The following is a 56,832-nucleotide window of genomic DNA, read 5'->3' on the forward strand; positions in this document are numbered from 1 at the left end:
TCGGACCAGACAAGCAGGTGCTGGACGTGGCGGCGGGACAGGGTACAAGCGCGATCCATCTGGCACAGCGTTTTGGTTGTCATGTGCGCGGTATCGAATATAGTGCGCTGGCTGTCGAGCGTGCAACCGAGGCTGCGCGAGCCGCCGGCGTGGACAAACTGGTGACCTTTGAGCAGGGTGATGCTGAACATCTCCCTGTCCCTGCGGCAAGCTACGACGCGCTCATCTGCGAGTGCGCATTTTGTACCTTTCCCAATAAATCCATTGCGGCCGCAGAGTTTCTACGCGTCCTCAAGCCAGGAGGACAGGTGGGCCTGAGTGACCTCACGCGCAATGTAGCAGCCGTGCCAGCAGATCTACAAGGCCTGCTGGCATGGATAGCCTGTATCGCGGATGCTCAGCCGCTCGAAAGCTATGTCCGGTATCTGACACAAGCAGGACTAACCATCCAGATGCTTGAGCCACATGATGAGGCCTTAGCAGAGATGGTAAAAGCAATTCAAGGCAAACTGCTGGGGGTTGAGCTCCTGGTAAAACTCAATAAGCTCCAGCTGCCAGGAGAAATTGACTTCGCACAGGCCAAAGCCATGGCAAAGTCCGCCGCCGCAGCTATTCAGGCACACCAGTTTGGTTATGCCGTGATTATCGCCTTGAAGCCTTAATTCGATATCCTATAGCCATATGGTCTTTCATTCTGGTGGAGAAGATGAGGCGGGTGTGCTGGTAAATATTTGTCGATTGGCGACTACCTGCGCGAGTGGTGCGGTGATAAGCAAGCAGATGGTGATAACGAGCAGTGGTGTATGCAGGAAGATCATATAGGTTGAGAAGGAAGGTGGCGCGAGCAATAGCAGTAAATAGCAGCATTGTGCCAGTCCCGCATATTTTCCTAACCGAGTGGAACCAAAGCGTAGCGGTTGAGCAAAGGCCAGATAGCTCAGTAAGGCTGCCAGTAATGGGAGCAAGAAACGTAGCAGCATGACCATGCCGACCCAGAGTGGCAAGGCGCCATTTTGCAGCAGGATGATGATCAGGCATACAGAGAGACAGAAATCGGCCTCGGCATCGGCGATCTGTCCCAGTTTGCTCTGCGTGTTTGTCTGGCGGGCAACATAGCCATCAAGGATATCGGTGGTGATTCCACAGAGGAAAATGATGAGTGCCAGCGTTGAGGGGACAGCCAATCCACCAGACAACGTGCCGAGTAGATATGCCACAGCCAGGCCGCGTAGCCAGGTCAGGGTATTGGCGAGCCCGAGCTGTGGAAATAGCTTGCCGCTCTGGATAGAGCGGTTGAGGCCAAGGTGCCAGAACAGGTCACACTGCTGCCAGAACACACAAAAAACAAAGCCTGGTAGCAGGCGCAACGTATCGTTCAGTCCCAACCATAGACTATTGCCGCTCAAAATCAGTATGGCTACCAGTATGATCAGGCAGGTGAGACGTTGCCAGGAACGTTTGAGTGATGGATTGTCTCTGGCCGTCTGGCAAGCCATCAGCCAGGAACGCTGTAAGAAAATTCCCCAGGCGCGCAGGCTAAAGCGTCCATGGCGCAGGGTTGTAAGTAAATCAACCACAAATGCTTGTTCGACATTCTCTGGCATAATCCATATTTCTTTATCCGTATGAGCTGGATAACGTGCTGGTAAAAGTTAAGGGTATCTTTTCGTGATCTTAACAGTAACACATTGTCTGCCTTTGACATTTTCGCATAATCTGGCGACCAGCGCTATTTATGATATATGATTGGTCAGATACTATCTCAGTGACATGCTTTTTTATCGCAATGCTATTAAAGGAAAATCCGTATTGGAAACACTGGAACCTGAAATCAAGCAGACGCCTATAAGTGAACTGCCGGCCCCACATGGGATCGGGATGGCGGTCGCCTTCGACTGGGGATTGGCTGTCCAGACCGCTTTTACCCCTATCTATGCCCTTTTTCAGCCCTCTAACATGCTCAAGATCCCTGGTCTGAGTCCGGTGCTCGGCAATATCCTGTTTTTTGTCGTTACCTGGGCCGTGGCCTGTGGCTTTGCGTTTTTCGGTGAAATGATCCGCAGCGGCCGCAACTGGGCACGCACCATTCAGATCGTTGCCAATATACTCCTCTCTATTGTGGGTATTATTTCTTTACTTAATCTGTATCAGAGCATCCGTGTCGGAAACTTCTGGCCGTTAGTGACAGAGATTATCCTGGTTATTTTTTCGCCGTTAATCGTCTGGCGCCTGACCCGTTCCTCGACTGCGCAATGGTTCAAGCACGTGACTCCCGCCCAGGCCCGCCAGCGTCATGGTGGCATGTGGGTATGGTTTATTATGCTATGGGGCCTGGTGGGCGGCATCTTGCAGACATTTGCGGCCATGCATAAATAAGACAGTAATGTATGGAAAGAAAATAGAGCGAATGGTATTGTATCTATGATTAATGAATTTACCGCCACACGTGCTGGCCAAATGCGTCAGGTCTATGTACTGCTCCTGTTTGGACTGATCTGTTTAGCCTGTGCCTGGCTGATCCATCCAGATCCTTATCATTATCCCGTGGGTGTTTTATTATTTGGCCTGGGATGCTGGTATCCACACTATGGAATCCAGGCCGTTTAGTGATCGCGGGTAGTCTGGTAACTGCGCTCGGCCTGGCAGTCTTTCTGGGATTTAGTGGCTTGATTCCGGGTGGACAGATTTTTCCCGCATACATCCTGGCGCTTGGCGTCGGGCTGCTGGCGGTGGCCTTTGCGGCGCGACGAGGCTATGTGGGGCGGGGAGCGCTATCACCGGCTTTGATCGTAATCGGTGCTGGCCTCATAGAAATATTGCTGATTGCGCACCTGACTCCTGCTGGCCTGATACCTTTTGCCCTCTCTCTCTGGTTGCCCGGGCTGGCGCTACTCGTCTTAGGAATCATCTATTTTCTGGGTACTAAAAGGCTTGTTGAGAAGGATTGATGGTGCCGTAGCAGACGACTACGCACCAGCATAAGGGTAAGTGAGGGCACATATGGCATCATACTATAGCGGTAAGCGGGCGGTTTCTTATAATCAAAGCTGGAAGACCTTTTCTCAGAAGACCCTGGCTGCGACTGTTGCTGCCATTGATCTCACATCCCTGCAGGACATCAGTCAGATGCAAGGCAGGCAACTCCGGGTCCTGGATGTTGCCTGTGGCACAGGTATGTTGCTGGCTCAACTTGCGCAACGGCTGCCAGAGGCCGAACTGCACGGGCTGGACGCGAGCGCAGATATGCTTGCCCAGGCGTGCCAGCTTTTTGCGGATCATCCACGCACACACTTTGTCCAGGCATCCTTGAGTGGAGCAGCGATGGCAGGCTTGCCATATGAACCTGCCTCCTTTGATCTGATTACCTGTACCAACGCATTGCATTATCTGGATAATCCGCGTGCAGTCCTCCAGGGATTACAGCGCTTACTGACTCCGCAAGGACAACTGGTGATTGAAGATTATGCGCGACGAGGTTTTCCATTTCCCTGGCGACCCTTCGAGTGGCTTGTGAAACGCGTCAGTCCCCAGTATATCCAGGCCTATACCCTGTCTGAAGCCAGTTCACTTTGTCAGGATGCAGGATTAAACGTAGTCGCCGCCAGAAAAATCTCGATTGACGCCCTCTGGCAGGGCTGGGTTATCCGTGGCAGGTTTGACCCTGCGGTCAATAGCTCGACCTAACCGACCGCAAGGGCTAATCGACCGCAAGGATCGAACTTACGATGAGGAATGTGTGGCTTTGTTTAGCGCTCCCAGCGCTACAACAGGTCCCTTTGGCGCATCTTTGCTGGCCGCTGGACCCGGTTCCAGGCTCACTGCTGTCGCATCATAATCCTGCAAGGATCCCTGGAAATATACGGTCGCGACGCCATTGTGTACCTGAAGCAGTCCAACACTGGTTGGTTGTTTGCCATGAAGTAACCAGCCCTGATAGACCTGTTTGCCCGAGGCCGGGGGTAATCCATGTAGCTGTAGTGAGCAGATCTGGGGTTTGCTATAGCAGGTCAGATTTCCTTGCATCGAAGACTGCGTAGTGGTCCCCTGAACAGCATAGGTGGTCGTTTGGATGGTAGGTGTAGACAGTCTGGCCACCTGTTGTTGCAGCGAAAAATTCCAGGCCGTCATAGCTGCCAGGGCCGCCACCAGAATAATGGCTGCAGCGCTAAGCAGAGCTGTACGCCAGGGGAAGCGACGTTTGGCCGAAGTTTTTCTGGCCTGAGAAATCTGCCGGGGCTGTTGTGCAGGCTCAGGTGTTTCCTGTTCCAGCCGGGCCAAGAAACGCTCTTTATGGCCAGCTGGCGGCTCTACTTCTGGCACTGTCAGCGGAAGAAGATTGGCCACAGGTTGCAACTGCTGAAGCATAAGAGTGCATTCGGGACAGTTTGCCAGATGTTCCTGCGCCGCCTGGCGTTCCTCCGGTGTAAGAGCGCCCAGGATATATGCACCTGAAAGTTCTTCAAAATCTTGGCATGTCATACGAAGTCAGCAGAGTTTTAGTGGTTACTTTAGCAGCAAACAGGGGACCAGTACTATTAACGGCGTGCTCGACAGATCGAAGCATATTCTCTTCACCGTGACCCAGCGTGATGATCAACCATTGCTGTTTTTTGATGGAGCAGTGCGTCCCGATGGTAATCTCGTCGGCAACTACTGTACCCAGAATCAGGCGGGCCAATGCCTGAGTAATTATGGGTTATGGAGCCTGCAACCAATCGCAAAGCCCTGATACGTTTGAGTACGAGAGGACGATGCCGTGCCCGCTACCATTTTTGCATATATTATAAATACTCTATGAACAATGACAATTATTGTTCATAGAGTATTTGCTTTAACTGTTATTGCTACATCAGAGAAATGTTGTTGGCGGCCAGTGCCTGCTCGATACGTTGCTGTAAGCGCGCTGGATGGGGTCCAACGATATGCGCCACTGGCTGACCGGCATTGAAGATGACCAATGTCGGGAGTCCCTGTACGCCGAGGCGGGCGGTTATATGTGGATTCTCATCAGCATTGAGCGTCGCGAAGCGCATTTTGCCCGCGTAGGCTGTACTTAACTGCGCGTATGCAGGCGCTAACACACGACAGGGTGGACACCACTCGGCCCAGAAATCGACAATAACTGGTAGCGTCGATTGCAATACCTGTGACGCGAAATCTTGATCAGTGACGGCAAGCAGATGTTTGTGTTCAGACGTAGTTGTAGCCATGATGGTTTTCTCCCTGTTTCATTTTGTATGGTCAGTTGACTGGATGAACTTCGTTACTATCAGCTTATAAGGGAGTGTACAGGTTAAAGTTAACTTGAAGTCAAGAGGGCAATCTGACAGAGAAAAATCTGCTATACATCTACAAAACCATGCCAAAGCTTTGCGCCAATATCTGAGTGTACTCCTCCTCTGATGTGAGCACCTGTTCTTCGCGTTGTCCGTGCGTCGTAGTGATCAAGCGTAGCTTGTGCAGGGTAATCCGTCCAGTGGGAGTTGCCAGCGAGCACATCCGACCACGCGTGATGAAAGGAGATAGCGGTGAGTATTGATAATACTGACAGCGCTCAACAAAATCTTCCAGTTCATGTGGTCGAGTGGTGAAGTGATACTCTGGTTGCCATTCGCCATCACCGCTGCGTTTTTGAAGTAACCAACGGCCATCAGTATGTTCCAGGCGATAGACCTGCTCACCCTCAACGTGCTCCGACGGATCATGGATATTCAAGGGAGTACGAAATGAATCTCCATTTCCCACATCAACCAGCCAATCTTCTGCCAGATGTACTAAGAGCGTCAGGTGGTCTAACTCTGGACCGAATGTACCATCGTCATGAGCCATACTGGCGGAGATGATCGTAACATTAAAGCCCAGCGAACGCAAAAGCGCTGCAAAGAGTCCATTGAGCTCAAAACAAAAGCCACCCCGCCGCCGTAGGACAACTTTATCATAGAGAGCATCCTCTGTCAGCACGATAGGTTGAGCCGCGTGAATAGACAGATTCTCAAAGGGAACCGTCATTAAATGGGCTACTTGTAGAGCCCGTAACGTTTCGTACGTCGGTTCAAGTGACCCCTGATAAGTCATGCGCTTGAGATATGTATCAACGTCCAATAGTTTTTCCTCTTTCGATTATTATTATTCCTGTCCCGGTAGGGACGATACATTATGATAGAGTTTATCATGGCTCTTTCTTTTTAGATTATAGTTGTATAGAATGTGAAATACACACTATTTCTCGCTATTTATAATTTTGAAAGAGTTTGAGCATGCCTGATATCTGGTTTCCCTATTATCGTCCCCGACCGCAAGCGCGTTTGCGGCTCTTCTGTTTTCATTATGCTGGCGGGGGTGCCGCTGTATTCCGTTCATGGTCTGAAATGCTGCCCGCACAGATTGATATTTGCGCGCTGCAACTGCCGGGACATGAAAGTCGTTTGACGGAAGATCTGATCACCGATTTCCCGCAGCTTATTGAGAAGTTGCTCCCGGCTTTTCTGCCTTATCTGGATATGCCGTATGCTTTTTTCGGGCATAGTCTGGGTGCCGGTATAAGTTTTGAACTGGCACGTACCTTGAATAAGTCCGGCCATCAATTACCTGTCCATCTGTTTGTGTCAGGACGCCGTGGACCTCAGGTTGAGCGCAGAGATCCTTTGACATATAACCTGCCAGATCCTGAGTTTATTGTGAAGTTGCGAGAACTGGAAGGCACGCCTGAAGAGGTGTTACAGCACAGGGAACTCTTAGAAATCTTGCTCCCAGTCATACGTGCTGATTTTACGCTCAGCGAAACATATACCTATCAAGCTCAACCGCTCCTGAGTTGTCCGCTTTCAGCCTATGGTGGCTTGCAGGATAATGATGTGACGCGCGCTGACCTTGCCGCGTGGCAGTTAGAGACGAGCGGACCTTTTGTGCAGCGTATGTTTCCAGGTAATCATTTTTTCCTGAATTCTGCCAGAGCAAATCTGCTCCAGATTCTCAAGCAGGAGTTGCTTGCCCATCTTTAAAATTTTTGCTGGTTGCTCATGGCTTGTTTTCATCTTAAACAAGCCATGAGCAACCACTTTTTATGCTATACTATAGAAGGATTCATAACGCATGAAGCTACCATATGCTTTGAAGTAGGTCTCAGAGATGGGAGATCTGCATCATCAAGAGGCAATTATATTTCCCTCGCATGGTTTACCTCTCTACATAGAGACGTAAGAAGTCGTTGTAACATACATAAGTAAAGGATACCCTGACTACCATTTCTCCTTTTTACTGTTGTTCATGTGAGCTTTAGCGACGTGCTTGAGGCGATAGAGGGAGAGAGGTGGGCTATCTTAGATGTGCATCTTCTCGTTGTCATCTATGTACGTTTGGCTTCGAAAAGAATAATAAAGAACATAAGGAAAAAAGATGAGCATGCAATCCCCTGAGGCCAAAGAACAAGGTTCCCAGCGTAAAATGCACGATGCCAGTATCTATTCTGGCCGCATACAAGAGGCTATGAGATACAATAAGCTTTCTTCTGCTAATTACTCGCTGGCTATGACCCTGATGAATGCAGTGTTACAGGGTTATACTGAAGAGCGCTGGAAAACCGAGCGCGAAGCTATGATCAAGGCCCTCACACTCAAATCTCCTGACAAAAATGTCGCTCATGCCGATGCTGCAAATCTCTATGAGCAGATGGTAGCGTGTGTCAAGGATCTGGATCTCTGGCCCTGGAAATAAGTTTTTTCAGATAAAGACACATAGCGTATAAGGCTATTCCTTTCAGGAGTAGCCTTTATTTTTTTATTGCATCTCTCATCAGGTGTATATTTTAGACGCGATCGTGGAATTGGTTGCGTCTCTTTTCTCGTGCTCGCTTCTCGGCATAGTTGCGATAGGTTATATAGCCAAAACCACATGCAAAGACTAAAACAAAGAGTATCAGGAGGAGGAATGGTGACATGGCGGTCTCCTTTGCCTGAAGTTGAATATTCCTGCTATGAGAGTGACTTGTCTAACGATGGATGGGTATAAGAGGGATGAACTTCATGCATAAGCTATGAAGCCTTATAAGTATACATCATTTTGGACAGGGGTACAATATTTATCAAAAAATAATAAATTGATAAATATTGTACTATTATTATAAATAGTGTATACTTACAGTAGCTGATAGACATTTCTATGAGCTTTCCACCTCAAGCCATGTTCCTTTTTATTGGGCCAGCGCTCCGAATACTCCTCTACATTCACATAAACTGTTCGGGACGATCTCGTACGCTCTCCATGCAATTCCTCTCTATCTTCAAATGTCGTGCAATCCATTCTTTTGACGAAATATAGAGCGTATCTGGTTTTACCAGAAAGGCAAGCCCAATGACAACTATTCAACCTGCATCTCCAGTGTCAACCCGGACGCGAGAAGCCAAAGTGAATGAAGATAAAACTGGGATCGTGATAGTTCAGAGCGCCGTTCGCATTGAAGAAGTTACACACGTACGCCCGCAGCCGATCCTACCATCCGAGCCTGTGCTAACTCCTCAGTATCCAACCTGGCCAACATCGCAACCCGGTCCTATGGTTGTTGTACCACCCTTTGGACAACATCCCCATCCGGTGCGTAGCGATCAGATGCTATATGAGCACTATGATCAAGAGCATGGTAGAGCTTTCATTCCAGCCGTGGCCAGACCGATAGTGCCAGAGCATCGAGGTAAAGTTTATCTGTCAGATGTCGATGGACAGGATGTGAAGTCTGATACCGTGGCTACGCAACGCTGGCTCGATGATGGTGGTTACGCATATCTGGATGTCGGGTTATAAAGAAAGAGAGTCAACACTATGGAGATAATTACGAACAAAGCTCCTTTTAAAACCGAGGAGACACGAGAAACGGGGCTCAGCGCAAACCATACTGCCAGGCCTTTTTCCGCGCCACTTAGTGAGCAATGGTTGCTTGAAAGAACCTACCATGCACAGTTGAGCAATGGGAGTGAGCTTTCAGTGCCTCATCTTACTGAAGCAATGCAGCAATTGACCGATGTTTCAGTACCGCTTTCAACGCAGTCCTGGAAATCACTGTTGCCGGAGCGATTACCGAGCAAGAAGAGTAGCGAATTCTATGTGCCTGTTGCCGCATGGGTAGAGATTACGCGGGCAGAAGCCGCGAGCAGTTATCAACAAGGGATACCGTTGCTCCTGTATACAGAGCATCTCTGGAAACACCCAGAGGGCGCCAGAGAGAGTTGGAGACCTAATAAAAATATGCGCGGCATCATCTATGGGAAGATGGGACAGGAGTTAGATGCTGTGGCTGAGCCTGAATATGCGGTGTGTTATCTGGACCGCAAGCGGGGCGCTTTTTCGAACGTTACCTGGAAAAGATGGTTTTCGGCTGACCCGACGACCCTCTTTGAGAACAATAATCAAGTTGTAGCCTTCCTGCGCCCTTACATACAGTTCCCCTTTACCACACACTACACAGTTGTTGCCTCAGATGGACACGTCTCTGACTATCCCGACCGTGACGAAGCCTTGCAGGGATTTGCGGCTACTCCACGTCAAAAGGAACATGAGACAGGTGGAACGGAGCAGGCGGCACCATACTTCTGTTATTATCACGAAGTAGAATGTCCCGATGGCATCTATCGAATCGAGTTTTTCGGACCACATATGGATGAGCCGGGCTATGCATTGACGGAGCATGCATCTGCACCACTATCCTGATAGCCAGGATAGCGATGCCATGATGTTAATGTAGGAGCGCAATGATGGTATAGACTATACCCAGGACACTGACCATACCATTCAGGATAATCCAGATGCTCCAGAGCCGAATGTTGCGCATGATGGGAAAATCTGCTTGCTGCTCTTTACGGGTAAGGTCCAGCAAGTTTTGCAATTGTGTCTCTGGATAGAGTTCTTCTAGCCTTTTGCGGATAAAAAACTTCAGGCGAATATGGCGTCTGGCTCGTTCGTAAAGCTTGATACTGGCCACCATCCCGAATGCTCCAATAACTATCAGCATAATAGTTAATGGGAGAGCATTTCTCGTCATGCCTGTCTGGGTTAAGCCCCCCTGAATCGCTGAGGCCACCACAACGACCAGCCCGGTAATATTGGCGCGTTGATCCTCTGATTGTTTGGCCTGAGCAAACTCCTGGTCCGCCACATTGATCAGGATATCGGTAGTTTCTGACATAGTGAATTTTCACTTCCTTGCATATCTTCTATCTATGTATAGAAACGCGAAAGCAATCATTTTCTACAATCTTTATGGCTGTGAGGAGCGGCAAGCCCTGCTGCTCCTCGCAGCCATAAAGGCTAATACTTTTCGGTTAGCGATACGTTGAGAGATGGTTCGACGTGACCAGCAAGCAAGGTGTACGTGGAGAGGGCGCCACACGCGGAGGCCGCACTGCTGCGTTTGCGCAGGCCAGCGTGCAAGAACGACGCGCAGTGCTGTGGCGCCTACAGGGATCGTATGTGCCGTGGCCTGCTTGCACCGCAACGTGGTGGGTGAGCGCGTGGATCCTCCCTGTACCTTCTCGAAGAGGATCACGAACCAGGATCCGTCTCGGTGTAGGCGCCACAGGCATGCGATGCTCTTTGAGCCCCTCGCTCCATGATCACGCCGCATGCCGGCCTCCGCGTGTGGCGCCCTCTCCACGGATGATCCGCTGCTTTTCTCCACCTATTTTTATGGCCACAAAAGCGCTTCAACGAAAAATATTGGCCATAAAGGCTGCCGGTACGTTTACGAGCGAAGTCCCTTGAAGTTTACGGGGAGATGGCGCGGGCCACGCAGGGCGGCGTTGTCTCTGTATGGGGGAGGATCAAGGGCTAGCTTTGGCTCGATGAGTCGGCGGCTGATTTCGCCGAGGGCGATGTGGGCTTCGACACGGGCCAGTGGCGCACCTACGCAGTAGTGGAGTCCGCTTCCAAAGCCCAGGTGTTCGTTACCCTGGCGGTCAGGGATCAGCTCTTCGGAGCGCTCGAAGCGTTGTCCATCATGGCTGCCTGAAGCCAGGACCAGGATGATTGTGGCTCCCTGAGGAATGGTGGTGCCGGCAATCTGGATATCGGCCAGCGCGGTCCGGGTGCGAAAATGGACCGGTGGATCGTAGCGCAGTAGTTCCTCGACATAGGTAATGATCAGCTCAGGGTCCTGACGCAACCGTTCCAGCAGTTCCGGCGAACGCAGCATGGCCAGGGTGCCATTGGTGATCAGATTGACGGTCGTTTCGTGGCCGGCGATCAAGAGCAGGACGGCCGTACTGATTAACTCTCTTGGTGACATTGCGCCATCGATATCATCAGCGGCCATCATGCCTGAGAGCAAATTATCGCCTGGTTGCGCTTTCAACTTCTGCAACAATTGTCCCATGTACTCGCGCATCTGCCGACCGGCCTGCATGATCTGTTTTTGTTGCTCTTCGGTCTGCACCTGACCAGGATCGAGGACACTGGCCAGTGGCTCGGCCCAGGCGTGGAATTGCGCCTCATCTTCACGTGGCACACCCAGCAACTGACAGATGACCGTGACTGGTAATGGATAGGCCAGGTCATCCACGATATCGATCTGGCCGCCCTGAGCATGTTTGTCCAGATGCTCTTTGACGATCTGCTCGATATGGCTACTCATGTTCTCGACGCGCTCAGGTGTTAACTGGCTTGTCACGATTCTGCGCAGGCGGTCATGATTGGGGGGATCCTGGAAGATGAAGGCGGGAACAATCTCTTCAGGCTCTTCGACCTGCTGACCCTGAGCGATCATTTCCTCGCGCTTCTGTTTGGCCTGTTGCATGAAACGCTTCTGAGCGTCCGATTTGCGCATATCTGAGCTTATACGTGGATCATGCAAGAGCGAAACGACCTCATTATACGTGCTGACCAGATAACTGCCATCTTCCTGTAAGGCAACAGGCGTCTCGCGAAACTGTGCATACAGCGGATATGGATTAGCGATGTGCGAATGATCCAGAATCTGTTTAAAATCTATCTTCGACTTTTGTGTCATGCTCATATTTCCTTTCATCTATCCGGAAGCCGTTTCAGGCGTGCCTGGCCATAGCTGGAAAGCCAGCCGGTTGTGACTGCATGTTTTCTGGTTGGTCGGCTGCTGCCAGTTGAGGTGGATAGGTTGCTCCTTCCTCAATAAGTGTATTATATGCCTCTAGCCAGCGTCCTTGATCGAAGGATACGGCTGCGATGATCCGTCCCTGACGGCCATAAGCGGCGACAAAGCGATAGCGCTCCACCGAGCCCTGGGTGACCATGACTTCATCACCCCGATTTGGCAGGCCGACCGCTTTGATATTGATGCCAAACTGACTGGACCAGAAGGCCGGTATATGTTTATAGGCACGATAGTCAGTCTCGGCACTAAGCATATTGCCGGCCGCGTTCTCTGCCTGATCGACGGCGTTGCCCCAGTGCTCAACGGCGATGAGATCCCCATCGCATAGATGCTGTGGCCAGCGTGCCACATCGCCAGCGGTAAAGATACCCTCAACAACCTGACCTTGAGCATCCAGGACCCGAGAATAGGTATCACAGACCAGACCACGCTCATCCGCGGCCAGTCCTGAACCCTGTAGCCACTCTGTATTATGTAATGCTCCTAAGGCCACAATGGCTACATCTATCTCCACAACGCTGCCATCTGACAGGCGAGCGCGGCACAAGCGTCCCGCTGCGTCACCTTCAAAGGACTCCACCGTCGTCCTGGTACGCAGATCCACACCATGCTGTTGTTGTAAGCGGGCCACGATACTGCCCATACTACTGCCAAGCGCTCCATACAATGGCGTGGGGCCGCGTTCTACCAGCGTCACCTCCAGATCCAGTTCCCGGCATACGCTGGCAACCTCGCAGCCGATAAAGCCGCCACCAGCGATCAGGACGCGTCCAGGTTTGCGCGCCAGACGCTCTCGTAGTTGTTGGGAATCATCGCGATCACGAATCAAAAAGACGCCATCCAGTTTACCGCCTCGCTCTTCCGGCCATGGTCGGGCGCGTGTGCCGGTGGCGATCAATAATTGATCAAAGTGTAAGCGCTCACCATTGCTCAAAGATAGCTGGCGTTGCTCGACATCTAACGCGGTAGCCGCAACGCCTAATATCCATGTTGCCCGCACATCCTCAAGCATAGCAAGGGGCGTATGTTCAATGGGAAGATGGCCAGTCAGGACGTGTTTGGAGAGCGGTGGACGATCGTAAGGTGCATATTTTTCGTCACCGACAATCGTGATCTGGCCCGCAAAATCCCGACGGCGCAGGGCTTCCGCTGCACGCAGACCCGCCAGCGAAGCACCAACTATCACGATGTGCTCGTCCTTACGCAATCCCTGTGAGCTATGATTACTCATGCCTGTGCGACCTCTCTTCTTGCTCCTCGTAAGATTCACCAATATAGATAGCCTGGACAGGACACGCCTTCGCTGCACGGATGACTTTCAGGCGATGCTCGTCGCCGGGGGCCGGATCGAATTCTAACACCTCTTCCCCACGTAGCTTAAATACGCTTGGATCAGCGAAACAACACTGCCCATAACCCTGGCAGCGGTTAAGATCAACGGAAATTCTCATGTATCGGTATCCCTTTCTTGCGCAGTCTGGTCAGATTGGTCGGGCTAAAGCACTATAGAATGTGAGTAAATAACTCACATTCTATAGTGCTTATACGAAGTTTATAGCTGTTCGGTTACAACCCGGGAAGGGATTTTTTGATGGTATGCTATACTTTGGTCTGGTGATTTGCGCATTACGCATAGATGGGTAGGATAAAGAAAGACATGGCACAGGATCAAACACATGTGGAGGAAGCGGCGACAGCAAAAGCGCCGTTACGTCGCCAGCCGCAGCAGACACGTGGACAACAACGCGTGGCGATGATTCTGGATGCGGCCGAACAGCTCTTCGCCGAAATTGGTTATCAGGCTACCAGTACCAATGCGATCGCGACCCGTGCCAGAACTTCTATCGGCTCACTCTACCAATTTTTCCCTCACAAAAAAGCCATCCTGCAAGCAGTAATAGCGCGCTATCATCAGCAGTATCGTGATCTCATCCAGACCATCCTGACCGACGACTTCTTTTTTCAACCACTACCAATTTCCATTGATCGCCTGATCAATGCCCTCATCGCCCTGCACGCCGCCCATGGTGGTGTCCGTGCCTTCTTTATTGGCGCCAGTACTTCCAGCGATTTTGCCATGGAAGCTCAACAGGTACATCAAGAACTCCTGGAGCGCCTGGATTACCTGCTCGCGGCCCGCTTGCCCCATCTCAATGACAATGATCGCGCCCTCACCCTGCGCATCCTTTATGATGTTACCCAGACCCTCCTCAAACTCTCCGAAACCGTCCCAGAGAATGACCAGACTACTGTTCTCACTGCCATCAAGACCATCATTGTTGCCTATCTCATCCCCTCTTCGAAACATCCCGTAGCCATGAAGGCTGCCGCTACGGGGCGATACTTACTTGTACGTGGAGAGGGGGCAGCGGCAAGCGCTGCCGGTACGTTGGGGTGCTTACTTGTAGCGTGACAGGTCGCAGCGGCAAGCGCTGCCGCTACGAATGTTGTATGGTCATTTATGCAGTACCCATAAAGCTTGTTCACCGTCATCTTATTGTTGGTGATAGTAGAAAGGTGGCACATAAAAGATGAGTCATTCCACACAAGAACAGCATGCAGGTTCAGCAATCGCCCTCGGTTATACATCCCTGGACGAGGAGATAGTGCTTGATCACCTGCCAGTGAGTGGCAATATTCCAACCTGGCTGGAGGGATCACTCCTGCGCAATGGTCCTGCGAAATTTGAAGTTGGCGAGCAGAGGTATCGCCACTGGTTTGATGGCTTCAGTATGCTGCATCGCTTTACTTTTCAGCAGGGCCAGGTGGCGTATGCGAACCGCTTTTTGCGTAGCGATAGCTATGTAGAGTCCATGCGCAAGCAGCGCCTGACCGGATCGGCCTTTGGTACTACGGATCCATGTAAGGCGATTTTCAGGAAAACGCAGAGTGCGCTGATCAATGCCAACGTGAGCGTCGATCAGATGGTCGGTGAATTCGTTGCCATGACTGAAGCGCCGGTGCCTGTGCGCTTTGATCCACACACGCTGGATACCCTGGGTGTTGTTGAGTATGATGACCGACTTACCGGACATCATGGCTGCGCGCACCCGCATCACGATGGTACACGACAGGTCCTGAGTTTTATGACCGAATTTGGACCTCAGAGCGAGTTTAAAGTTTTCGCCATTGGTAACCAGGCACCTCCACAGCGGCGGCTGGTTGGATCCTATGCAGTGGACATTTATTCTTATATTCATAGCTTCAGTATCAGCGAGCACTACATCATCATTGCTGAATATCCATACCAGATGAAGCCGTTAGACCTGTTGCAGAGCGGTAAGCCATTTATTGAGAATTTTCACTGGTATCCTGAGCATGGCACGCGCTTTGTGGTGATGGATAAGCAGGATGGCCACGTGGTGCGCACCTTTCAGGCCGAGTCCTTTTTTAGCTTCCACCATATCAATGCTTTTGAGCGGGACGGCGATATCTTTGTGGATCTGGCCGCCTATCCAGACGCGACGATTATACGTGGACTCTACCTGGATCAGTTGCGTGGTGAACTGCACGCTATTGAGCTTCCACATCCCAGTGAGTTCAGGCGCTATCACCTGCCACTGAGTAGTGAAGCAACCACGGCTGGCTATGAGCGCATCACGAACATGAGCATCGAATTACCGACGATCAACTATCGGCGCTACAATGCTCATGACTACGGGGTAGCGTATGGTATCTCTACTGACAAGCAGAATCCCGCGGTGATCGCGAACCAACTGGTCAGGGTAGATATTCGTAACCGGAGCGCGCTTACCTGGGCAGAAGAGAACTGCTATCCTGGCGAGCCAGTCTTTGTGGAAGCGCCCAATGCGCAGGCTGAAGATGATGGCGTCGTCCTCTCAGTCGTGCTGGATGGACAGAAATGTAATTCATTCCTGCTGGTACTGCATGCGCAGACGTTTCAGGAGATCGGCCGTGCTGAAGTACCACATCACATTCCCTTTGGCTTCCATGGCCTCTTCTTCCCTGGTATTGAATAGTGTTTCGTGGCTGTAGATGCCCATACTGCGAGCATAAAAGCGGTATGGGCATTGATCATATTTCGTTTAAGATGGTATGTATGGCATGGGTGGGAGGTAGTTTGCCCAGGCAATGGATCGTGAAGACAGGTTTTTCCGTGCTGGAAATGGTTGGATGGTCGCATTCCCCAATCATTTCCAGCATACCGCAATGAGTAAGCAGAAAAGGTGCCGCACGCATTGACCGGGCCATTTGCGAAGCGTCATGGTAAATGGCTCGGTCAGGATCGTGTGAAGTGGCATTATGGAGCAGGTATGGGTGTCTGCGTTGTTTGCGGGATGTGTTTTTCAGCTTCTCCAGGCATTGATGGGATGGATAAGATTGGTATGTGCGTTTCGTGCATAATCTGATTGACCACATTCCCAAAACACCACTCCGGATTCTCATGGTCACCAAAGGTCGAGGGAACGACAATCACATCAAAGCGGCCCGCATTCCCATCTGCCTGACTGGCCTCTTTCCCCTCGGCGAACTTGATTAACGTCGTTGGACGATCAGGGGATGTGGTAAGTGACCAGGTGAGTCTGACATCGGCCACTTGCTCGGGTGCGAAATTATGCAGGTCATGCGCCTTCCTGATATGCAGGCAGAGCTGTTCTTTTACCATCTGCTTCATCTCTTCCTGCTCTTTGAGACTGCCATCTATACATCTCTCAGGTGGGAACACGCCCGCGATATGGATGGCACCTTGCAGTGGTCCTTTTTCATCTACAAGCAAGGATACCGCTGCATCGAAGACGGCGAGCGGATCGCACGATCCATCCCAACCTACCAGGATGCGTTCCGGTTGCAGGGGATCAAGATGATGGAAGAGTGGCTGGGGACCTTCTTCGTGTAAAAGGAAAACAGGCACCGATGAGTGCAGCACAAGTTGTTCGGTGACATTTCTGGTGAGCGGATGGGCGGACCCGTCACGTTTCTTATGGCACATCAACATTAAGTCGCATTGATGAAATGTAATGGCTTCCATCACGGATGGAATGACTGGTCCCCAGCGTACATCGAGTTCTACTGGAATATCATTGAGGGCGGCGTGACTGGCTTGTTGCAGCAGATAATGCCAGGCTGTCTGCCTCTCATCCTCGATGACGCCACCAACGAGATCTGAGGTTGCGATAGGGGCAGGCCAGTATTCAGTTCCGGCGGTAATCACGCGAACAAGGACAATTGTGCCTTTTGCCGCATGAGCAAATTTTGCCGCTAATGGAAGAGCCTTTTCTGCTCGTAGCGAGCCATCAAGTGGAACAAGGATACGGGTAAACATGGTATGCTCCTATGTAGAGATGCTATCGTGTATCAATGGTTTACATAGATTTCCACGAGCGCTTGAAAAACAATCACGAGCGTCGCTCAGACGATTGCAAGGCATAACATTACGAGAACTCAATGTTACCTCTTTATTCCCCTGCTCATACAATACTTTTGCGACATCACAAAAATATCACAGGAAAAGCTTTCAGCTCTCGTAGATATCACAATTCAAACGAGAGCCTTTTTTTCTGCAGAAACGTGAGCAGGATGGATAATCAAGAGCGGGAGCTGGTTTTCATGTAGCACGCGATCGGCGACACTACCCACCGCCCAGCGTTGCAAGAAATTGCGCCCATGTGTGGTCAGCGCCAGCAGATTACAGCCTGTGTCCTTCCCGGATGCATCACCATGTGCAGCGATCTGGAGCAGTGTTGTGGCCACATCCTCGCATTCCTCAGTTGTCCAGGTGATATTAACCTTTAACTGAGACGCCAGACCATCCTGTAGTCTGGCTACAATTGCCTGCAGGTATTGACCTGCGGCGAGCACAGTTGCTTTTCGCACTTCGTCCAGATCGAGGTTCGTTTGCATATAGATCAGTTCATCCTCACAGGTCGGCAACTGGACCAGTTGTGTCAGGTGGAGTGTACCCTGATATGGCGCGACCAGCGCGGAGGTCAGAGTGATGGCTGGCTCAAGAATGGCTTCAGCAAACGGCGAGCCATCTAAGGCAACGAGCACGCGCAGCGGAGCAGATTCATCCTGACAGAGTTGTTGATCCTCGCGAACCACGAGAACTGGTGCTGCGCAATGCCGGGTGATATGCGAGGTGACGCTTCCCAGCACCCAGCATTTCAGTCCTGACCATCCATGGCTCCCCATGATGACCAGGTCGATAGCGTTAGCGTCAACATAGGATAGGATCGAGATGGTGGGGATACCAGGAACAGTGGCAATGCTCGTATCGATGCCTGCCAGCAGTTGTGATTGCGCAATATTCTCCAGATAAGATTGTGCACGGGCCAGTTCATCCTCAATCATGGCCCCGCGCATCAAGCCTGCCTGTGAGAAGTAGGGTCCATACTCGATGTTCAGGCTTGATACACGTAGTAAAACGATTGATGAATGCATCTTGCGTGCTATGCGGGCGGCAATTGGCACTGCCTGCTCAGCCAGTGATGATCCATCCAACGGCACCAGGATATGTTGAAACATGGTTGTCTACCTTTTTCTGTAGCATTACAAAGGACGTCCCATCTGACACATCCAGCGTGGATGGTCCTGATCTTATTGAGCAGGAATGCGATCCGCTGTAATATTCCTATGGCTCTCCAGGACTTTTTCTTGTGGGCCAGATGTGTGTACGATAAGTAAAGGTTGTCTGGTTGCATCAAAGACATCTTCAGTATAACTACCCAGCAGCATTTGTTGGAAACCGTGCTGTTTATGTGTTGCCATAGCAATGAAATCACAGCCAGAATAGCCTGGTACATCACCAATGCAGTTACTTTCCTCGATGATTCTTTTGACGATCTCCAGGATGTCCGTGTAGGCGACGACCGAAGTGGTGACATGTATGTGGAGGTTCGCGAGATCGCCTTGTGAGAAGCGTTGCTCAAGGTTATTGAGATAGGACCGGGCATCTGCGCGCGCCGTTTGATCCATCTGCTCGACTGTCGCTTTATCTTCTCCGTTTAGCCATCCATTGCGCCGTACGGCTGTCATCAAGTGGATTGCGCCTTGTCCTGGTTGGGCCAGTGCCGCGCAGAGTCGGGCCGCAGGAATAATGGCGCTTTCGGCAAAGTTTGTGCCATCGAGCGCCACCAGAATGCGCGGACTATGCATAGGATGTTTGATCGAGGTATATTTTTCACGTACCACCAGAACCGGGACAGGACTATGGCGTAACACCTGCTGGGCGACGCTACCAAGGAACCAGCGCTTAAAGCCGGTTTCGCCGTGACTTCTCATGACGATGAGATCGACTTGATGTGTTTGAGCAAAATCAATAATCGTCTTTGGTGCGCCTCCCACCTGCGTTTCTGTCTGTACTTTGAGCGTATCAAGGTGTTCTGCGGTAATGACGCGCTGCATATAGACACTGGCATTATCCATCGCGACCGCTTCAAGTTTTCTCACAATTTCGAGCGATTCGAGTGGTTGGATCGGAACGCAACTGGAAGGGAGGACCACGTGCAGGAGGATCAGCGTGCCACCCGTGTTGCGTGCGATATCGGCTGCCAGAGGAATGGCCTCCTCGGCTAACATTGAGCCGTCCAGCGGAACAAGAATGTTTTGGAATGCCGGTGTATGATTATTCTGGGTAGCCATAAAGCTTCTCCTTTTCAAAAAGACAGCGAAAAATATGAATGTTATCTCCCTTCCTAGCATAGAATGAGCGGATCACAGGGTGATCACAGGGAGCAAATCTCGCTTCACTGGACTATCACAGAGTATGTTGTGCAAGGATTTTACTCCCCCTGAGACTGGATTTTTTCGCAGACTGCCGGTTCTTGATGACGCTGAGATATGTAGCTGGCAACCTGTGATTGGTTTGAGAACTTCACCGGATAAACTTACAGTGAGCAATGATTGCCGCGTAGCGCTGTTATGAGCAAGCATGATCGCAATTCTTCAGTAGCCAGGAATATGGTAGAGAAGGAGCATTACTATGCAGCACCACGATACGACCAGAAATGTCGCTGTAGCCATGCAGAAGCTGGCCTGCCTGAGTGAAGTACTTGATACCCGGTCAGACGAAGTGAGCGTATCTGCCTCTTCTGTGCCTGATTATGCTGAACAGATAGCCGTGATCGGTGCGGGACCGGCCGGGCTCAGCGCCGCCGTCCATCTGGTGGGATTGGGCTATGCGGTCACGCTGATTGAAGAACTTCCTGTCCTGGGAGGAATGATGGCGGTAGGTATTCCTGATTTCCGCCTCTCGCGCATCCAGCTCAAGAATTGTCTTGATGCTCTGCACCATCCTCGCCTGACGCTTCAACTCAACACACGCTTTGGCCGAGACCTGCCCTTTTCTGAAATACGCCAGCAGTATGCGGCTGTTTTACTGGCAATCGGTTTACAGCAGAGTCAGCTCTTGAACGTTTCTGGTGAGCGCGTCTTGCAGGGAATCCTTCCAGCCATGGGCGTGCTCAGAGCCTATCATCTCCAGCAGGATACCCAACTGAAAGCCGATGTCACGATTATTGGTGGAGGTATGGCTACAGTGGACGTGGCCCGTGTCGCCATACGCGCAGGTGCGAGTGGGGTACGCGTCTGTTATCCTGGACTCCTGACCGACGTGGCCGATGTCTCTGTGGCGCGCCAGGAAGGGGTTGTTTTTCTTGAGCAGGTTCTTCCCATTGGCTTATTGGGAAGTGAAGACATGGCTGTCTATGGCATGCATTGCCTGCGCGTCCACTCATTTGGACGAGACTCGTTTGGTCGCCACTGTCTGTCCAGAGTACCTGGTTCAGATTTTAAGATACATACCGATACCGTCGTGGATGCCTTTGGCGAATGCGCGGATCTCTCCGGCTGCTTACTGGGAGATGATCTGAGCGGAAAGACGCTCATTGCCTATCCTGACACCTTATCGACCAACATACCAGGTGTCTTTGCCGCCGGAGACATCACCGGTGGATATCGCAGTATCCTGACCGCTCTTGAACAGGGCCAGAGAGCGGCCAACTCCATCCATCACTATCTGCACCAGCATGCCTTTTCTGTCTTCTTATGATGATGGCTACGCGGGGAGGCCAGCGGCAAGCGCCAATACGTTTCGTTGAAGGAGAGAACCTCAACGGTATGGCGTGGCGTCGTGTACGTGGAGAGGGCGCCACACGCGGAGGCCGCACTGCTGCGTTTGCGCAGGCCAGCGTGCTCGAACGACGTGCAGTGCTGTGGCGCCTACAGGGATCGTGGGTGCCGTTGCCTGCTCGCGCCGCAACGTGGTGGGTGAGCGCGTGGATCCTCCCCGTACCTTCTCGAAGAGGATCACGACACAGGATCCGTCTCGGTGTAGGCGCCACATGCGATGCGCTTTGAGCCCCTCGCTCCATGATCACGCCGCATGCCGGCCTCCGCGTGTGGCGCCCTCTCCACGGATGATTCGCTGCTCTTCTCCACCATGTTTTTTATGGTCACAAAAGCGCTTCACCGAAACGTATTGGCGACGAGCGCTGCCGATACGGTACGATACGGAGGTTTATGCTTCATCCTTGGGGTGGGCTGCGAACTGGTAGCCGATGCCAATCTTGGTCAGGATGTAGCGAGGATGGGAGGGATCGGGCTCAATTTTCCGGCGCAGGCGGTTAACGTTTACCTGGAGCATATGGCTCTCTCCCAGATATTCCTGACCCCAGATACGCTCAAGGAGAAGGTCTAAGGTGACAATACGGCCTGCGTTTTGGATCAGATATGCCAGCAGGCGATATTCAGTTGGACTCAGGACGATTTCCTGACCATCGAATGTGACAAGATGCTGGCTAAAGTCAATCTTGAGGCGGCCGATGGTCGTCACGGTACGGACGGCGTGCGCCTGTTCCTGTGGGATAAATTGAGAGCGGCGTAGGACCGCGCGTACCCGGGCGAGCAATTCATCGACATTAAAAGGCTTGGTCAGATAATCATCGGCACCCAGGTTAAAACCCTTGATTTTATCATTATCCTGTCCACGTGCGGTTATCATGATGATGGGCACAGCAGAAAACTCACGCACTTTCTGGCAGACCGTAAAACCATCCATTTTGGGCATCATTACATCCAGGAGCGCGAGATCAATCTGCCCGGTTTCAATGCACGCAAGCGCCTCCTCACCATCTTTCGCCGTCAACACATGATAGTCTTCCAATTCAAGCGTGCGCGCTACCAAACGCAATATTTGAGCATCATCATCAGCGGTCAGAATAGTTGTTTTTCTGGCAGTCATTGCAATGTGTCCTTTTCCATTGTGTTTCGTTTTCCTGGGAGCAGCACATGAAATGTACTGCCGGTGCCGAGTGTGCTCTCAGCCCAGATCAGGCCATGGTGGAGAGCAACAATATATTTACAGAGCGTCAGGCCTAGCCCCAGGCCATTCACCTCTCGTGTGAGCGTGAGATTGACGCGTTGGAAGCGTTCAAAGATCCGTTCCAGATCTTCTGCTGGAATGCCAATGCCCCTATCCTGAATACGTAACTCCAGCAGTGGTTGTTGGAGAAAGGTTGGATCGGCATGAAGATATTCTGGTAGCGTCTCACGTGCTACCGTTGAAACGTGTGTAATCGTGATCTCGATGGGATTTTGTTCAGGAGAGAATTTATGGGCATTTTCGAGCAAATATATAAATAGGCTGCGCAAGAGGAGTTGATCGGCAGCGATGTTATATTCTTCAGTCTCATTTGTTGGTGGGATGAGCGAGATCTGAATAGCTCTATGCGCTATGCCCGCTGGCTGGTCATCGCGCTGCATATCCATTACCACCTCATGCACGAGCTGGTTGATATCGATGGAAAGAGGGCGAAATGCTACCAGATTGGCCTCAAAATCCGCGACCTCTTGCAGCATATTAATAACATATGCCAGTTGATCACTTCCATGAGCAATTGATTGCAGAAGCTCATATTGTTCTTCAGAAGAAAGCTGCCCATGATGCCGTAGCAGCAAGGTTGTATAGCCTTTAATTGCAGCCAGGGGATTGCGCAACTCATGACTGAGTGATGCCAACCATTCAGCATTCATGAAGGTTGTATCGCCTGGCAGTTGTTCTGTTGCTGGTTGCCCTGGCCGTTTATGCATTTCTTTCATAAGCATATCTTTCTGTGCGCACCCACATATTGTATCCCTCAGTATAGAAGATAGATCTGTAAGTGTCCAGTTAGAAGGCCGCTCTAGCCAGGCTTTTTCTTGCGCATCTGTATTGTTCGATGGTACTGAAATAGTTTTGTGATCATATTGTGATGTTGATGCTTTGTCCCGAGATACGCTGGTAGCGTCGTTCAGCTATGCTGCAAGAAAGTGAACAAATAGAAGTCAGCGAAGAGCACCTGGTTAAACAAGGAGACTATTATGATATCGCTGAGTGCGGATCCAAGAAAGATCGAGGAGAATGATTTTCCATATGGGGCTCCCCACATGAGCAATGGCGTTTCCTGTTGAATTATGCCTTATTAGCGCCATCTGAATACAATATACAACCGTGGCTCTTCAAAGTGCATGGTCGGGTTGTGGAACTCTATGCTGATACGTCCCGCCAACTGCTGGTAGTCGATCGAGATCAGCGGGAGATGATGATTGCGTGTAGCGCCGCTTTCCTCAATCTACGCATCGCATTGCGCCATTTTGGGTATCGGGAAGAGACCTTTGTGCCATCTTTTCTGGATCCTCCGCCGAATCCACTGGTGGCAAAGATCCGGATGGCCGAAGCTTTTCAATGTAGTGAGCAGGATCATATCCTGTTTTCCGCGATCACCAGGCGTGTGACCAATCGCCATTTGTTTGAAGAGCGGCCAGTGCCGGCTGATGTATTGGAACAGATTGCACAGCGAGCGGCCGTCGGGGGGTGCTGGGTACGCTTTATTCAGTCCGATGAATTGCGTTCAGCCCTGGGAGATTTCATCACCGAGGGCGATCGACAACAATGGGCCAGTCCAGAATTTCGTGAAGAGCTAGCGCACTGGATACGCAGCAGTGACGCTGATTTCAGAGATGGACTACCGGCTGAGGCTGGAAGTAAAGGAAGTTTCGCTGGCACCAGCAGCGCATACGTCGTGCGAACCTTTGATCTGTGGCGGGCGGAAGCCTGGAAAAACCGTCGGTTGGCGGCGGGCGCTCCAGTTCTGGTCGTGTTGGGAACGATCAGTGATACACCAGGTGACTGGTTCGCCGTAGGCCAGACCATGGAACGCCTGTTATTATATGCCTATGCCTCCGGTTTGCAGGCCTCCTTTGTGAATCAACCTATCGAAGTCCCAATGTTACGGCAACACCTGAATACAGCCATTCATGGTTCCGGCTATCCACAACTGATTCTCCGCCTGGGTTATGGTGCACCCGCGCCCATAACGCCCCGCCGTAGCCTCTCCGATGTGTTACTAGAATTCCAACCGGAGAAAGCACACGGCGACTATCTCTAGCGCAGTTTGTTTAAGCCAATTGACCACGTAACGCAACCAGCTCAGGATCGTTAAGGGCCTTCTCTTTGAGACGAGGATTATATGTCAGCGCTTCCTGTAAGAGCGCGTGAGCTTTCTCCAGCTGGTTCAGTTGCGCATAAAAGCAGGCCAGATTATAGAGGAAACTCCCTTTTACCCATGCTGGCCACGCCTCATTTTGTATGATCCTATTGGCGCAATTCTCACGGATCTGAATTGCCCGGGTGAGATCGTGACGGTCGCTATAATACTGCACGAGATGCTCCTGATCATGCTCATAGCAATTTCCCAGGAAGGCTGCATACAGTGGTTTTTCCCCGGAGATGCTGGCGAAGCGATCAGGGATTGTCAGATCTTCCTCGCTGAATTGCTCCATCAACCTGATGAGTTCGGCGTAGACGCGCTCAGATTCAGCGCGAATCTCTGACCAGGGACGCTGCTGATGTTCCTCAAAAACAAGCGAATTGGACTGTTCAACGCTCTCGTCGTCTGGCGATAACCCCTGATGCTGCAGGGCGGCAGTCAACTTCAGCACGAGATGTTGATGCCAGAAAGTCATATGAGCCACATGATCTTTGGCCGACCAGTGTTCCGGCTCCCCAATGGCAGTACGTTCGGCCTCACTCAATCCCTGTAAAAAAGCTTCCTCATCACGATGGCCCTGCTGCAAGAGGTCGCGTAAGATGGTCTTAAAAGGCTGTGCGGTCATTGAAATACCCTTTCATAGTGCGTCAATACAAATCTTATACTTGAGAGTATCTCACAATAAGCGGTCAAATTTGGCCCCATTATTTTTTCTCCCGTAGCAGCTGCCGCTACGGGCACGCACACTTCTCACATGTGAGAAGTGTGCGTGGGGGACTGGCTTTTGGCTTAGATGTGTTCGATTGGTTTTTGCAGGCGCTGGCGGAAGATCCAGTAGTTCCAGGCCTGGTAGGCGAGCACAATTGGTACGAAGGAGATGGCGATCCAGCTCATGATGGTGAGTGTGTATGGACTCGATGACGCGTTATAAATGGTCAGGTTCCAGGCTGGATTGAGGCTGGAGATCATGACGCGTGGGAAGAGTCCTTGAAAGATGGTCAGGGTTGAGAGTGCGATGGTGAGCCCTGTCATGCAGAAGGCCCAACCGCTGTGACCGCGTTGTAATAGCCGTAAGACCAGCAGTAGGGCTACACCTGCTCCCAGCGGTGCGATGCCAGGATCAATTCCGAGCCGGGCAAACACATCCGTGGTAAAATAGCCCAGACCAACAAAGAGAAAGACGCAGATTACGGCAGGCGCCCAGACGCGTTTCGCCGCTGTCAGAGCTCGCTCGCGCATTACGCCCTCGGTTCTCAAGTTGAGGAAGATGGCTCCGTGGAGCAAGAACAGGCTGGTAAAGGTTAATCCACCCAGCAGGGCATAAGGATTGAGTAAGTTCCAGAAACCACCAACATAGTTCATATGGCTATCAATGGGCACGCCTTCGATAATATTGGAGATAGCCACGCCCCACAGGAAACCTGGTAGCAGGCTGCCAATAAAGATCATCCAATCCCAGCCCGCCCGCCAGCTGGCGCGCTCATCCTTGTTCCGGAACTCAAAGGCCACGGCCCGCACGATCAGGGCGACCAGCATCAGCATCAGCGCCAGGTAGAACCCGCTGAAGAGGGTGGCATACCAGTCAGGAAATGCCGCGAAGAGAGCGCCACCAGCGGTCAGCAGCCAGACCTCATTGCCATCCCAGAATGGTCCGATACTCTGGGCAATCAGGCGACGTTCAGCATCATTTTTGCCGAGAAAGGGTAGCAACATGCCGACGCCATAGTCGAAGCCCTCCAGGAAGAAAAATCCAATAAAGAGGACCGTGATTAATAGAAACCAGAAGGTATTAAGATTCATTATATTCCCCTATTCTTGATGAGTTTCCAGCTTAGTAAGCTTCAATCAGAGCACCATCTGGTTGTACCGTTGGTTGAACAGCATCCTTATCCTCAATGCGTGAATAGCGTGCGAGCAGATAAACATCTGCCACCGCCAGCACTCCGTACAGGGTAGCGAAGACCAGCAGCGAGGTTAAGACACTACCGGCATTGACGGTAGGCGAGACGCCCCGCGCAGTAGTCATCAGACCAAAGACGATCCAGGGCTGCCGACCTACTTCAGTCATAATCCAACCAGCTGAGTTTCCCAGGTACGGCAGGGCAATGGTAAAGGGTAAGAGCCAGAGCAGCCAGCGAGCTTTCTCCAACTGTCCACGCATCAAGAAGAAGAGTGCCAGCAGGGAAGCCGCAATCATGGCCATGCCTGTCCCAACCATGATGCGAAAACTCCAATAGGTGATCGCCACCGGAGGAACATAGTTGCCAGGGCCGTATTGTTTCACATACTGGGCCTGTAGATCATTAATGCCAGGAATCTTTCCATCTGGCTGATTAAAGGCCAGCACGCTCAAGAGGTCTGGTACTTTGATGGCAAAGACATCTTTGCGGCTATTCTCATTCCCGATGGTGAACAAGGAAAATGCCGCTGGATCTTCCGAGTTCCAGAGCGCTTCGGCCGCCGCCATCTTCATGGGTTGGGTGCGGATCATATGCTGTGCCTGTGTATGGCCCACAATCGCGACCAGCAAGCTGGAGATCACGGCCGCCGCCGCACCAATCGCCGCAGATTTGCGGAAAAGCTCACTATCCTTCCCTTTCCTGAGCAGGTTATAGGCACTGATGCCGAGGACAAAGAAGGAGCCAGTGGCGATGCCTGCGGTGATGACATGGGGAAACTGTACCCACAGATTAGGATTGGTGATTAGCGCCAGGAAATTAACCATCTCAGCACGGCCATTGCGGAGCACAAAGCCAACTGGTTCCTGCATGAACGAGTTCGCGATCAAAATCCAGAAAGCTGAGAGGTAGGAACCGAAGACGACCAGCCAGATCGTGGCCAGATGGAGTTTCTTCGGTAATTTATCCCATCCAAACATCCAGATACCCAGGAAAGTAGATTCGAGGAAGAAAGCCAGCAAGGCTTCAATCGCGAGAGGTGCACCAAAGATATCCCCCACAAAGCGAGAATACGAGGCCCAGTTCATGCCAAACTGAAATTCCTGTACAATGCCAGTCGCCACCCCCATCGCAAAATTAATTAAAAAGAGACGTCCCCAGAACTGGGCCATCCGCTTATAAACATCGTTGTGAGAACGAACATAAATTGTCTCCATAATTGCTACCAGGAGCACAAGTCCCAGTGTCAGCGGGACAAAAAAGAAATGATAGACCGTCGTAATGGCAAATTGCCAGCGAGCAAGCAGAAGTGTATCCATAGATCCTCCATCAATGAAATGTGTCAGGCGTGCTTGTCTAATCCTAGTGCCGAAGCTTTACAATGAAGTCACTGGATACAAGCTGTACATCACAAACAAATCACAGCAATATTTAGCCGCGCTACAGGCCTCTATAGTTGGTTTTGTTGCAGTGATGGTGTGATGGGTTTGTGATATGGAACACTCTTTTAGAGAAAGTGTTGGGATATGTAGAGCCTATATTGTGTCCAGAATAAAAAAACACCTGCGATACCATGAATAAGGAGGTTCTCATGTCCAGCCAATTCCAGCATATTATTGTCCCGCTTGATGGCTCAGCATGCGCGGAGCACGCATTGCCCATGGCGGCACGCATCGCCCGTAACTCGGGAGCGAGGATCACCCTTTTATACATTCTCGAAACTATTCATGAATATGCGACCTATGCTGTGCCTTCCGGCCTTTTGAGCGGGGATATGTTGGGAGTGAGTGAGCAGCAGGCCAGAGACTACCTCATGCGTATTCAGAAGGATCCTGTGCTTAACGGCATTGCGCTGCATCCTTCGATCTTCATCGGACAAGCGGCTGCAACCATCGTTGAGAACGCTCGTCTTGAGCATGCGGATCTGATAGTGATGTGCAGCCATGGCCGTACAGGTTTCCGGCGTATCGTGATGGGCAGCGTCACTCAGCAAGTCATGCGCGAGAGCCCGGTACCGGTCCTGGTCTTGCAGCAGAGCGATCAAGAATGTCTGCAGGAACAGACCTCACCATTCCGCATTCTCGTAGCCCTGGATGGCTCTGAACGCGCGGAAGCTGCTCTCAAGCCAGCCGCCATGCTGAGCGTTCTCTTATCCGAGCCACAGCCAGGCAGTCTGTATCTGCTACGTGTCGTGTCTCCAGTGCTTCCAACTGAGAGTGACGAAGTTGAGGATACCATCCAGTCTAATCGGCATGCGTTGCAGTGCGCGAAGAAATATCTGCGCGATGTGGCCGAAAAGATGCGACTGACCACGCTGCCGGACCTGCCGTTGCAGATCAGCTATTCTGTGCGCTACGATAGCGACATCTCTGGTACCGTTCGTGATGCAGCTATGCTTGGACATGTCTTAACGACACCTCCAATCAGCGCACTGGCAATCACGACCCACGGACGCCATGGCGTGCCGCGCCTGTTACTGGGAAGTGTCACAGAAAATATTCTGGGGCATTCAATGTTACCTCTACTTGTGGTCAGGGTACCAGACAAGAAGATAGAGCATCAGAGCAAAAAGACAGAGCCGCACACGCATGTGACAACGTCGGAAAAGGATCATGAGGCTGAACCCTACAGTCCTTTCACCTTCTTCTAATCAATGATGTCTGGGGCAGCCCCCAAGGAAGTACCGGCAGCGCCTTTGAAAGGCGCTGCCGGTACTTCCTTGGGGGCGTTACGCGGGGGTGTGGGCAAAGAAGATGGGTAGGGTTGTTTCTGCCATGACGCGGGCGGCTACACTGCCTCTGGGGAATTGTTGATACCCGGCTAATTCGTGGGTTGCGATGGCAATAACTTTACAGGCATTACTGTCTTTGGTGCCATTTCCTGCTTCTGTTTCCTTGATCTGTACCAGTGCCTCTGCGACATCCCTGCTCTCTAGCGCATCCCAACGTGCTGCTATCTTATAGTCGGCCAGTGGATCTTCGGGGAGATCTGTGATGGCCATTGATAGGGTGGGTTCACGGTCTGGCTCGCCCTGTTGACCGGGTGTTTGTGGTGTAAGTTCCGTGGGTGCCGTTACGCGTATTAAATGTAAGATGCCCGAAGCAGGTCCTACCAGTGATACGGCTAATTCTGCCGTTGGTTTGAGGATAGCGTGAGAAGAAGATGAGTTATTCAGGGCGACAAGTATGCGTAGCGGTTTTCCTGCATCCAAATATGGCTCTATTGGTAAGGTGCCATGTTCACGTAAGAGCAATACGGGAATAGTGGTGCGGCACACTACTTTCTCCGCTACACTCCCTAATGGTCTGCTGACAACCCCTGAGTGTCCATGGCTGCACATTACAATTAAATTAGCGCTGTAGGTGGCGGCCGCATTCACCAGCGTCGCGGCGATTGGTCCTGACATCACGGCCTTTTCTGTCCATAATCCACTCAATTCAGGCGCATCCACCAGGGACTGGAGATAGGTTTCAGCATCATCAATCGACCATGTGTCCTCCGCTGACTGCAGATTAGCCAGGACAGGAGAGGCCAGCGCTCCCAGAATGAAATGATTAATAATACAGACAAGAATAATTTTCCCATGGGAGGCCCGGGCAATATGTGCAGCGACATCCAGCGCACGTTCAGCTCGTGCTGAACCATCGAGGGGAACGAAAATACGTTCAAACATCGTCTCTCTCCTTATGATTTCAGGTATGCTCTCCCAATTGCAGGTGGGATGATGAATATGCCATTCTATCGTGTGAGCGCCTCTAGCCGTGTTTGAGCGGTGTTCACCCGTGCTTCGTCATAGCATAATGGTATATATGCTAACGATAGAATGGAGAAGAGACGGAAGAGATCACAAAACGAGGGGTGGCAATCACAATAAAATCACAGCAGGTATATTCATGGGGTATCCATGCCCTGATCCTGAGGAATATCTACCAGGGGGAGTGAGACGAAGAACGTTGATCCCTGTCCCTCAATTGACTGAAACCAGATGTGTCCGCCCTGGCGTTCAATGAGTTCACGGCTCAGGTATAAGCCCAGTCCCGTTCCATCGATACCATGGGCCTGTGCATTATCGGCCCGCACAAAGCGCCCAAAGATCCGGGCCTGTTGCTGTGCGGGAATGCCAATACCACTATCCTGCACACACACGACGACCCTGTTTTTGGCCTGATTTTCCTCAATGCGAATCTCTATCAATCCGCCTTGAGGACTATATTTGATGGCATTATTCAGGAGATTGCTGAGGACCTGTTCAATGCGCTGGGTGTCTATGGACACAAGCAGAAATTCTGCCTGAGCAGTGACGTGTAATTGATGCTGTTGAGAGGTCAACTGGAAACGTTTGACCAGTCGTTTGACCAGCGGGATGATATCTGTAATCTCCTGCCGTAGCTCAAGGCGTCCTCCCTGTAAACGGGTCACGTCCAGTAGATCATCGGTCAACGCGGTCAGGCGGTGCGTACCTTGCTCAATGCCTTGAAATGACTCCTCCTGCAGGGGTGTAAGTGTTACGCCTGTATGTCTCAACTGAGACTGTAGGAGCTGTACATAGCCCTGTAGCACGGCTAATGGATTGCGTAGTTCGTGGGCCGCGATACCAATAAACTCATCCTTCAAGGCCTCTGCTTCCTTTAAGGCCGAGACATCCTGGTGTACCACGATCGCCATTGGCTCATATTCTCCGCGTGGAACGGACGGTACATTGAGCGGAAAAGAGCGCGAATCGAGGGCAATCGCATTTACCAGCACCGGAAGATTTGAACCATCGGCATGACGAATGATCTCCTGCCGCTGATAGACCGTTTCACCCAGCTGGACCGCGCGTAGGGTTGCCAGTTGATCTTGAGGAAGAGGTCGGCCATCCACCTGGAATAGCTGGATATGATTATCGTGCAAGAATTCTAGCATGGGCTTCTCGTGTGGCCAGGCAACGCCCCAGACTTTACTGGCAGCTTGATTGGCCAGCACAAGACGAGCATCTTTTCCATGGACTAAATACACGCTGCTGGGTAATTCGTCGAGGATGTGTTGCAACAGGGAACGGCGTGCTTCCGCCTCGGTATAGAGCTGGCGCTCCCGTTGCAGTCGCCGAATTTCAGTCACATCATGCCAGATCACAACGGATCCAGTGGTGACTGGTAGACTATGATATCCGCCTAAACGCTCCATTTTTCGGGTCTGGCTTTGAACGGGCGGTTGACGTAACGGCGAGGCATTGACAATAAATTCACGCACCTCTTGATTTTCATCGGTGATTTTTACCGACACATCATGCTCGCTGATGCCCTGACACGCGCTACGGGCGGGGCCATGCAGGAGTGCTTCCAACGCCTGTTTGCCCTGAGGATATTGCTCAAGCTGCTTTCTCAATTCCTGGGCCCAATGATTCTCACGCACGATCTGCCCCTGGGCATCCACCAGCGTCACGCCATCGGCGATACTTTCAAAAATAGCATTGAGTTCCTGTGCCCGGGCATGCATTACATTGTAAAGGCGAGCGTTCTCAAGCGCCACGGCGGCCTGGGCAGCCAGGCTCATGAGAATCTCTTCATGGGCCTTCTGGAATTGATCTGGCTGGGAGTGTCCTAACAGGAGTCCACCGCGCACCTGGCGTTCGCTATCTAAGAGAGGAGCGCCCAAAAAACTGCGCAAAGTTGGATGTCCATGTGGTAAGCCAATTGAGTGCAACTGTTCGGGAGAGAGTTGTCCGTGCGCGAAAGCGGCGGCGGCAGTGCGTGCATCGGAGACGGCATTGCTGCTATGAGCTCTATCTGCTTTAGGCGCCTTCAGGACATCGGGGACCAGTACCGATACTCCATGGCGAAAAATAGGAGCCAGTAATCCTTCGCCACCCAGGGGAATCTGGCGAAATAATTCTTCCTGTTCTTTAGTGACGCCAATCACCGCAGCCAGATGGAAAAGATGTCCTTCCGCGGGTACGAGTAGCTCGCCATGGTCATTGATTGGACGTAGCGTAAAGGCAGCAAACTCAGCGCCAATCAGATCTACCGAAGTCTGTGCGATGTGCCGAAGTAACTTCTCCTCATCCCTCTCGCTCATTAAAGCCGCGCCAATACGGCTTAAGGCTGCAAAGCGCTCAGACTCAGATAATGGTTGGCGAATATTCAATGGCTTCATAGCGCAGATCTTTCTCTCACTAGCGAGCACGCACGCCTCAAGAACATAAAACGTTATTTTATTTCTCGCCAGGTACAAGCCAGGGCGTCCCTGCTATGATCTCATCATAAGGTTCAACGTAATTTCAGCACAACTATTGGCAGATCTTAGCTCCCCTATCATAAATGAGAAATAGTTAGAGGGCAAGGATTTTTCCTACGCAAGAGATTTTTAATCTCTCCCCATGTGATGCTCCTGTGATGATTATCTCACATTTCTTGATAGTAATGTGATTGCACACGCTTACTTTCTTTTATAAGAGAGATGTCGACGCGAATAGCTCAGTTTATAGTGTGGTTCTTATCGCATATATATCAGGAGTGTTGAGATGCATATTCAGGATTCTTCTTTAGAGCAGGAATTACCAATAAGCATACCTTATACTGTAAAGCATATCCTTGTTCCCCTGAATGGAACGGCATGTGCGGAAGAAGCGCTGGCGCTGGCCGCCCGGTTGGCGCGGGCTGCTGGTGCCAGGATCACGCTGCTGCGCATTGTACCACCAACGCGTCGTTCTCAGCGCTATCCACTCAACATTGTCCATGTTGAAGCAGAGCCGTGCCAGAAGGACATTGAGCAAGCTCAGACGTATCTTCGTTGCATTGCTGCTACTGTTGATCTGGCTGGTCCTGGCATTCAGACCGAGGTGATTACAGAGAGGTCTATCTCGGCCTTTATCCAATATATGCAGGCTCATCAGGTAGACCTGGTCGTGATGTGTAGCCATGGCTATACAGGCCTGACGCGCTGGATTCATGGGAGTGTCGCACAGCAACTATTCAGGCAGTGTCCTATTCCGATCCTGGTACTGCGGGAACATAGCTCATCGTCGCATTTCATTGCTGAATCCCCGGCGCATCCATTTAGCCTGCTTGTTCCGTTGGATGGCACGCCCATGGCTGAAACCGCTCTTCCGGTTGCCGCGTGGCTGAGTTCGGCCCTCTCTCTTCCTGAAACAGGAAAGCTACATCTGTTACGTGTCATCCAACCAGCCTATTTTGTTGATGATCAGGCGACCGCTATCGTTAAGAAGTTGAACGATGATGCCGTTGAACAGGCACGGACCTATCTCAAGCAGCTGCAACATGCCTTTCGGCATGGGAGTTTTAGAAACTTACATGTGAATGTTACAGCTTCCGTTGCACTCAATACCGAGCCTACCTACACGATTATCCGTGTGGCGGAAGAAGGAGAGACTGTACATGATCAGCGTGTCAGCGACGGCTATGATACCATTGCGCTCGCGACCCACAGTCGCACGGGCTTGCCTCGGTGGGTTGCTGGTAGTATCGCGGAACAATTGTTGGGAAAAACCTCTCTCCCATTGCTGGTCATCCCCCATCCTTATTCATCAACACAAGCTTATCCCTATATTGTGATTACGATGGATGAGCCTGGGAAGTCCGGTCAGGGAGAGTAGCTTATGCCAGTACTCCATTTGTTTGCCGGACATAAACTTCATTTATAAGTGGCCGTGACGGGTTTGTGATGTGGATTACACAATTAGAGAAAAATTTGTGAGTCTCAGCCCTTATTCTATATACAGATAAACAAAGGCACGCACTCATACATAAGTGTCTCGCATAGAAATAGTTCAATGAGCAATTCGTTTTCCTCTCCAAAAAGAAGGAGAAAAGCGGATGCATAGACAGGAAGGAGTCCTCTAACATGCGTAATTTTCCAACACTCCACCCACGTGCGGCGACTCAAATTGAGGAGCCCCCGATTGCCCGCTTCCTCTTTGCGGATACGCGCATCGCATGGCTCTGGATCATTATTCGCTTATATGTAGGATATGAATGGTTTACTGCTGGCTGGGAGAAATTGACCGGTCACTCAATCGCTATTGGATCCTTTGGAGAAGTTGCGAAAGGTGGTCCCTGGGTCTTCGCTGGTCATGATGGCGTGGCGATGAAAGGCTTTGTGACGGGCGCGCTCGCACAGGCTACAGGTGCCCATCCTGCCGTGCAGGGCTGGTACGCAACCTTCTTACACGACTTCGTACTCCCTAATGCAGCCGTCTTTTCCTACGTCATCACCTTTGGCGAACTGTGTGTCGGGCTTGGGCTTATTCTCGGCATCTTAACTGGTATTGCCGCCTTCTTTGGTGTCTTTATGAACCTGAGCTTCTTACTGGCCGGTGCCGTCAGCATCAATCCAGTTATCGGAACGCTCGCGCTCTTCTTGATCCTGGCCTGGCGGGTCGCAGGTTACTACGGTGGCGACCGTTACCTGCTCCCATTGTTAGGAACACCATGGACCGGCTCGCTTGAGAAACGTTACAAGGAGAAAACTCCTCCGACGGCCTCTCAAATTGCCTGAATATGAGCAATGTCGCTCACAGAGAAAATCCCGGATGGCTCAACCATCCGGGATTTTTTTATGGTTAGAATTTGTGTGCACTGTGTACCTACAGATCGGAGCGTTCGAAGCGACCAGTTTTTTCGGTCAGGTGGAGGCGATAGACAATAATGTCAGGAGGTAATTCGACACTATCTTCTTCCCACATCGCATGCAGTGACTGTCCACTGGCGATCATGACGATATGTTTGTGGGTAAGTAGATCCACAGCCCTGGACGCCTCATCGCCCGTCAGCTCCTGAAATCTTCCCCATACCAGCACGCTACGCCAGTTTGCGTGATTCTCTATCTGATCAACCTGAAAACATACTTCAGGATGTGAGCGCATCATGCGCAATTTGGCACCGTCAAGTGTATTGGCATAGATATCCGTTCCATCATAGACATAGTTAATGGGAACGATATGGATCTTTCCCTGCATCTGGCAGCCGATACGACCGATGCTACCTTCTTCCAGCACTTCATCGATCTGATCACGGGTAAGTTCACCATACATAGCGTACAATCCTTTCAGATAATTGTAATCACACGCTTCGCCCCGAATTTAGCAGGAGAGTGATGTGCTCCCAGTGAAGGTCAGGTGTGCTTCAGGCTGGAAGAGTTGTTTCTTGAGCCAGTTTCTGCTGTTCGCGAGGTGAGGCGGAATCTTGCCTCGACAGTGAATCGTGCAGAATGGTGTTGTTGAAGAGATCGAAGGCAAGTAAATAGTAGCTTCTCCATAATCGATGATCAACTCTGCATAGGTTTGCAAGAGGACCGGGGCGGCCATGGTCAGGATTTTAATTACTTCGGGTGCCTTCCAACCTGCCAGAGGTGCTCCTTTTGACTCGATGACGTTTCGGCTGATGTCGATAGTATGTTTAGGATACCTGCTTGCCAGGGCGTACAGGCAGATCTGTAAATTATCATGAAGATACATGGTACCCCCTCCTTTTGTCCGTGGGCATAGTGCTCGTTTCAAGTTTGAACGATGTCCAGGTTTTTTATACCCATGAACTCAATCATAACTTTCATGCTTACCATAGGCGGCGCATATCTCAGAACGATCTCATATATAACCAGACCCTCTCAATGTGATCACAATTTCAGGATCAGCTATTGGCCGCCAGGCTTCGCTCACATGATTGAACAGCATGGCATGACATGTATATTGTACTCAGAGTGGAGATGTCTGCTTATGTTCCTGCATTTATAGCTGTGATATGCCTGTGAGCTTATGTTCTCTACTGTGATATGAATGAGAATACGGTCATGTATGCTCTTTTATAGATGAAGAGATAATCTCTCATCAGGGAGATAGGATGAAAAAGCTGAATTTGCATTGATCGTGGTTCTCTATTTCTTTCAAGATTGTTGAAATTTTATTTGTGTTAGATGACAGGAAAGAGAGAAGAATATGAAAGCCTTTGTTATGAAAGGAATGGGACGAGTTGGTTTTACTGACAAGCCTATTCCACAAGCAGGCGTTGATGATGCTGTGATCAGGACCACGAAGGCTTTGATCTGTACGTCGGACTCGCATACCGTCCATGGGGCGATTGGACCAAGAGAAGATTTAACACTTGGCCATGAGGCGGTTGGCATTGTCCATGAAGTTGGTAGTAATGTCAAGCTGTTTCGGCCGGGAGACCGTGTGCTGGTTGGTGCGATTACACCAGATTGGTTTGATGTAGCCTCACAGGCAGGTCATTCCTCCCAGTCCGGTGCTCCTCTCGGTGGTTGGAAGTTTTCTAATACGAAAGATGGCGTCTTTGCAGAGTACTTCCATGTCAACGATGCCGATGCCAACATGGCACATATTCCGGACAGCGTTCCCGATGAGATGGCAGTCTATTGCGCTGACATGCTCTCGACTGGTTTTATGGGCGCGGAGAACGGCCATATTCCTATGGGTGGCACCGTTGCTATCTTTGCGCAGGGCCCTGTAGGATTGATGGCAACCGTTGGCGCGCGCCTGTCAGGTGCTGGCCTGATCATTGCGGTCGAGTCGGTGCCCGCACGTCAGGAATTAGCCTTGAAGTATGGAGCAGATGTCATCGTCGATTTTACCAAAGAGGACGCGGTGCAAGCGATCCTGGCCTTAACCAATGGACTGGGCGTTGATACCGCGATTGAAGCGCTTGGATCTGATGCCACCTTCCAGAATTGTCTGGCGGTAACGAAACCGGGCGGCTTCATCTCGAATATTGGCTATCATGGTGACGGCGAAACCGTACATATTCCACGCGTTGCCTGGGGTGTTGGTATGGCCGAAAAAACCATTACCACCGGCCTGTGTCCTGGTGGACGCCTGCGTATGGAGCGGCTACTGCGCCTGCTAGAAATGCATCGTGTTGATCCGACTTTGATGACGACACATACCTTCGCATTCAGCGAATTAGACAAAGCCTTTGAGATCATGGATAAAAAACGCGAAGGCGTGATTAAACCACTCATCGACTTCAGCTAAAGCCAGCGCATGCACGAGAGGAGGAGGGAAATGGATTTTTCCCTCCTCCTCTTTTTTCTGATTACACTTGCTATTTCGCTAGAATTTTCGCAAATAGCTTTATTGCACGAAATTAGCTGATCTGGTACAGTGCATAACACAAATCTATTTATATCTGGGAACATCCTTTCCCGGATTATGAGTAACTATTTTTCAGGAGGACAAATATGCACCTGGACCAAAGGTTGGTGGATGCTGCCATTGCTTTAATGAACAAACGTTTCCCTAAAAATGAAGATTCCGGGGCGGCGGCGCTCTATACTGCAGATGGAAATATATTGACCAGTGTCTCTCCGGATATTCCTAATGGGGCGGCGGCGCTCTGCCATGAGACAGGCGCTATTTGTGAGGCATATAAGCTGGAACAAAAAGTAATTGCTTCGGTCTGTGTGTATAGAGCTGCAAATTCTGAGGCCATTTTGATTCTGGCTCCATGTGGCATCTGCCAGGAACGCCTTTTTATGTGGGGTCCTGATGTTGAGGTTGCCGTTGCTGATCCATTGGACGCCAGTAAGTGGATAGCAAAGAAACTCAGTGAAGTCCAACCTTATTATTGGTGTAAGGTTTTTGCGGACGAACCCAGGTAAGGGATTGCATACTCATACGCGAAGAGATCGCAGCGACAAGCGCTAATACGTTTCGGTTAGCGAGACGTTGAGAGATGGTTCGACGTGACCAGCAAGCAAGGTGTACGTGGAGAGGGCGCCACACGCGGAGGCCGCCCTGCTGCGTTTGCGCAGGCCAGCGTGCAAGCACGACTTCGCAGTGCTGTGGCGCCTCCAGGGATCGTGTGGATCCTCCCCGTACCTTCTCGGAGAGGATCACGAACCAGGATCCGTCTCGGTGTAGGCGCCACAGGCATGCGCTGCTCGTTGAGCCCCTCGCTCCACCATCACGCCGCATGCCGGCCTCCGCGTGTGGCGCCCTCTTCACGTACGATCCGCTGCTTTTCTCCACCTATTTTTATGGCCACAAAAGCGCTTCAACGAAACATATTGGCGACCAGTGCTGCCGGTACGGCCTCGCTTTAGTTGGGGTGGTGGATGACCAGTAGGGGTTGTTTGGTATTATGGAAGATGCGTTCGGCGATGCTGCCTACGGCCCAGAGGGCGATGCCGCTGCGGCCATGGGTGGTGAGGGCGAGCAGGGCATAGGGTGGTGAGGTATGATGTGTGGCTGCATTGCTTTCGACTTCGTGGATGATTGTTTGAGCGATGTCTCTTCCCTGTCGGACCGACCAGGTGACACGTACACCCAGTTTGGCGGCAAGCTCTTTATTCAGGCGTTCACTGGTCTCCTTAAGATAGTTGATGGCTTCATCATAGAGAAAATTCTGCAGATTGAGTTTGTGGGTCTTCAGGAATGCTTCGACACGATCCTCATCGAGTGTTTTAACCACCCGTAACAGGTGGACTTCGCTCTGCTGTGGTCCCGCGCAGGCGGCGGCGAGATACAACGCTGGTGCAATGCTGGTTTCGGCCAGTGTTGAGCCATCGAGGGCGACACAGAGCCTGAGTTTGTTGCTTGCAGTACCAAAGGCGAAAGGATTGTCTTCGTGCTGGATGAAGACAGGGGCTGGACAATGGTGCACCATTTTTGTGGCGACACTACCCAGTGTCCAGAGCTTATAGCCGGTATACCCATGGCTGCTCATCACAACCAGATCAATAGACTGCCTACTGATCATTTCCAGGAGCATCGTTGCGACATCGCCCGAATGGATTTCCGTGGATATTTCCAGTTGTTCCAGCATTCCGGCACGCTGTATCCGTTGTAGATATTCCTGTGCTTCTTTCTCCTGAATTTCCCTGATTTCGTTTTCCAGGGCTGCTGCTTGAATTGAAGAGGCACCAACTGCCTCAAAGATATCGACAATTCTCGTGAGCACGATGGCACTATTATATGTTCGTGCAATATGCGCAGCAACGGGTAGGACTTGTTCGGCACGAGGAGACCCATCCAGAGGAACCAGAATACGCTTAAACATAGCCATGCTCGCTTTCACATCAGTGTATTGCTTCCCTGCTATCAGTATTGGTTAGCGCTAACGGTCACAATTCTGATGCAGACAACAGAGAAGCATACTATATCTTCTCTGTTGTCTGAATATCGTTCTCATGAGCAACAAGCGCATGCATCACTGGGGGATAGTAGTCTCTTTGACCTTGATCGGTATCTGTTTGGCTTTGACTTCTTCCACTTTGGGAACCTGTAGTGTCAGTACCCCACTTTCGTAGGACGCCTGGATTTTATCGGCATTGATGCGAGTGGGCAGGCTAACTGTTCGATCCACTTCATTCGTGTAACGCTCGTGTCTGATATAGGTATCTCTTTCTTTCTCTTCTTTTTCTTCCTTCCTGCTTGCATGAATGCGAACCACATTCTCCTCGGCCGTGACATGAATTTCATTCGGCTTGAAGCCAGCGATGGAGGCCTCAATCACGTATTGTTTTTTATCCTTTGACTCGTAAACATCGAGAGGAAATGAGTGGGTGGTCAGCATTTCAAAGCGCGGAGTAACGAAGCTTTCTTCAAACAAACGGCTCATCGCTTCGCGGAGCGGCATTAATGCATCAAATGGATCACGTGGTGTTATTGACATACTATGGCTCCTTTTCTATTTGAGATGGACGCAAAGTAAACTGTGTTTGCTTCCTTTACCTATATCAGGTATAGAACCTGGATATTTCAATCGTGTCACAGGAAGTACAGTAGAATCACAGACAAGTCACAAGATAAAACACGTTCTGTTAATGTTTCGCTCTGGTTTGTCAGACTGTTGTCAGGCGGCGCTGGCTACAGAGCAACCTTGTGATGCTGCGACCTTTCGCTCTCTTGCTGGTCTTTCACGCACAATCCAGCCCATGGCAACGCTTCCAGGCGTCTGGCAGGAATCGGTTGTCCGCAGACCAGACAATAGCCGTATCTCCCTTCGTCGATACGCTTGAGCGCGCTTTTGATATCATGGAGTAATTTCAGTTCTCCACTGAGCATAGCCTCTTCAAGTTCTGTATCTGAAGCGCGAACTGCCGACTCTTCAAGATCCTCTTCCGCCACTTCTATGTTTTCCTGGACACGCAGTTCCTCGATACGTTGTTGCAACTCCGCCAGTTTGTGTTCCAGCAATGCACGTCTGGCAGGCATATCGATCTGCAGCATACTTTATCCTCCTCTTTCACTGCTCTGTGAGTGGACATGGTCTGAATCAAGGTGGGCGCTGTGATTTACTGCACAACGCAACAAGAAGGCATGTGTTGAAGCAGTAAAATACATTGATGTTTCTTACATATAGAGTCAGATCGGCACAATTTCATCACCAGACAACCTGTATGTATCTCAAATTCATCACAGAAAGCGAGTATGTGATCGTCAGTGGATGACTATGTTGTGATCGCTCTGAGAGAGTGTGAGGCCATTTGAGAAAGGAATGAGAGAGCCAGCGGGTATCATTATCTGATGAATTATGTTGAGGAAATGATTAGCTGGCAATGACAGGTTGAAGTATTACCGCTTGTAAACAAAAGGAAGTGCCATATGCTACCAGGTTCGTTGCGAATTGGAAAAATCCTGGGGATAGATATTGCTGTACATGTGAGCTGGCTGATTATCGCAGTCCTCCTGACCTGGTCACTGAAGACAGGCTGGTTTAGCGTGAACTATCATGGTTGGTCTGAGATGACATACTGGAGCATCAGTATACTGGCGACGCTTTTGCTCTTTGTTTCGGTCTTCCTCCATGAACTGGCACACGCACTGGTGGCGCGTAGCCGTGGCTTGCATGTGAAAAGTATTACTCTCTTCCTCTTTGGAGGTGTCTCCAACATTGAGCAGGAGCCGCGAACACCAGGGATTGAGTTTCAAATGGCGGTGGTTGGGCCGCTGGCCAGTATTGCCCTGGGTGGGCTGTGTGGATTATTGGCGCTGGCAATCAGAGACAAAACTTCTCCTGTCAGCGCTGTGCTCGGCTATCTGGCACTGACCAATAGTTTGCTGGGAGTCTTTAATCTCATTCCAGGTTTTCCGTTAGATGGAGGCCGGGTATTGCACGCGTTCATCTGGCGCTTGCGTGGTAGCCTGACTGTTGCTACACGAGTCGCTACTCAGGTAGGAAGATTTATCGCCTACCTGTTTATCTTCATTGGACTCTGGGCCTTTTTCCGTGGCTATTTTCTGGATGGCTTATGGATCGGTTTTATTGGCTGGTTCTTGCTCAGCGGAGCCGTCGCAGCCAATACCCAGAACATGTTGGAGACCATGTTCAAAGGAGTGCACGTCAGCGACGTCATGAATCGCAGTCCAGCTACCGTGCCTGCCAATATCTCCTTACAAAAATTAGTTGATGAATTTTTGTTGCCACATGGTTGGCGCAGCGCCTTTGTGGTCCAGGTGGACCAGCTGGCTGGTTTGATCGCGTTGAATGAAATTCGTCATGTCGCACGCGACCAATGGAGTCAAACGCCGGTAGGGATGGTAATGGTGCCGCTGGCTCGTTTGCACGTGGTTACAGCAGAACAAAATCTCAACGATGTCCTACCCTTGATGGTTGGTCAGGACCTTAATCAGCTACCAGTGGTGGAGGATGGCCATTTGACAGGATCTGTCAGCCGTGAGAATATCATGCGCTTCGTAGAGATCAAACGCAGTCTGTCCCTCGCCCCGTAGCGACCTTGATGGCTGCGACCAGTCCTCGTCCCGAGCAAGCATCGCTCTACATCATACTCCTCGGCGCTGTATACCCTTACAGCCAGCATGATTATCGGGCGCGATGTTTCGTACATGGGCTGGTCGCAGCCGCGAGGGCCAATATGTTTCGTTGAAGCGCTTTTGTGGCCAGAAAAATAGTCCGTGGAGAGGGCGCCACACGCGGAGGCCGGCATGCGGCGTGATGGTGGAGCGAGGGGCTCAACGAGCATCGCATGCCTGTGGCGCCTCCACCGAGACGGATCCTGTGTCGTGATCCTCTCCGAGAAGGTACGGGGAGGATCCACACGATCCCTGGAGGCGCCACAGCACTGCGAAGTCGTGCTTGCACGCTGGCCTGCGCAAACGCAGCAGTGCGGCCTCCGCGTGTGGCGCCCTCTCGACGTATACCTTGCTTGCTGGTCACGTCGAACCATCTCTCAACGTAGCGCTAAACGAAAAGTGCCCGTTTTGCCATTGGCCAACAGAGTCGCTAAGTGAAAAGTATTGGCCGCGAGGGCTGCCGCTACAAGTGAGCTCGGGCGAATATTGCGATGTGGGGATGTACGAGTTGCTCGAAGTCGGCATAGTTCATACTCATGGTATCAGTGTAGGTGCCGACTGGGAAGGTAATCGAATCTTCCGCGCTCAGGCTTTTATCTACATAGACCGGGATGCCATAGAGATTGCCGAATGGCGGCATGGTGCCTACTTCACAGTCAGGAAAGGCCTGCTTAAATTCCGCTTCGTGCGCCAGCCGAACATCTTGCGCACCCGTGATAGCGCGTACGGTCTCCAGGTCAACAGAATATGTGGCAGGTACCACAAAACACATCAACTGTCCATCAACCATCAAGATGACCGTTTTGGCAAATTTTTTGCTCGATATATGTTCGCTCTCCGCAATAGTTGTCGCGCTGAAGCTGCGTGCGTGTTGTTGTTCTTGAAATGGTACCTGATGTTCACGGAGATAGGTTTCCATCTTTTCTTTGCATTGCATTGCCAGATCTCCTCTCATGGATAGTGGCTGCCCTCGCATAGGATTGCTAGTGGGGGACAGCTATGCCAATACGCTCACGTAAGAGTTCCTTTGCTCGTGCGGCTCGTTTGCATTCCTCTAACTGAGCCTCGTGGAAGAACTGGGCCAGTTGATGATCACCGGCTTTCTCCGCATCCCTACGAAAATTTTCATATTTCCAGGCTCCCTCGAGCATATGATAGAGGACACTGATCAGATCATAGTATTCGTTACAGGTGGATGTAATTTCTTCCGGCCTCATGATAATCTCCTCCTTCGTCATGCTCAATTTTTTGTCCTGTGGTCAGGTCTGCTTTTTCTGACTACCAACAGTTCTCATCGCTAGAACCATAGCCTGGGAATCTCTCACCGCTATCTCGGGCTGCGCGTTCATATCTCAAAACCATCACAAACGAACCGCTGAGATGTTAGCGATAGAAACAAACTCTGTGTATTCTGTCGCGCTACTTCCCACACGTCAGATCTCTACTCACCCGATGTTGGGGTCACGACAAGTAAAGACATACAGGCTTTGGAGAGAATGCGTTCGGTCACACTGCCGATGACCCAGCGTTGCAGGCCGCTCCGGCCATGTGTTGTTAACGCGATCAGCTGACAGCCCTGACTTCTCTGCTGCTCTTCTCCATGTTCAGCGAGCCTGAGCAATTTAGCCGCAATATCCAGATCATGGGAAACCATGGTCGTAATCTCCAGAGGAAGAGTGCCGAATTTCCCTTCCTGTAGTCTTTGCTTAACGGATTGGAGATATGTTTGGGCCAGCGGTGTTTCTTTCTTGAGCGCTATGGACACGCTATCTTCCTGTCCATATTCAAAGGCGGCGGGCAGGTGAATGACCTCGGTTAGCTGGAGTGTACCCCGGGAAGGTGCGGAGAGCGCCATGCATAGATAGGCGGCGGGTGCGAGTGCTTTCTCGGCCAATGGTGAACCATCCAGGGCCACCATGATATGGACCGGTGCAGTGATCGAGGCACGTAATTGCTGCATAAGTGGATCATCTTCTTTCAGCACCAGAACCGGCACCGGGCTGCTGCGAGAAACCTTTTGAGTGACACTGCCCATTGCCCAGCGCTTTAAGCCGGTCCGACCATGGCTACACATCACAATCAGATCTATGTGATGCTGGTCGGCCGCCAGGAGTATCTGCTCTGCTGGTATGCCGATGCGAGAGTGTGTCGTTATTGCTATGTCCGTTAGCTCCGGGCCGCTGGCAATGTTTTGCAGGTAGGTATGCTCCATTTCCAGCAGTCTCTGTTCTTGTGGGAGTGAAGACAAGCCCATTTCATCAACTGGATTGATTGTTTCCAGCAGTAACAGGGAAGCCTGCGTTGCACGGGCGATACGTGCTGCTACTGGCAAGGCCTGTTCTGACCGTATTGAGCCATCCAGAGGGACAAGAATATGCTTAAACATCTTTTTTCTCTCTTTTGTCCAGATTCTTTCTGGTTCTAGTGATAGAGCAGCAATCTGCACTGATGTCTGTGCTGCCCTATCACATCGCTCCACACCTCTTTCTCCATTCCTCCTTTTCGCCTCAGGTGTGGCCGACAATCTTTTTCAATGTCTATGTACGCACGCAAAGGAGCGTTTATAGGATTGGCACATTTACTATATCTTTTCTTTGGACCTGTGTTTGCAGGGCCTTTTTTGTTTTCGACGCGTGGACGACCAGTAATGGTTTCCTGGCCGCATGCAACACATCCTCCGTGAAGCTACCCAGCAATAGATGTTGAAAGCCATGGCGTCCGTGGGTGGTCATGGCGATAATGTCACAGCCCAAATGATCCGTTGTATCACCGACACCGGAACTTTCTTCGATGATGCTCTGGGTAATATCTTCGACATCCATGTATGTCAGGACTGACGTTGTGACCTTCAGGTTGAGCGGAGCCAGCACTCCTGTGAGCACGTCTGGCTTGATCTGTTGCAGATATGTTTCCGCCTCGGCTTGATATGCTGCATTGATCTGCCCTAGCTGCTCTTTGGTCTGATTGCCATACTGCCTCACACGTTGCACAACGCGGGTCAGATGGATCTCTCCCTGTCCAGGATACGCCAGGGCCGCACACAGTTGTGCTGCGGGTCGTATGGCTTCCTCGGCCAGTGGCGAGCCGTCCAGCGCGACCAGTATACGTGGTGTATGCTGGGGATCTATGGGCTTATCCTGTGGCTTGCTGATCACCAGTACCGGTACTGGACTATAGCGTATTAACTGGTGCGCGGTACTGCCCATGACCCAGCGGGTAAGGCCCGTTTCTCCATGGCTACGTATGACAATCAGGTCGACGCCTTGCTGGACTGCATGATCAATGATCGTTGTAACTGTACTGCCCAGAATGACATCTGTTTGTACTTTCAGTGTATCAAGGTGTTCGTAGGTCGTAACCTGTTCCAGATAAGTGCGAGCAGATGTAAAGGCCGCCTCTTTCATTGGCTCTATAAGATCCATCGTCGTGACGGGATACAGTGGAACACAGCTAGATGGGGCAATGACGCGCAGCAGTAACAACTCGGCCTTGCTGGCACGAGCAATCGTGGCTGCCTGCACAAGTGCCTCCTCCGCGAGTGGTGAGCCATCCAGTGGGACAAGGATCTTCTTAAGCTGAGGTATACTATTTGGGGAACTCATGTTTTGACTCCTTTCAGGAATGTGCATATATAGATAAGCATGGCCTGTGAGCTCATGGACTATCCATGAGGGCAGGCATGGTTGTGATTATAGGTTTGAGCTTGCGCTGTAAGTCGTGCATCGTGTTATGCCGGGTAGGTATGGTTGATAAAACCAAATGTGTGACTCCTGGCTCCTGCTCGGCATCAAAGGTTTCCCATTGTGCCTTCTGGGCCGCATAGAGTTCTGGGCGACCATCGGACGCGTTAACCACAGCGGATTGCTGATCAGTTGGCTCACCAGAGATCCGGGCCTGCCAGCGTTGAGCCAGTCGCTGTAAGGAGATCTCACGTGGACACATACATTCGATGAAGATGACGCGGGCGCCATGCTGGATTGCCGCCTGAGCAATATTCTGGCGTTCGGCGCGCCGCGAAAAGGTGCCATCTACAATAACCGAGTAACCTTGCTCCAGATATGCCTGTGCCCGGTTGTTCAGGGCGGCATAGGTGCGTCTGGTCCAGGAGGGATCGTAAATACCAGCGCCGAACTGTTCAGGCTGTGGCTGTGCTGGATGCACGTGTGTGAGCTGTTTGCGAATGCTATCGGTTGAGAGCAGTCGATAGGCATATGCTTCCTGCAATCCCTGAGCGATGGAGCTTTTGCCGCTCCCCATGATTCCTCCAATCATGATCAGGAGTGGCTGCGGCGACCATCTGCTATAGGCGAGCGCTAATGTGAAGAGCGTGCTGGCATCCTGGCTGGCCTGTGCGCGCTGGGCAGGATTCACCTCTGGATCGTCCAGCAGGAACGAGGTAACTTTCCCGCGTACGCAGGCGCGATAGCAGGCATAGAACGGAAGAAGCTTGCTGAGTCCTGTGTCTCCAGTCTCGGCGATATATTGCGTCAGAAAGATCGCTGCCAGATCGGGACGCTGGGCCGCATCTAGCTCCATACATAGGAAGGCGACCTCACTGGCGACATCACCAAAGCGGATCCGCTCGTTGAACTCGATGCGGTCAAGCAAGATAATGCGTTTCAGGATTGGCTGGCCCTCTTCAGGCAAAACATACACGTGTTGTAGCCGCAGATCCCCATGGCAGTCCCGAATATGCTTATGCTGCACGCGCTGAAGGAACAATGCTTTTTCGTGTCTGAGAAACTGAGAAACATAGTCTTGCAGGGCGGTATAGGCCTGGCGCGAAATCGTGCGACCAATATATGGATGCATCTGGCGAAAATTCTCATCCCAGTTTTCGCGGATCACCTCCATACTCCCCGCCTGTGCAATGTGTTCATTGGTTGGTGTGTTGGTATGGAATTGCGCGACCATGTGGGCCACCTCTGCCATTAACGCGGGCGTGACCTTACCTGCATCCAGCAGCGCATGCAGTGTGGCACTTTCCGGTAAACGGCGCATGACGACCGCATAATCGATCACGGTATCCAGTTCGTTTATACGGCCAGGGGCAGGCTCACATGTGGGAGCAAAGGTATGGCCAAAGGATATCCTCCCATCAAAGGTCTGAATGACTGGAGCCACCCCCAGATAGATGCCAGGAGCCAGTGGAGTGTTTAAGGCGACCTCCAACTGGCAGAAGTGACGACGTAGTTCAAGCGTCGAGTAGTCAAAAAAGCCAAAGTTGCGTGGCTTTTTCAGCTTATAGACATAGTCAGGCGTGATCACGACCGCCGAGGCATGCGTCTGGATCAGATAGGGATCTTCCCCTTTTTCATATGTAAAAGGAAAAGCTTGCCGCTGGAGTAATGCTTGTAGCATACAGGCAAAGACATACTCTGTCGCTTGCTCTGTATGCCTGTGGATCGAAGAATGGCCTGGCATAACGTTTTCCTTTCATCTCTTTATACTGCCGCAATCCTGAGTCCTGTTTTATGTAGGGAGCTGTTCGACTTTTGTCTGGACCGTGCCGGCTTGCGTCTGACTGACGCCTGTATGCACGACAAACATCGGTTGCTTTGTGGTATCCAGGACGCGTTCAGTGATACTACCCAGAGCCCAATGTTCGAGACCACTACGGCCATGGGTCGCCAGCGCCAGCATGTCGATATGATCGGTATCCTGTATTTTTCCTGGCATTACATCCGCATCCTTTGCGACCTCAACCAGGGTTCCCGCCACATCCTCATGCACCAGGACCGTGGTGCTCACGTGCAGGTTGCGGTACATCGGATGGTTGGTCAGGATATCCTTTTTCACTTCTTCCAGGTAGAGATGTGTATCGGCGATGATGCGTTCTCGGGCCTCGGCGATAGCCAGGTGGGTTGTAATACGGACGTGTTTTTCTGGAAATGGTAATACCTCGACCAGGTGGAGCGTGGCCGTTTCAGGAGCCGCGAGAGCCGTTCCCAGTTGGATGGTAGGCTCGATAATCGATTCCGAGAGCCTGGACCCATCCAGTGCCACCATGATATGCAGCGGCTGTGGGGCTGTTGTCGAGAGAGCTAACTGGTTTTCGTTTTCATCATGCAATACCAGCAAAGGAATGCTACTGATGCGCGTCAACTTATGGGCCACGCCACCTAACGCCCAGCGCTTTAGTCCGGTATACCCATGGCTGCTGAGGATAATCAGATCAACGCCGGACTTGTTGGCGATCTCAAGGATCGTTTGAGCCGTACCAGTTGAGACAGTGGTTTGTACTTCAACCTCGATGCCGGACAGGGGGTCAGACATGGCAACCTGCCGTAGATAGCTACGGGCCAGTTCAACTTCGGCCTCCAGGATCTGGTTATCTAACTGATCAGGAGCAGCCAGCACGTGTGGATAGCGCGTATATTCAATGGGTGGATAGGTAACGCGTACCAGGAGCAGAGAGGCACCGCTGGATCTGGCTATGCGTGCTGCGACGGGGAGGGCGAGCTTCGCCCGGAGCGAACCGTCCAGAGGAACCAGGATTTTTTGAAACATCGCATTTCTCCTCATATCGAAGGAAGTATTGTATGTATCAAGATACATACCATGTTTGTTCGTGGCTTTTATCTTAAATACTTCTATCGAAACAATACAGCGCTGATATCTCAACGCTGTCACTACAGTCGGGCCGACCTCTCAAAGTCATCACAATTGTCCCGCGGTGCCTCTTAGGGATCTTTTTTGATATGGATAGCGCTGACCCGTAGCGCATTAAAGATCACCAGCACATCGATCCCTTCCTGGAGAATCGCTCCGACTGCGGGAGGGATATAGCCAAAGGCCGCGAAGACCATGGCCACGCTACTCAAGCCCATCCCGATCCAGATACCTTGTTTGGCGATGCGCATGACGCGGCGGCCCAGAAAAACGGCTGTACTGACGCCCAGAATATTGCTGGAAAGCAAAACCGTATCAGCGGCGCTGGCGGCGGCCGTCAGTCCCTGTGTGCCTAAGGCCATGCCAACCGTCGCCGTCGCCAGAGCAGGAGCATCATTGATACCATCGCCGACCATCAATACCTTATGGCCAGCCGTTTCTAAGTCCTGTATCACATGCACTTTATCTTCGGGTAAGCAGCGAGCAACCACCCGATCGATGTTCGCCAGTTTTCCGACCTGTTGCGCAACCGTTTCGCTATCGCCAGTCAATAAGATAGTCTGAGTAATCCCCTCGCGTTTAAGTGTGGGACAGAGGTGCCGGATTTCCGGGCGTGGGATATCCTCCATGATGATCAGCGCCTCGATCGTGCCGTTGAGCGCGACAAAGCTACAAATTTGCCCCAGGGCGCGTCGGCGTTCTCTCTCCTCTAAGAGATATGCGGGCAACGGAATATGCAACATTCCCATGAAGGTGCGGTTCCCGACCGCGACCTTGATGTTTTCCGGATGAGCAGGATGCTCTGGTTGCGTGTTTGAGATAGTGGCACATACTCCTTTGCCAAAAGTTTCTTCAAAGTCGTTGGTGCTAGAGAGAGCAATATGCCGCTCCTGGCCCGCATTCACAACGGCTGTGGCCAGAATATGGGTTGAGAGTTGTTCCACCGAGGCCGCGTAGTGCAGGATTTCTTCTTCTGTGTATGGACGTTGCTGCTGGCTGTCAGTGGCAACGAGGATGGATGAGACCTTTGGCATGCCCAGGGTAAGGGTACCAGTTTTATCAAAAACGGCCACGGTTACTTCACCCAGTTGTTCAATGGCCGCGCCGCTTTTGACGATAATGCCATTGCGGGCGGCAATATTGATACCAGACATAATGGCGATTGGTGTCGCCAGGATGAGGGGGCACGGGGTCGCGACCACCAGTACGGCCAGCGCATAGACCTGATTACCCGATAGGATCCATGCCGCTGTAGCCAGTGAAATAGCCAGAAAGGTGAAGACAATACTATAGCGGTCTGCCAGGCGATGAATGGGCGCTTTTTGTTGCTGCGCCTCGGTCACCAGCCGTACAATCTGCGCGTACTTACTATCGGCACTGGGTTTGCTGGCCCGAACCTCTAGAATTCCATCCAGATTGACGCTGCCAGAAAGGAGTCCCATTCCCGTTACTTTCCGGACCGGCATGGGCTCACCGGTGAGATCGGCCTGACTGACATTGGATGCCCCCTGTACGATGACCCCATCCACCGGGACCAGTTCTCCCGGCTTGACCACCACGACCATGCCTGGTTGGACCGTTTCCACTGGAATATCGAGTAGTTGTTGATCCTGCCAGATGTGGGTTGTGCGTGGGGCGCGTTCGGCCAGTGCCGAGAGCGAACTGCTGGCGCGTCGCAGCGCATACGCTTCGAGTGCCTCACCTCCCGACATCATTAAGACCACGATGGCTCCTGCCAGATATTCACCTAACCAGAGCGAACCAATGATAGCAATAACCGCAATGACATCGATACTAAATTCCCTGTGCCAGAGCCTTTTAATAGTTTCCCACAGTAGAGGAATACCCCCCAAGATGATAATTGCGAGCAGGGACCAGTTGGCGAGATCACTGCGCTGCCCCAGCCAGAGGAGTCCGCTGACGATCAGCAGCAGGAGCGCTACCGTTGGTAGAGGATAACGTTTGAACTGGGACCAGTAGCGAGCATACCAGAACGACTGTGTGGTCTTTTCAGATTGTGGCGGCTCTGGCTGTGGCGCATGATTATTTTTGCTGGATGATACCTGTTTTTGTGCTACTTTGTTATGTGTCATAAATTTCACCTACACGACCCAACCAGTCAGTTGGCCTCTAAGCTCGTTGTGCTGACTGGTTGGCTGATAATTCACAGGACTTTGTGCATAAAACAATTGGAATGTTGGATACTATACTGTGCTCCTATCCTGCTGGTGTGCATGGTTGATGCCATTGGGTAGTGGCGGCCGCACAATCAGCAATGGTAGCCGGGTCTGAGTAAGGATGCGTTCAGCGATACTGCCAGAAATCCAGCGATCCAGTTTATCGCGACCATGGGTTGTCATGGCCAATAACTGGCAGGACTGGTTGTTATCGCTCTCTTCAGCGTACTGGATGATCTCCTGAGCAATATCCGCGCTGGTACTCAGGCAGCCAGTGATCTCAATGCCGTCAGGTGGGGCCGCCGTTTGCTGCAGGCGCTTCACCACATCCTGGAGATAGGTCTGTGTCTGCTGGCTGATAAGCTCCTGAAGATCAAGGTTATAAATCTCTCTGAAATTTTCTTCATTTGATGGACTCAGTGGCTCGATAATACGTAGTAGTTGTATTTCTGCATGCTGTGGTGGGGCACAGGCGGCGGCAATGGCCAGTGCTGGTTCGATAACCACTTCAGCCTGAGGTGAGCCATCCAGAGGAACACAAACGCGGAAGATGGCTTGTTCCGTGGGCTGCGCATTGAATGGCAGTGGATGCTCATCACGCTGAATCAATACGGGGACCGGACAAGAACGTGCGATCCTTTGCGCCACGCTTCCCAGCGCCCAGCGTTTCAGACCTGTATAGCCGTGACTGCATAAAACGACCAGATCGATATTGTGTTGTTTGACGACATCCAGGATGGCTAATGCAGGACTGCCGACATATATCTGGGTGGTCGTAGGAACATGCTCCAACATGCTGGAGGCTTTGATGTGGTTCAGATAGTTGAGCGCACCCTGTTCTTCAAGCCGCTGTATATGCTCCATCATGCCAACTGTTTGCATACTATAAATGCTCAATATTTCGACACTTCTCAGCAGGATAATGCTGCTGTGATGAGCACGTGCAATATGTGCGGCCAGCGCAACTGCTTGCTCAGAGCGTGGCGAGCCATCCAGCGGCACCAGAATGCGCTCAAACATAGTCTGTTCTCCTTACCCTTGAAGGGGCTAACATTACCCCGGACTGCGTTAGCAGAGGTTATGGGGTTTCGCTGATGGCTACTTTGGGTTCTTGCTGGTCAAGCATTGCATACTGTGTCTCGGTAACTGATGGACGAATGATCAGCATAGGGAGACGGCTCCCACCACGGACGCGTTCAGTGGTACTGCCTAATGTCCAGAGCGGATGACTGGTGATGCCATGGGTTGAGATGGCAATCAGGTCGCAGGCCCCGAAGACACCACTATTCTCCGCATCTTCACCATTTTCAGCCACGCGAATAATCGCATCGGCGGCATCTTTATTGACCGCGATCGACCAGGTTACAGGAATCTGCTGTTGCGCGACGATCGGAGCTATCTCACCGCATTTGAGACTGGTCGTGATCGTCTGGAGATAGAGCCTGGCCACATGTAATGTGTCGGTGCTGTGAATGACGCGTACCAGATGGATGGCACAGTTGGCAGACGTTGAAAGTGCATAAATGAGATCGGCCGCCGGTTCCAGCGCTGCTGCAGCATGATTTGAGCCATCCAGGGGTACAAGTATACGCAGCGGCTGGGTCGGATCTGGGTGTGGTCCAAGCGGCAGCGCACTTTGATGGCGTAATAACAGGACTGGCACTCCAGCATACCTGGTAACTTTTTCCGCCACACTCCCCATGTTCCAACGCGACAGACCAGTATAGCCATGAGAATTAAGAATGATGATATCCGCTTGCTGGCGTTTGACTATTTCAAGAATAGTAGACGCTTCATGACCAATAGGAGCTTGAATCTCTGTCTGTATCCCCTGAAACTCAGCCTTTTTCGTTAGATTGACCAGATATCTTTCAGCCTCAAATTTAGCCTGGGCTGGAAGTTCCTTCGCAAGGCTGGTCTGGGAAGCTGAAAACAAATTAAGATTAACCACACGCAACAAGATCAGTGTTCCAGCATGCATACGAGCCAGTCGTAGTGCCAGTGGAATTACGCGTTCAGCGTTGTACGAACCATCAAGTGGAAGAAGGATACGCTTAAACATCATTCTGCTCCTTTGCTTAAGAATGTAGGTATGCCTGCAGACATGCTCGTATGGATATTCCCACGATGCCTGGAATATCGACTATGCGCTATGTATAAGCAGATGTATATGGTCTATATGTTTACCATAGCGCAGCGATCTCTCAATGTCCTCTCATGCCTGACAGGTATCTCTCATTGCTATCACAATTCAGTAAACGCCGTTTTCAGAGCACAAAAAAAAGATACCTGCATGCGTTGTGCCATACGGGAATCTTTTTTACTTTGATGCTGATTATATAAATAATCAGCTCTGTTTGAGGACAAGTTTGTAGACAGGTTCCTGGTCTATTTCGGAGCCGGTGGGTTGGAAGCCGACGCTTATATAGAGCTGTTGAGCACGCGTATTTTCTGGATGGACGGTCAGTTGTAGGGCGGCACATTGAGGATACTGTTGCTGGAGAAACTGTAGAAATAAGCGTAATGCTTGCTTGCCGTATCTCTGTCCCTGGTAGTGTTGATCGATGAAGAAATGATAGAGCCAGTAGTTGTCGCTGCTCTCTGGTTCATATGCCAGTTCCATAAATCCAATCATGGTGGTCGAGCTATAGAATACGTAAGGAATCCATGTCAGTCCGCCGGGCCGGACATACGCTTTGGCAAGCGCAATGGCGGCAATCGGCACATGATCTGCAATAAAGCGTTGTTGTTCTGTATGGACTGTGAGCTTGAGGGCAGCACGCCAGTTTTCGTGTGTCACTTCACATAACGACAAATCTGATGGTTGGTTCACTTATCAGCTCCTGCTTTTCGTACCGGCAGCGCTGGTCGCTGCGGCCTGTTGGCGTACGAGCATGTCCCTGGGAGCGAGGACCCCTTCTGCTCTTCGTTTTGCCTGCTCGGACGTCCAATGATCGCAGCGACCAGCGCTGCCGGTACGTTGATTATATCTCTTCTGTGTGTGAGTTGTGTGATGTTTCCTGGATTTGTGTGTTATTCTGGCGTTGCATCATCTGGATTATTGGTGTGATTACGTCCATGGGTAGTGGAAAGATGATGGTTGAGTTTTTTTCGACGGCGATCTCGGTCAGGGTTTGCAGGTAACGGAGTTGGAGGGCGGACGGTTGAGAGCCGATGATGCTGGCGGCCTGGGCTAACTGGGTTGAGGCCAGCAATTCTCCCTGGGCATGGATGACTTTGGCGCGCTTTTCACGTTCCGCCTCCGCTTGTTTGGCCATGGCACGCTGCATCGAGTTGGGCAACTCGATATCCTTGGTTTCAACGGCCGTGACTTTGACACCCCAGCGCGACGTGTGCTCATCAATAATCAATTGCAACTCACGGTTAATCTTGTTGCGATCCGCTAGCAACTCATCCATCTCTGATTGGCCCAGGACATTGCGTAAGGTTGTCTGGCTGATCTGCGAGGTGGCTTGATTGAAGTTCATGACATTGACGATAGCCGCAATTGGATCAACCACATTGAAGTAGAGGACGGCAGTGACTTTGATCGTCACGTTATCGCGGGTGATGATCTCCTGTGGCGGTACTGTCAGGGTAACAATGCGTAGATCAACAGTAACCATGCGGGAAATGAAGGGTGGCACCAGAAAGATTCCTGGACCTTTCGCACCGATCAAACGTCCCAGCACAAAGACGATGCCGCGCTCATATTGTTGCACGATGCGAATAGCTGAGAGCGCGAAAAAGATCACAAGCAGAGCGATGGCAATAAGCACAGACAACACCAGTAAATTCATGGCACGTCTCCTTATGGCCTTAGGAGCACCAGCAGTAGATAAATGGAGGCAGAGCTGTGCAGATAAAGCTATACTTATTAGTATGCACACTCTCGTATGTGTTTGTCAATAAAAAGAGTAAGATATTTAATTTCATGGATTAATTTATTTGTGATGCCTCATTTTCTCTATTTTACTCTCCATCGAGAATGAAATACTGCTGGAGAAGAACAACCATTCCTTTACATTTCGGCTTCCTTCGGATACGATACACAGTGCTTAAACAGATCTATGGACGAACCCTGGTTATTCCTATGACCTTATGGCATCGACCGTACTTTGACGAGATTATGGCTGGCCTGCGCCAGATTGATCCTACCATCTACCATTTTTGTCTGACCGCCCGCAAAGAAACGCTGCTCAACCGTCTGACGCAACGCCAACATGAACACACCGAACAGGCACTGGCCTGGATCAACGAACGCATCGATCGTTGCCTGATCGCCTTTGATACTCCCGGCTTCTCCATCCAGATTCCCACCGATGACAAACAGCCAGCGGAAATCGTCGCAGAAATCCTTACTCGTATCAACTCCTCGCCCGGAATATAAAACGTAACGGCAGGTCCCCTTGAAAGACAATCGTGAACGCCGCTCAGTCGCGGCTAGCTCCGCTCACACGATTGCAAGGTAGGGCTTGGGCCCAATACGTTTCGTTGAAGGAGATAAACTCAACGGTATGGCGTGGCGTCCTCTCCACGTATGATTCGCTGCTTTTCTCCACCATGTTTTTTATGGTCACAAAAGCGCTTCACCGAAACGTATTGGGTCTTGGGCCTGCGACGTGCTCACGTACGAGTAGGCACCATCCAGACGCGGCATACTCTTTTGGTGCGTTCACCTCACCACCATCACGTGTGTGAGGAACATATCAGATGTGGGCGGGCCGCAGGCTCAAGACCTGCCGTTACGCTGTCTGGTAGATTATATATTTGCGAAAAATAGTGTATAATTAGAAGAACACATAGAATTTTTTATGTGTGCTGCCCTTTTTATACCTCTTCCTCTTAATGAAAGGGTGCGCAAGCGATCCTCTCTACTATGCACTCATATTTTTCTGATCTGGTCCTCGCGCCTGTGTTTGGGCCTGCTTGCTAAGATGAATGTATCATCAGGATGAAGGACCAGACACATCTTTTTCTAGGTGAGTTTTTGGGTTCAGAATGAGCAGTTTCCGATCGGAGTAAAACCATGCATGATTCCATAACGCAAATGCGGCTTTCGATGCGCTTAGAAAAATATTTGAGCGATTATACGGATAAAAATGTCAGAAAAGATACGCTGTACCGTGCTGAGTGGGATGCGGCCTGGCACAGAGCCGACGTTGCTCGTACACAGAGTATCCTTACTCCAGAGATGGTTGATGATGTCCGGTTAGCATTGAATCAGCTAGAGACTACAAAAGGCATCCCTCCACTATTTTTTAAGCATACTGGTATTTAGCAGCAGTATGTGACATTACTACTGGTAATACATGCTTTATTGTTGTGTCTCTGGAGAGAATTATGCAAAGTTCATTTACTTCACAGGCCGCGCAGGAATCGTCTGGTCAAGAAAACGTGCCTTTACATACGCTGCCTGTGAAAAAGCTGTTTGAGCAGCTAGATAGTAGTGAACGTGGACTAACAAGTGAGGAAGCGCGCAGGCGGCAGGAGAAATATGGGCCGAACGATACAACCGGAGTAAAGCGCAGCTCGGCAGTGGTCCAATTTCTCCGGCTCTTCTTGAATCCTCTGGTCGCCATTCTACTGGTGGCAGGATTGGTTTCAGCCATCCTGGGCGATCCTGTCAATGCCAGTATTATTATTTCTATTGTTATCCTCAGCAATATTTTGAATTTTGTCCAGACCTATCAATCCCAGAATGCGGTTGAGAAGCTGCGGGCCAACGTCTCGCCGAAGGCTACCGTGTTACGGGATGGAGCATGGACTGAGCTCCCAC

At 51.1% G+C, this 56,832-nt stretch carries 61 protein-coding genes (2 of these 61 cut by a window edge); 23 read left to right on the forward strand and 38 right to left on the reverse strand.

The window, feature by feature from the left end; all coding sequences use genetic code 11:
* Positions 1-662, forward strand: partial view of a class I SAM-dependent methyltransferase gene (locus tag KDW_RS23530; protein ID WP_151758352.1) — the 3' portion only. The gene continues 163 nt to the left of window position 1, outside the view; the window shows 662 of its 825 coding nt (coding positions 164-825); its start codon lies off the left edge, out of view; the stop codon is at positions 660-662.
* A 27-nt stretch (positions 663-689) separates the two neighbouring features.
* Here the strand turns inward: KDW_RS23530 and KDW_RS23535 are convergent, their stop codons facing one another.
* Positions 690-1,604 carry a CDP-alcohol phosphatidyltransferase family protein gene (locus tag KDW_RS23535; protein WP_151758353.1) on the reverse strand — a complete coding sequence of 305 codons (915 nt, stop codon included), beginning with the start codon at positions 1,602-1,604 and terminating at the stop codon, positions 690-692.
* A 205-nt stretch (positions 1,605-1,809) separates the two neighbouring features.
* On the opposite strand from KDW_RS23535, the gene KDW_RS23540 reads away from it, so the two are divergent.
* From KDW_RS23540 to KDW_RS23555, 4 genes are read left to right on the forward strand one after another with little or no spacing between them, the layout of a single operon-like run.
* Positions 1,810-2,376: a hypothetical protein gene (locus KDW_RS23540; protein ID WP_151758354.1), complete on the forward strand. Its 567-nt coding sequence runs from the start codon at positions 1,810-1,812 to the stop codon at positions 2,374-2,376.
* Between the two features lie 45 nt (positions 2,377-2,421).
* Positions 2,422-2,607, forward strand: coding sequence for a hypothetical protein (locus KDW_RS23545; protein ID WP_151758355.1), 186 nt, complete (start codon positions 2,422-2,424; stop codon positions 2,605-2,607).
* Positions 2,607-2,948 carry a hypothetical protein gene (locus KDW_RS23550; RefSeq protein ID WP_151758356.1) on the forward strand — a complete coding sequence of 114 codons (342 nt, stop codon included), beginning with the start codon at positions 2,607-2,609 and terminating at the stop codon, positions 2,946-2,948. Before KDW_RS23545 ends, KDW_RS23550 begins: the two co-directional genes overlap by 1 nt.
* Before the next feature lie 52 nt (positions 2,949-3,000).
* Entirely contained in the window at positions 3,001-3,684 is a 684-nt protein-coding gene (locus KDW_RS23555) for a class I SAM-dependent methyltransferase (RefSeq protein ID WP_151758357.1), read from the forward strand.
* Between the two features lie 36 nt (positions 3,685-3,720).
* Here KDW_RS23555 and KDW_RS23560 read toward each other — a convergent pair whose 3' ends face one another.
* Positions 3,721-4,479, reverse strand: a complete 759-nt coding sequence (locus tag KDW_RS23560) for an anti-sigma factor (RefSeq protein ID WP_151758358.1) — start codon at positions 4,477-4,479, stop codon at positions 3,721-3,723.
* A gap of 97 nt (positions 4,480-4,576) precedes the next feature.
* Between KDW_RS23560 and KDW_RS23565 the strand changes: the two genes are divergently transcribed.
* Entirely contained in the window at positions 4,577-4,729 is a 153-nt protein-coding gene (locus tag KDW_RS23565) for a hypothetical protein (RefSeq protein WP_162005549.1), read from the forward strand.
* A 115-nt stretch (positions 4,730-4,844) separates the two neighbouring features.
* On the opposite strand, the gene KDW_RS23570 is transcribed toward KDW_RS23565, so the two are convergent.
* Together KDW_RS23570 and KDW_RS23575 are read right to left on the reverse strand one after the other, a co-directional pair.
* Entirely contained in the window at positions 4,845-5,210 is a 366-nt protein-coding gene (locus KDW_RS23570; RefSeq protein ID WP_151758360.1) for a thioredoxin family protein, read from the reverse strand.
* Positions 5,211-5,349: 139 nt separating this feature from the next.
* A complete protein-coding gene (locus tag KDW_RS23575; protein WP_151758361.1) occupies positions 5,350-6,102 on the reverse strand; it encodes an arylamine N-acetyltransferase family protein in 753 nt (250 codons plus the stop codon).
* Positions 6,103-6,257: 155 nt separating this feature from the next.
* On the opposite strand from KDW_RS23575, the gene KDW_RS23580 reads away from it, so the two are divergent.
* Both KDW_RS23580 and KDW_RS23585 read left to right on the forward strand, forming a co-directional pair.
* Positions 6,258-7,001, forward strand: a complete 744-nt coding sequence (locus KDW_RS23580; RefSeq protein WP_151758362.1) for a thioesterase II family protein — start codon at positions 6,258-6,260, stop codon at positions 6,999-7,001.
* Positions 7,002-7,395: 394 nt separating this feature from the next.
* Positions 7,396-7,713 (forward strand): hypothetical protein, encoded by a 318-nt coding sequence (locus KDW_RS23585; protein WP_151758363.1) that lies wholly within the window; start codon positions 7,396-7,398, stop codon positions 7,711-7,713.
* A 91-nt stretch (positions 7,714-7,804) separates the two neighbouring features.
* Here KDW_RS23585 and KDW_RS35305 read toward each other — a convergent pair whose 3' ends face one another.
* Positions 7,805-7,936: a hypothetical protein gene (locus KDW_RS35305; RefSeq protein ID WP_269822506.1), complete on the reverse strand. Its 132-nt coding sequence runs from the start codon at positions 7,934-7,936 to the stop codon at positions 7,805-7,807.
* A gap of 413 nt (positions 7,937-8,349) precedes the next feature.
* Between KDW_RS35305 and KDW_RS23590 the strand changes: the two genes are divergently transcribed.
* Together KDW_RS23590 and KDW_RS23595 are read left to right on the forward strand one after the other, a co-directional pair.
* Positions 8,350-8,796: a hypothetical protein gene (locus KDW_RS23590; protein WP_151758364.1), complete on the forward strand. Its 447-nt coding sequence runs from the start codon at positions 8,350-8,352 to the stop codon at positions 8,794-8,796.
* 18 nt (positions 8,797-8,814) lie between these two features.
* Positions 8,815-9,699, forward strand: coding sequence for a hypothetical protein (locus KDW_RS23595; protein WP_151758365.1), 885 nt, complete (start codon positions 8,815-8,817; stop codon positions 9,697-9,699).
* A gap of 25 nt (positions 9,700-9,724) precedes the next feature.
* On the opposite strand, the gene KDW_RS23600 is transcribed toward KDW_RS23595, so the two are convergent.
* The 5 genes from KDW_RS23600 to KDW_RS23620 form a co-directional block, all read right to left on the reverse strand.
* Positions 9,725-10,174 (reverse strand): hypothetical protein, encoded by a 450-nt coding sequence (locus tag KDW_RS23600; protein WP_151758366.1) that lies wholly within the window; start codon positions 10,172-10,174, stop codon positions 9,725-9,727.
* A 72-nt stretch (positions 10,175-10,246) separates the two neighbouring features.
* The gene (locus tag KDW_RS23605) at positions 10,247-10,534 is read right to left on the reverse strand and encodes a hypothetical protein (protein ID WP_162005550.1); all 288 of its coding nucleotides are present in this window, start codon (positions 10,532-10,534) and stop codon (positions 10,247-10,249) included.
* Positions 10,535-10,729: 195 nt separating this feature from the next.
* The gene (locus KDW_RS23610; RefSeq protein ID WP_151758368.1) at positions 10,730-11,992 is read right to left on the reverse strand and encodes a cytochrome P450; all 1,263 of its coding nucleotides are present in this window, start codon (positions 11,990-11,992) and stop codon (positions 10,730-10,732) included.
* A 34-nt stretch (positions 11,993-12,026) separates the two neighbouring features.
* The gene (locus KDW_RS23615) at positions 12,027-13,343 is read right to left on the reverse strand and encodes an NAD(P)/FAD-dependent oxidoreductase (protein WP_151758369.1); all 1,317 of its coding nucleotides are present in this window, start codon (positions 13,341-13,343) and stop codon (positions 12,027-12,029) included.
* On the reverse strand, positions 13,336-13,563 hold the full coding sequence (locus tag KDW_RS23620) for a ferredoxin (RefSeq protein WP_151758370.1): 228 nt from the start codon (positions 13,561-13,563) through the stop codon (positions 13,336-13,338). Before KDW_RS23620 ends, KDW_RS23615 begins: the two co-directional genes overlap by 8 nt.
* A gap of 206 nt (positions 13,564-13,769) precedes the next feature.
* Between KDW_RS23620 and KDW_RS23625 the strand changes: the two genes are divergently transcribed.
* A complete protein-coding gene (locus tag KDW_RS23625) occupies positions 13,770-14,525 on the forward strand; it encodes a TetR/AcrR family transcriptional regulator (protein WP_151758371.1) in 756 nt (251 codons plus the stop codon).
* Positions 14,526-14,643: 118 nt separating this feature from the next.
* Positions 14,644-16,092 (forward strand): carotenoid oxygenase family protein, encoded by a 1,449-nt coding sequence (locus KDW_RS23630; protein WP_151758372.1) that lies wholly within the window; start codon positions 14,644-14,646, stop codon positions 16,090-16,092.
* A 281-nt stretch (positions 16,093-16,373) separates the two neighbouring features.
* Here KDW_RS23630 and KDW_RS23635 read toward each other — a convergent pair whose 3' ends face one another.
* The 3 genes from KDW_RS23635 to KDW_RS23645 form a co-directional block, all read right to left on the reverse strand.
* Positions 16,374-17,396: a universal stress protein gene (locus KDW_RS23635; protein ID WP_151758373.1), complete on the reverse strand. Its 1,023-nt coding sequence runs from the start codon at positions 17,394-17,396 to the stop codon at positions 16,374-16,376.
* Positions 17,397-17,611: 215 nt separating this feature from the next.
* A complete protein-coding gene (locus KDW_RS23640) occupies positions 17,612-18,598 on the reverse strand; it encodes a universal stress protein (RefSeq protein ID WP_151758374.1) in 987 nt (328 codons plus the stop codon).
* A gap of 72 nt (positions 18,599-18,670) precedes the next feature.
* Positions 18,671-19,714 (reverse strand): universal stress protein, encoded by a 1,044-nt coding sequence (locus KDW_RS23645; protein ID WP_162005551.1) that lies wholly within the window; start codon positions 19,712-19,714, stop codon positions 18,671-18,673.
* A 340-nt stretch (positions 19,715-20,054) separates the two neighbouring features.
* Here KDW_RS23645 and KDW_RS23650 point away from each other — a divergent pair, with 340 nt between their 5' ends.
* Positions 20,055-21,122, forward strand: a complete 1,068-nt coding sequence (locus KDW_RS23650) for an FAD-dependent oxidoreductase (protein WP_151758376.1) — start codon at positions 20,055-20,057, stop codon at positions 21,120-21,122.
* 60 nt (positions 21,123-21,182) lie between these two features.
* On the opposite strand, the gene KDW_RS23655 is transcribed toward KDW_RS23650, so the two are convergent.
* From KDW_RS23655 to KDW_RS23665, 3 genes are all read right to left on the reverse strand, one after another.
* Entirely contained in the window at positions 21,183-21,416 is a 234-nt protein-coding gene (locus tag KDW_RS23655; RefSeq protein ID WP_162005552.1) for a hypothetical protein, read from the reverse strand.
* Between the two features lie 174 nt (positions 21,417-21,590).
* Positions 21,591-22,313 (reverse strand): response regulator transcription factor, encoded by a 723-nt coding sequence (locus KDW_RS23660; protein WP_151758378.1) that lies wholly within the window; start codon positions 22,311-22,313, stop codon positions 21,591-21,593.
* Positions 22,310-23,170 carry a sensor histidine kinase gene (locus KDW_RS23665; protein WP_162005553.1) on the reverse strand — a complete coding sequence of 287 codons (861 nt, stop codon included), beginning with the start codon at positions 23,168-23,170 and terminating at the stop codon, positions 22,310-22,312. The genes KDW_RS23660 and KDW_RS23665 overlap by 4 nt, the downstream gene beginning before the upstream one ends.
* 347 nt (positions 23,171-23,517) lie before the next feature.
* Between KDW_RS23665 and KDW_RS23670 the strand changes: the two genes are divergently transcribed.
* A complete protein-coding gene (locus KDW_RS23670; protein WP_151758380.1) occupies positions 23,518-24,498 on the forward strand; it encodes an Acg family FMN-binding oxidoreductase in 981 nt (326 codons plus the stop codon).
* A 10-nt stretch (positions 24,499-24,508) separates the two neighbouring features.
* Here KDW_RS23670 and KDW_RS23675 read toward each other — a convergent pair whose 3' ends face one another.
* From KDW_RS23675 to KDW_RS23685, 3 genes are all read right to left on the reverse strand, one after another.
* On the reverse strand, positions 24,509-25,225 hold the full coding sequence (locus KDW_RS23675) for a TPR end-of-group domain-containing protein (protein ID WP_151758381.1): 717 nt from the start codon (positions 25,223-25,225) through the stop codon (positions 24,509-24,511).
* Positions 25,226-25,389: 164 nt separating this feature from the next.
* Positions 25,390-26,400 carry a cytochrome d ubiquinol oxidase subunit II gene (cydB, locus tag KDW_RS23680; protein WP_151758382.1) on the reverse strand — a complete coding sequence of 337 codons (1,011 nt, stop codon included), beginning with the start codon at positions 26,398-26,400 and terminating at the stop codon, positions 25,390-25,392.
* Between the two features lie 31 nt (positions 26,401-26,431).
* Entirely contained in the window at positions 26,432-27,817 is a 1,386-nt protein-coding gene (locus tag KDW_RS23685) for a cytochrome ubiquinol oxidase subunit I (protein ID WP_151758383.1), read from the reverse strand.
* Positions 27,818-28,089: 272 nt separating this feature from the next.
* Between KDW_RS23685 and KDW_RS23690 the strand changes: the two genes are divergently transcribed.
* The gene (locus tag KDW_RS23690) at positions 28,090-29,148 is read left to right on the forward strand and encodes a universal stress protein (RefSeq protein WP_162005554.1); all 1,059 of its coding nucleotides are present in this window, start codon (positions 28,090-28,092) and stop codon (positions 29,146-29,148) included.
* A 78-nt stretch (positions 29,149-29,226) separates the two neighbouring features.
* On the opposite strand, the gene KDW_RS23695 is transcribed toward KDW_RS23690, so the two are convergent.
* Both KDW_RS23695 and KDW_RS23700 read right to left on the reverse strand, forming a co-directional pair.
* Positions 29,227-30,171: a universal stress protein gene (locus KDW_RS23695; RefSeq protein WP_151758385.1), complete on the reverse strand. Its 945-nt coding sequence runs from the start codon at positions 30,169-30,171 to the stop codon at positions 29,227-29,229.
* Positions 30,172-30,389: 218 nt separating this feature from the next.
* Entirely contained in the window at positions 30,390-32,633 is a 2,244-nt protein-coding gene (locus KDW_RS23700) for an ATP-binding protein (protein WP_151758386.1), read from the reverse strand.
* 367 nt (positions 32,634-33,000) lie between these two features.
* Between KDW_RS23700 and KDW_RS23705 the strand changes: the two genes are divergently transcribed.
* The gene (locus KDW_RS23705) at positions 33,001-34,092 is read left to right on the forward strand and encodes a universal stress protein (protein ID WP_151758387.1); all 1,092 of its coding nucleotides are present in this window, start codon (positions 33,001-33,003) and stop codon (positions 34,090-34,092) included.
* Between the two features lie 248 nt (positions 34,093-34,340).
* The gene (locus tag KDW_RS23710; RefSeq protein WP_151758388.1) at positions 34,341-34,994 is read left to right on the forward strand and encodes a DoxX family membrane protein; all 654 of its coding nucleotides are present in this window, start codon (positions 34,341-34,343) and stop codon (positions 34,992-34,994) included.
* Between the two features lie 88 nt (positions 34,995-35,082).
* Here KDW_RS23710 and KDW_RS23715 read toward each other — a convergent pair whose 3' ends face one another.
* Positions 35,083-35,529, reverse strand: coding sequence for a pyridoxamine 5'-phosphate oxidase family protein (locus KDW_RS23715; RefSeq protein ID WP_151758389.1), 447 nt, complete (start codon positions 35,527-35,529; stop codon positions 35,083-35,085).
* Between the two features lie 48 nt (positions 35,530-35,577).
* On the reverse strand, positions 35,578-35,952 hold the full coding sequence (locus KDW_RS23720) for a hypothetical protein (protein ID WP_151758390.1): 375 nt from the start codon (positions 35,950-35,952) through the stop codon (positions 35,578-35,580).
* Between the two features lie 477 nt (positions 35,953-36,429).
* Between KDW_RS23720 and KDW_RS23725 the strand changes: the two genes are divergently transcribed.
* Together KDW_RS23725 and KDW_RS23730 are read left to right on the forward strand one after the other, a co-directional pair.
* Positions 36,430-37,482: an NAD(P)-dependent alcohol dehydrogenase gene (locus tag KDW_RS23725; protein WP_151758391.1), complete on the forward strand. Its 1,053-nt coding sequence runs from the start codon at positions 36,430-36,432 to the stop codon at positions 37,480-37,482.
* A 206-nt stretch (positions 37,483-37,688) separates the two neighbouring features.
* Complete coding sequence (locus KDW_RS23730; protein ID WP_151758392.1) at positions 37,689-38,108, forward strand: cytidine deaminase; 420 nt, start codon at positions 37,689-37,691, stop codon at positions 38,106-38,108.
* 56 nt (positions 38,109-38,164) lie between these two features.
* On the opposite strand, the gene KDW_RS34265 is transcribed toward KDW_RS23730, so the two are convergent.
* From KDW_RS34265 to KDW_RS23750, 4 genes are all read right to left on the reverse strand, one after another.
* Positions 38,165-38,383, reverse strand: coding sequence for a hypothetical protein (locus KDW_RS34265; RefSeq protein ID WP_233097864.1), 219 nt, complete (start codon positions 38,381-38,383; stop codon positions 38,165-38,167).
* Positions 38,384-38,548: 165 nt separating this feature from the next.
* Entirely contained in the window at positions 38,549-39,508 is a 960-nt protein-coding gene (locus tag KDW_RS23740) for a universal stress protein (RefSeq protein ID WP_162005555.1), read from the reverse strand.
* A 150-nt stretch (positions 39,509-39,658) separates the two neighbouring features.
* Positions 39,659-40,123, reverse strand: coding sequence for an Hsp20/alpha crystallin family protein (locus tag KDW_RS23745; protein WP_151758395.1), 465 nt, complete (start codon positions 40,121-40,123; stop codon positions 39,659-39,661).
* 194 nt (positions 40,124-40,317) lie between these two features.
* Positions 40,318-40,680 carry a TraR/DksA family transcriptional regulator gene (locus KDW_RS23750; protein ID WP_151758396.1) on the reverse strand — a complete coding sequence of 121 codons (363 nt, stop codon included), beginning with the start codon at positions 40,678-40,680 and terminating at the stop codon, positions 40,318-40,320.
* Positions 40,681-41,055: 375 nt separating this feature from the next.
* Between KDW_RS23750 and KDW_RS23755 the strand changes: the two genes are divergently transcribed.
* Positions 41,056-42,183, forward strand: a complete 1,128-nt coding sequence (locus tag KDW_RS23755) for a site-2 protease family protein (RefSeq protein ID WP_151758397.1) — start codon at positions 41,056-41,058, stop codon at positions 42,181-42,183.
* A 544-nt stretch (positions 42,184-42,727) separates the two neighbouring features.
* Here KDW_RS23755 and KDW_RS23765 read toward each other — a convergent pair.
* The 11 genes from KDW_RS23765 to KDW_RS23815 form a co-directional block, all read right to left on the reverse strand.
* Positions 42,728-43,201 carry an aminoacyl-tRNA deacylase gene (locus tag KDW_RS23765; RefSeq protein ID WP_151758399.1) on the reverse strand — a complete coding sequence of 158 codons (474 nt, stop codon included), beginning with the start codon at positions 43,199-43,201 and terminating at the stop codon, positions 42,728-42,730.
* Between the two features lie 46 nt (positions 43,202-43,247).
* A complete protein-coding gene (locus KDW_RS23770; protein ID WP_151758400.1) occupies positions 43,248-43,481 on the reverse strand; it encodes a hypothetical protein in 234 nt (77 codons plus the stop codon).
* A gap of 224 nt (positions 43,482-43,705) precedes the next feature.
* Positions 43,706-44,650 (reverse strand): universal stress protein, encoded by a 945-nt coding sequence (locus KDW_RS23775; protein ID WP_151758401.1) that lies wholly within the window; start codon positions 44,648-44,650, stop codon positions 43,706-43,708.
* A 175-nt stretch (positions 44,651-44,825) separates the two neighbouring features.
* A complete protein-coding gene (locus KDW_RS23780; RefSeq protein ID WP_162005556.1) occupies positions 44,826-45,866 on the reverse strand; it encodes a universal stress protein in 1,041 nt (346 codons plus the stop codon).
* 52 nt (positions 45,867-45,918) lie between these two features.
* Complete coding sequence (locus KDW_RS23785; RefSeq protein ID WP_151758403.1) at positions 45,919-47,688, reverse strand: bifunctional aminoglycoside phosphotransferase/ATP-binding protein; 1,770 nt, start codon at positions 47,686-47,688, stop codon at positions 45,919-45,921.
* Between the two features lie 48 nt (positions 47,689-47,736).
* Positions 47,737-48,774 carry a universal stress protein gene (locus KDW_RS23790; protein ID WP_162005557.1) on the reverse strand — a complete coding sequence of 346 codons (1,038 nt, stop codon included), beginning with the start codon at positions 48,772-48,774 and terminating at the stop codon, positions 47,737-47,739.
* A 173-nt stretch (positions 48,775-48,947) separates the two neighbouring features.
* On the reverse strand, positions 48,948-50,969 hold the full coding sequence (locus KDW_RS23795) for a heavy metal translocating P-type ATPase (RefSeq protein ID WP_151758405.1): 2,022 nt from the start codon (positions 50,967-50,969) through the stop codon (positions 48,948-48,950).
* A 111-nt stretch (positions 50,970-51,080) separates the two neighbouring features.
* The gene (locus KDW_RS23800) at positions 51,081-52,073 is read right to left on the reverse strand and encodes a universal stress protein (protein ID WP_151758406.1); all 993 of its coding nucleotides are present in this window, start codon (positions 52,071-52,073) and stop codon (positions 51,081-51,083) included.
* A 58-nt stretch (positions 52,074-52,131) separates the two neighbouring features.
* A complete protein-coding gene (locus KDW_RS23805; RefSeq protein WP_151758407.1) occupies positions 52,132-53,118 on the reverse strand; it encodes a universal stress protein in 987 nt (328 codons plus the stop codon).
* Between the two features lie 282 nt (positions 53,119-53,400).
* Positions 53,401-53,886: a GNAT family N-acetyltransferase gene (locus tag KDW_RS23810; protein ID WP_151758408.1), complete on the reverse strand. Its 486-nt coding sequence runs from the start codon at positions 53,884-53,886 to the stop codon at positions 53,401-53,403.
* Between the two features lie 151 nt (positions 53,887-54,037).
* On the reverse strand, positions 54,038-54,853 hold the full coding sequence (locus KDW_RS23815; protein ID WP_151758409.1) for a slipin family protein: 816 nt from the start codon (positions 54,851-54,853) through the stop codon (positions 54,038-54,040).
* 254 nt (positions 54,854-55,107) lie between these two features.
* On the opposite strand from KDW_RS23815, the gene KDW_RS23820 reads away from it, so the two are divergent.
* The 3 genes from KDW_RS23820 to mgtA all read left to right on the forward strand — a co-directional run.
* On the forward strand, positions 55,108-55,443 hold the full coding sequence (locus KDW_RS23820) for a hypothetical protein (RefSeq protein ID WP_162005558.1): 336 nt from the start codon (positions 55,108-55,110) through the stop codon (positions 55,441-55,443).
* A gap of 639 nt (positions 55,444-56,082) precedes the next feature.
* Positions 56,083-56,334, forward strand: coding sequence for a hypothetical protein (locus tag KDW_RS23825; protein WP_162005559.1), 252 nt, complete (start codon positions 56,083-56,085; stop codon positions 56,332-56,334).
* A gap of 62 nt (positions 56,335-56,396) precedes the next feature.
* Positions 56,397-56,832, forward strand: partial view of a magnesium-translocating P-type ATPase gene (mgtA, locus tag KDW_RS23830; RefSeq protein WP_151758412.1) — the beginning only. The gene runs 2,123 nt beyond the window's last position; the window shows 436 of its 2,559 coding nt (coding positions 1-436); it begins with the start codon at positions 56,397-56,399; the stop codon falls past the right edge of the window.

The sequence above is a fragment of the Dictyobacter vulcani genome (assembly GCF_008974265.1).
Taxonomy (GTDB): domain Bacteria; phylum Chloroflexota; class Ktedonobacteria; order Ktedonobacterales; family Ktedonobacteraceae; genus Dictyobacter; species Dictyobacter vulcani.

Coding starts and splice junctions, on each gene's coding strand:
- KDW_RS23725 (WP_151758391.1), top strand. CDS start 36,430: ATGAAAGCCTTTGTTATGAAAGGAATGGGACGAGTTGGTTTTACTGAC.
- KDW_RS23685 (WP_151758383.1), bottom strand. CDS start 27,817: ATGGATACACTTCTGCTTGCTCGCTGGCAATTTGCCATTACGACGGTC.
- KDW_RS23700 (WP_151758386.1), bottom strand. CDS start 32,633: ATGAAGCCATTGAATATTCGCCAACCATTATCTGAGTCTGAGCGCTTT.
- KDW_RS23660 (WP_151758378.1), bottom strand. CDS start 22,313: ATGACTGCCAGAAAAACAACTATTCTGACCGCTGATGATGATGCTCAA.
- KDW_RS23610 (WP_151758368.1), bottom strand. CDS start 11,992: ATGACACAAAAGTCGAAGATAGATTTTAAACAGATTCTGGATCATTCG.
- KDW_RS23805 (WP_151758407.1), bottom strand. CDS start 53,118: ATGATGTTTAAGCGTATCCTTCTTCCACTTGATGGTTCGTACAACGCT.
- cydB (WP_151758382.1), bottom strand. CDS start 26,400: ATGAATCTTAATACCTTCTGGTTTCTATTAATCACGGTCCTCTTTATT.
- KDW_RS23620 (WP_151758370.1), bottom strand. CDS start 13,563: ATGAGAATTTCCGTTGATCTTAACCGCTGCCAGGGTTATGGGCAGTGT.
- KDW_RS23770 (WP_151758400.1), bottom strand. CDS start 43,481: ATGAGGCCGGAAGAAATTACATCCACCTGTAACGAATACTATGATCTG.
- KDW_RS23555 (WP_151758357.1), top strand. CDS start 3,001: ATGGCATCATACTATAGCGGTAAGCGGGCGGTTTCTTATAATCAAAGC.
- KDW_RS23600 (WP_151758366.1), bottom strand. CDS start 10,174: ATGTCAGAAACTACCGATATCCTGATCAATGTGGCGGACCAGGAGTTT.
- KDW_RS23710 (WP_151758388.1), top strand. CDS start 34,341: ATGCGTAATTTTCCAACACTCCACCCACGTGCGGCGACTCAAATTGAG.
- KDW_RS23795 (WP_151758405.1), bottom strand. CDS start 50,969: ATGACACATAACAAAGTAGCACAAAAACAGGTATCATCCAGCAAAAAT.
- KDW_RS23570 (WP_151758360.1), bottom strand. CDS start 5,210: ATGGCTACAACTACGTCTGAACACAAACATCTGCTTGCCGTCACTGAT.
- KDW_RS23825 (WP_162005559.1), top strand. CDS start 56,083: ATGCATGATTCCATAACGCAAATGCGGCTTTCGATGCGCTTAGAAAAA.
- KDW_RS23630 (WP_151758372.1), top strand. CDS start 14,644: ATGAGTCATTCCACACAAGAACAGCATGCAGGTTCAGCAATCGCCCTC.
- KDW_RS23675 (WP_151758381.1), bottom strand. CDS start 25,225: ATGACCGCACAGCCTTTTAAGACCATCTTACGCGACCTCTTGCAGCAG.
- KDW_RS34265 (WP_233097864.1), bottom strand. CDS start 38,383: ATGCCTGTGGCGCCTACACCGAGACGGATCCTGGTTCGTGATCCTCTC.
- KDW_RS23745 (WP_151758395.1), bottom strand. CDS start 40,123: ATGTCAATAACACCACGTGATCCATTTGATGCATTAATGCCGCTCCGC.
- KDW_RS23580 (WP_151758362.1), top strand. CDS start 6,258: ATGCCTGATATCTGGTTTCCCTATTATCGTCCCCGACCGCAAGCGCGT.
- KDW_RS23755 (WP_151758397.1), top strand. CDS start 41,056: ATGCTACCAGGTTCGTTGCGAATTGGAAAAATCCTGGGGATAGATATT.
- KDW_RS23595 (WP_151758365.1), top strand. CDS start 8,815: ATGGAGATAATTACGAACAAAGCTCCTTTTAAAACCGAGGAGACACGA.
- KDW_RS23625 (WP_151758371.1), top strand. CDS start 13,770: ATGGCACAGGATCAAACACATGTGGAGGAAGCGGCGACAGCAAAAGCG.
- KDW_RS23695 (WP_151758385.1), bottom strand. CDS start 30,171: ATGTTTGAACGTATTTTCGTTCCCCTCGATGGTTCAGCACGAGCTGAA.
- KDW_RS23585 (WP_151758363.1), top strand. CDS start 7,396: ATGAGCATGCAATCCCCTGAGGCCAAAGAACAAGGTTCCCAGCGTAAA.
- KDW_RS23690 (WP_162005554.1), top strand. CDS start 28,090: ATGTCCAGCCAATTCCAGCATATTATTGTCCCGCTTGATGGCTCAGCA.
- KDW_RS23560 (WP_151758358.1), bottom strand. CDS start 4,479: ATGACATGCCAAGATTTTGAAGAACTTTCAGGTGCATATATCCTGGGC.
- KDW_RS23720 (WP_151758390.1), bottom strand. CDS start 35,952: ATGTATCTTCATGATAATTTACAGATCTGCCTGTACGCCCTGGCAAGC.
- KDW_RS23590 (WP_151758364.1), top strand. CDS start 8,350: ATGACAACTATTCAACCTGCATCTCCAGTGTCAACCCGGACGCGAGAA.
- KDW_RS23635 (WP_151758373.1), bottom strand. CDS start 17,396: ATGTTTACCCGTATCCTTGTTCCACTTGATGGCTCGCTACGAGCAGAA.
- KDW_RS23780 (WP_162005556.1), bottom strand. CDS start 45,866: ATGAGTTCCCCAAATAGTATACCTCAGCTTAAGAAGATCCTTGTCCCA.
- KDW_RS23730 (WP_151758392.1), top strand. CDS start 37,689: ATGCACCTGGACCAAAGGTTGGTGGATGCTGCCATTGCTTTAATGAAC.
- KDW_RS23750 (WP_151758396.1), bottom strand. CDS start 40,680: ATGCTGCAGATCGATATGCCTGCCAGACGTGCATTGCTGGAACACAAA.
- KDW_RS23740 (WP_162005555.1), bottom strand. CDS start 39,508: ATGTTTAAGCGTATTCTGGTTCCTCTGGATGGGTCTCCTCGTGCCGAA.
- KDW_RS23640 (WP_151758374.1), bottom strand. CDS start 18,598: ATGTTTCAACATATCCTGGTGCCGTTGGATGGATCATCACTGGCTGAG.
- KDW_RS35305 (WP_269822506.1), bottom strand. CDS start 7,936: ATGTCACCATTCCTCCTCCTGATACTCTTTGTTTTAGTCTTTGCATGT.
- KDW_RS23775 (WP_151758401.1), bottom strand. CDS start 44,650: ATGTTTAAGCATATTCTTGTCCCTCTGGATGGCTCAATACGGTCAGAA.
- KDW_RS23815 (WP_151758409.1), bottom strand. CDS start 54,853: ATGAATTTACTGGTGTTGTCTGTGCTTATTGCCATCGCTCTGCTTGTG.
- KDW_RS23535 (WP_151758353.1), bottom strand. CDS start 1,604: ATGCCAGAGAATGTCGAACAAGCATTTGTGGTTGATTTACTTACAACC.
- KDW_RS23665 (WP_162005553.1), bottom strand. CDS start 23,170: ATGAAAGAAATGCATAAACGGCCAGGGCAACCAGCAACAGAACAACTG.
- KDW_RS23790 (WP_162005557.1), bottom strand. CDS start 48,774: ATGTTTCAAAAAATCCTGGTTCCTCTGGACGGTTCGCTCCGGGCGAAG.
- KDW_RS23655 (WP_162005552.1), bottom strand. CDS start 21,416: ATGTGGCGCCTACACCGAGACGGATCCTGTGTCGTGATCCTCTTCGAG.
- KDW_RS23800 (WP_151758406.1), bottom strand. CDS start 52,073: ATGTTTGAGCGCATTCTGGTGCCGCTGGATGGCTCGCCACGCTCTGAG.
- KDW_RS23645 (WP_162005551.1), bottom strand. CDS start 19,714: ATGGCTACCCAGAATAATCATACACCGGCATTCCAAAACATTCTTGTT.
- KDW_RS23615 (WP_151758369.1), bottom strand. CDS start 13,343: ATGAGTAATCATAGCTCACAGGGATTGCGTAAGGACGAGCACATCGTG.
- KDW_RS23705 (WP_151758387.1), top strand. CDS start 33,001: ATGCATATTCAGGATTCTTCTTTAGAGCAGGAATTACCAATAAGCATA.
- KDW_RS23765 (WP_151758399.1), bottom strand. CDS start 43,201: ATGCAATGCAAAGAAAAGATGGAAACCTATCTCCGTGAACATCAGGTA.
- KDW_RS23715 (WP_151758389.1), bottom strand. CDS start 35,529: ATGTATGGTGAACTTACCCGTGATCAGATCGATGAAGTGCTGGAAGAA.
- KDW_RS23545 (WP_151758355.1), top strand. CDS start 2,422: ATGATTAATGAATTTACCGCCACACGTGCTGGCCAAATGCGTCAGGTC.
- KDW_RS23650 (WP_151758376.1), top strand. CDS start 20,055: ATGCAGCACCACGATACGACCAGAAATGTCGCTGTAGCCATGCAGAAG.
- KDW_RS23785 (WP_151758403.1), bottom strand. CDS start 47,688: ATGCCAGGCCATTCTTCGATCCACAGGCATACAGAGCAAGCGACAGAG.